The following is a 57671-nucleotide window of genomic DNA, read 5'->3' as shown; positions in this document are numbered from 1 at the left end:
GGTCACTGGTCGTACGCCTCCCACTCGGCCCAGATGTCCGCGATGGCGCGCAGCTGGACCGCCTCGACCATCCGCCCATTCAGCGTGCGGACGTTCCCAGCGAGCAGGGGCGCCATGTGCTTGTCGGCCGCGGAGCGGACGAGTTCGCGCATGGCCTTCTCGGCCTGCTCGACCCGCCCGGCGGCGGCGGCCTTGGCGAAGGCGTCGCGCGAGTCCAGCACGATCTGCTCATAGATGCACTGCGTCACGTAGGCCAGCATCATGTCGACGATGATGTCGTCGGTGATGTTGTTGGAGTCGAACTCCTCCATACCCTCAAGCGCCTCTGAGAGCGCCTCCAGCATCGCCACCCGGATGCGGTCCGCGTCACCGTTCGGCGGGAGCAGGGCGTCTACGAGAGCCTCAATGACGAGGTCGGTGTCGCGCCCGTTGAGAGTGGCGAGGTCGATGCCGGGGACGCCGGGATCCCGCCCGTCGCGTAGCGCGGCCATCGCGTCGAACAGGGCGCCGCCGGAGCGCGCCATGGCCCCGAAGCGCCGCGGGCCAACCGTCCGGCCGCCGGTGGCGGTCCGGGCGTAGCGGCCAAGGGCCGAGCGCAAGTCGTCGCGGTCGCCGTCGGACACGAACTGGCCCAGCTTCGTCCGGAAGCCCCGGAAGCGTTGCGGCTCGGGTTCCGGCAACGGCGCCTGGCTATCGCTGTCCGCCCAGGGCGGCACGAGTGGCGAGTTGGTTCCGGGGCCGCGGCTCGAGGTCGAGGTCCCCATCAGCGCGTCTCCCCGACCTTGAACCAGTCCTTGTCCTTGACCAGCGTGCCGAGCCAGGGCGGCAGCTTCTGCGGGTTGGCGCGGCGGATGAAGGCAGCCAAGTCGTTGGCTGCCTGGGCCGACCGCTCCGCCAGGATGAGCGCGCCGTGGAACCCGTCGGGTCGGGTGTTCCAATCGGCGTGGGGGCGGAAGGTCTCGAGCATCGCCTTCATGACGGCCACGCGCTCCGACTCCGGGATGGAGTCGGCCGCATTGTTCGCAGACCGCGAGGAGATCGAGGTGGCGCGGAGCAGCATGCGCAGTCCCTCTGCGGCCGGTTCCGACAGGCCGCCTCTGAGACTGCGCAGGGGCAATGTCTCACGACTCAGGTAGACGAGCGGTCGAAGATTGACGCCTGCCAGCTGCGGCTCGAGGGCGAGCCACTCGCGAATGAAGGCCGCCCGCGGCTTCCATTCCTTCGGGCAGGAATCCTCGAACACCTTGGCGTCCTCATTAAGCAGCTTCGACAGGTTCGCCAACACCTCGGGCTTGCCGTCGTCGGCGGCGTTGATCTCCCGGTACAGGTGGGCTGTGGCCATGGAGTCAGTGCAGCGCTCGAACAGGGCCAGCTTTGCGACGAGCGCTTCGTCCACCGGCATCTCGCGGCGTTTGGCGACCTGCGAGCGCATCCGCACGACGTTCAGCATGCGCTTGACGATGCGGGGGTTGCCCTGAACCTGCTCTTGGCTCACCAGCATCGGCGCCATGCGCTCGGCGATGCCGAAGCCGAGCGCGACGTCGGACGGCGGATTTGGTCCGAGCACGGCGAGCGCGTCCTCCGCGCTGATCGGCTCCTCCTTCCATGCCTTGCGGAGGTTGTCCTCCAACTTGGCGCGCAGGGACTCGACCTTGTCGGCGGGCACGTTCCGCGCGGCCGAGGCGAACAGGAGGAACAGGTAGGCGCGGACCTCCTGGACGCCGAGCGACGGAACGCGCACCGGCACCTGGATCAGCTTGTCCAGGTAGTCGGTGACGTGGCGGTCGCCGGGGTCGTTGAAGTGCTTGGAAACCGAGTGCCGGACCATGTCCTCGTCGGCCGCGACAACGAAGGCGGTGTGGTCCATGAACAGGAACAGACGCAGCGCCTCCAGCGTGTGGATGGTCTGCGGCGGCAGGCAGCGGTCCAGGTTGTCGACGAAGACCACCAGGGTCTTCCCAAGGCCGCGGAGCACCTCCTCGAACTCGTTGCGGAAGGCGGCGATCTCCTTGGGTGGTGTTCTCTGCTTCTCGGGATCCAGCAGCCCCTTGCCGCGCTCCTTGGCCGTCTTTCCGGCCTCCCGCACCGCATCGAGGTCCTCCGCATCGCCGTCACCGGAGATGAAGTCGCCGACTGCCCCGAATGCCTGGTTCAGCCAGCCCATCGTCGGGACGCCCATGGCGATGGCGCCGACCTCGGCGGCCAGACCAAGGGCTCGCATCTTGTTCACGCGGCCGAGCAGGCTCTTGGCCTTCTTGAGGAGGCCCTCATTGTCCTTGGCTGCCTCAAGGAGCGTCGTTGCGATGACCTCCATCAATGCCGCGCGGGAGTCGTCGAACCCTTGGTAGAGCCAGGCGTCGAAGCGGACGACGATGAACTTGCCCTTCCTCTCCTCGGTGGACAGGCCGCCCTCGATCAGGTTCAGCAGCGTGGACTTGCCAGTGCCCCAGGTGCCGAACACGCCAACCGACACCGGCCGCATGGCCGGGGAGCCGACCACGTCCACCACCAGGTCTGCGACCTCGGAGAAGTTCAGGAAGTCCTGCTTCGTATCGACGTCAGCCCACATCCTTGCCTCACTCGCACATCCGTTCAGGCTAATTCCAACGCATATTCGTTGCAAAGCAAAGCTGAAATTTCACTCTTAGAGGATTACTGACCTCGCTTGCGTCGCGTTAGGCGATTCTGACAATCGGCAGGCGCTGCCTCCGCGATACCGCGCCGGAGACATAGATCCCCTATGGCGGACTTTGACTTTAGGGCCGGTGTGAGCAGCGCCCCGCGATCTGTACGTCACGAGACACACGCGAAACCACCAGCGGAATAACCCTAAATGATTGCGCAATCGGAGACGGCTCAGGTAAGGGTGGAGCCGCGCACACCATCCAAGTGAGTTCGCCACCTTGCCGAAGATTCGCGACGCTGCATCAGCCCAGGCTGTCCTGAACTACTGGATGGATGTCGAGGCGCTCACGCCGTCCGTGCTCGAGAAGGACGACGGCCAGGATCGAAGCGTCCGGACCCATCTGGTAACCGCCCGGTCGAATGCCATCGACTGGACCATGGGCAAGCAGGAGCGACGCGAACTCGAGCGCGTCATCAACGTGGTCCGGGTCGGCCTGTTTAAGACAGGTGAGGCAGCCGCGGCGATCGCATCGGCCTTAGGCGTTTCCCCAGATGAGGTCTTCGACGGCAAGGGCGACGGTCGCGACGGCTTCCTGGCCGCCTTCGCCGTCGGTGCTGACGGCAGGCCGGTTCGCGGCAGCCTGAAGGTCACCTTGTTCGCCATGCGGTTCGAGGCGCTAGGCAGGGGTACGTTGCCGAGGACCCATTACGACCGGCGGCAGAACGAGATTGGGGAGGCGTTCGACACCGCATGGGCAGCTGAATCCGCTCCGCCGCTTGACGTGGGTTCGCTGCGCTCGGTCTCTGAGTGGGTCGCTGGGGAGTTGGGGCGGACGCCTCCCCTGTCCCTGGCCAAATCGTCCGCAGCCTTCGCGTCGGTGACGCAGCGCCTCCGGTACGGCGAGGACGACGACCCTGTCGGCATCGTCGACAGTTTCTTGTACGCGGACCTCAATCGGGTCGTGGATGCCGTCCGCGGGGGCCGCTGGGGGGCCGCGCTCGCCGAATACCTGGAGCCGCACGATCTCGACGAGTCCATGAAGCGGGATGCCGACCGCCTGGACACCGTGGCGGCCACCCTTGCCATCGACGAGGTCCCCGTCGGCAAATGGCCATCGCGCGGCCGGGGTGGACACCCGCTGGTGCTCCGCCAGCAGATGGCTGTCAACGCGGCCCTGGCGATGAGGGATGGCGGCCTATTCAGCGTGAACGGCCCGCCGGGGACCGGTAAGAGCACCCTGCTGCGCGACGTCATCGCCGCCGTGTTCGTGAACCGGGCGGTCGCCATGTGCGGTTTTCGCAAGCCCGCAGACGCCTTCAAGAAGATGGATCCCGTCGTCGTCGGACGCCGGGCGCCGCCGGTCTGGGAACTGGACCCGCGTCTGTCCGACCACGGCATCCTGGTCTGCTCGAGCAACAACACGGCGGTCGAGAACATCACAAAGGAACTGCCGGATCTGAAGTCCATCGCCGACTCCTACCGGGCCGCCCCGGCGGCCCTCGACCGCATCGCGTTCTTCCAGGACGTCGCCCGGGCCATCGCGCCCAAGGGACAGGAGGTCTGGGGTCTCGCCTCGGCGGCGCTGGGGAACGGGGCGAACCGCTCGTTCTTCGTGAACCGCTACTGGCCCACGGACGACACGTCGCGCAACGAGATCCTGAAAGACGCCCGGATCACCTGGATGGCCGATCCGAAGCCAGCGAAGGGTGGGCGGTACGTGTTCGCCTACGTCATGGCCGAGGGCACGAAGCATTCGATCAAGGCCTTCGGCCAGCCCGCGGAAGCCCTTGCCGCCCTGCTGCCTGACGTCAAGGGGCGCCGTGGCGTCACCGTGACGCTGGTCGGAACGCGCGAGGAGGACGAGTTCGTCCGCAAGGGCAAGGACGGTGTGGAGCAGGTCGAGACGGAGAGCTACCTGCGGGTGAGCAAGGTCAACCCGCCCGCGGAGGCAGCCACCGGTGTGCGCGACGTTATCCTGGGGCCGTGCGCGAGAATGGACTGGGAGCGCACCGTCGCCGCCTTCAGGAAGGCCGAGGAGCGGGTAGCGCTCTTGGTGAAGGCGACCCGCGTCATCGCCGAGGCGCCCGCCGAGATCGAGCGGACCCGGCGGGCGAGCGAGGCGGCCGAAGCCGACCTGCGCCGCGCAGAGGAGACGTTCGTAACGGCCATGGGAGCCTTGGGCGACGTCGCATTTGAACGGGAGCAGGCAGAAAAGGAGCGCCACTCGGCCTTCCAGCGGTCCTCGCTGGCCCTGGCGGACAGGCCCGGCTTCTTCGCACGGCTGTTCCGGACGGCCTCGGCGAAGGAATGGCAGGCGCGGATCGCTGCTCTCCGCATCGAGGTCGAGGCGGCCGAGCAGGCCTACCGGGAGGGCGAGGCCGATTACCAACGGTTCGCCGCCGCAGGAAAGGCAGCCGAGGATGCGCGCGCCCGGGCGGAGAGGGCATTGGACGAGGCGGCCGCCGCGGTAGAGGCCGCGCGCGAGCGGCTGCGTAAGGCCCGGTCGAACTTCGTGCAGGAGCCACTGTCCCTGGCCGCTGTGTTCGGCATGGAGCGCGAGGAGCGCGAGCAGGCGGCCGTGTGGGTGAGCGAGGAGCTCGACCTTGCCCGCGAGGAGCTCTTCGCCGCGGCGGTCCAGGTCCACTTGGCGTTCCTCGGAGGAGCCAGCGGCCGGGTGGTGGACAACCTGAGGCTCTTCGTCGATGCGCTGCGGGGCGACAGGGATGTGGCGGAAGCGCGCCCGCGGGTCGGCCGCCATCTCTGGAACACCTTCTTCATGACGGTCCCGGTTATCTCCAGCACCTTCGCCTCGGTCGGCCGCATGTTCAGCGACGACTTCGGTCCCGGCGAGCTCGGCTGGCTGCTGATCGATGAGGCGGGCCAAGCTCCGCCCCAGGCCGCCGTCGGCGCGATCTGGCGCGCAAGACGGGCCGTCGTCGTGGGCGACCCCAAGCAGGTAGAGCCGGTCGTCACGATCCCGGGCAAGGTATCGGCCCTGCTGTACCGCCAGCACAAGGTTCCCAACATCGGTTTCGACGTGCGCGTCGGGTCCGTGCAGACGGTCTCGGATCGCCGAAACTCGCTTGGAGCCTACATCGGCGGCCCGGACGGCACCTGGGTCGGCTGCCCGCTGCGGGTCCATCGGCGCTGCCACGACCCGATGTTCTCGATCAGCAACGCGATCTCGTACGCGGGCAGCATGGTCCTCGGCAAGCCGCCCCTGGACACCGACGCCTGGCGCGGCGACATCCCGGACTTCGGCCCCGGCGGCCACCCGAGCGCCTGGTTCGACCTCCGGGTACCCAGCGAGCCGGAGGGCAACTGGGTGCCCGGCCAGGGAGCGTACGCGATGCGCCTGCTGGAGCGCATGGTCGAGCAGCGTGAGGCTGCCGGGCGTCTTGTCGACGGCAAAGGCAAGAGCCTGCGCGGGCGGTACCTGCGAGACGACGGCATGCCTGAGGCATTCGTCATCACGCCTTTCCGCACGGTCGCGCAGTCCATGCGCAGGCTTCTGATCTCACGGGCCGACGTGTTCAGGAGGCTGGATCCCGCCATCGACAAGGCGACGGTGGAGGCGTGGGCGAAGACTCACATTGGCACCGTGCACACCTTCCAGGGCAAGGAGGCTGAGACGGTCCTGCTGGTTCTCGGCGGAAGCGCCGCGCGCCCAGGCGCGGTGGCGTGGGCGGGCAAGACCCCGAACATCCTGAACGTCGCGGCCACGCGAGCGAAGTCGTCCTTCTACGTCGTCGGCGACCTTAGCCTCTGGTCCGGGACCGCCGTGTTCCGAGAGGCGGCATCGCGATTGGAGACCGTCACGGTGCCGGATTTCGTGGCTCTGGCGCCGGATCCCAATCGCGTCGAGCGCATCGACACCTTGGACGGCCACCTGCGCGTACTGGCCGATGCGTTCGGCCGGGCGCAGCGCCGGGTGGCGATCTCGTCGCCGTACCTGACGGACCGAGCCATCCAGGACGACCGGTGCGACGTGCTGGCCATGGCCCGGCAAGCGACCGCCCGCGGCGTCCAGGTCACGGTCTACGTGGACCCCGCGCTGAACGGCGGAGACACGCCGAAGTCCGGTTTCCTGCGCGCCGTCGACCTGCTCGGCGCAGCCGGGGCCGAGGTGGCCTTCGTGAACCGGGTGCACGCAAAAACGCTGTGCGTGGACGACGCGGAGATCGCCGAGGGGTCCTTCAACTGGCTGAGCGCCGTCCGCGACGAGGACAGCGCCTACCAGCGTCTCGAGGCATCGTTCCGCTATACAGGACGCGATGCTGCCCGCTTTGTAACGAAGGCGCTGTCGCGCCTGGACGGTGCGCGGATGGCCAAGCAACAAGTGTTGGCCGAGGCGTAGCGGGGACGGCGAACGGGAAGAAGCTGATCATGGGCGGGCACGCGATAACGGGTGTCCTGGGCAGACCCATGCCCAGATGCCGCTCCAGTGCCGTTTGATCCATCTCACCGTGCAAGGCCTCGACCACCCGGTCCGCTTCCTGGTGACCACAGTGCAGAAGAGTGACGCCCCGTAGGCCGATGGCCTGACCCAAGATCTGCCCGCCGACGTTGCCATGGCCGACGCCGCCTACGACAGCGACCGCCCTCTGTCCTTGTGCCATGCATCCACGGGCGGCACTTCAGAACAGGCACACGGGCACCGGGGAGGCGACAACTATGCCGCGTCAGATCACCATGACCACCGCTGTCGCTCGCGACTGGGCGCGGGTGGACCGCGTTGCAGCCGAGCGCACCCGCAGAACCGTCGAGAAGATCGAGACGCTTGAAGTCGGTGTCGTAGTCGCCGGGATGGCCACCGCGGTTGTCGGCATGGCTCTGTTTCCGGCCTCCATCATCCCGGCCGTCATCGGCGTCGCCGCGGCCGCAGGAGGTATCACTGGCGGCATCTTGCCGGGCCTCGCGGAGCCGCTGGCGCTGCGACGCCACCGCCCCCAGGTCGCCAAGGAACTCGGCCTTCAGTACGCGGCGGCGCCGCGCTTCGGCGCGGCTGCGCGGCTGCTCGACAAGCGCTTTCCGTCGGCGCCTCGGCCGTCGTTGAGCAAGAGCCTGATCACCTCCCTTAGGATGCTGAAGGAGTTCGCGGCGAGAACAGCCAAGTCCGTCACCGCCCTCCCCCTCCTATTCCAGGGCCAGGGTCCGAAGGGTGCAGACCATGCCGCCCGCGTAACGGTCCCAGCCGTCGGCAAGCCCCCAGCTCTGCCAGCCCAAGCGATCAAGGAGGATCTGAGCGCGTCGGGCAAACTCTTCGCGTGCCGTCCACGTCCAGCGGCGGGTGTCGGGGCGGCTCCGGAGGGCGCGGCTGAGCGGGCGGGGCAAGCCATAGCAGCTCGTCCGCATCAGGAAGCCGAGCGCATGCTGACTATCGTCGACGTGGCCATGCTCCTCCAGCGGATCGCCAAGCGCCGGGCTGATGGCTTGCTGATCCCTGACTCGATGCTCGGGCGTCTGGACCGGCATTCCAATGGGAGCCTGAGCGAGTACCTGCTCGCGCTCAACACGCGGGAGGCCGACGACCTGGCTCGCGCAAAGATCGAGCAGATCTCTCGGCTCGTGACCCACGACGACCCGATCGAAGGCGTGCCGACCCGCTGGGCCGTGTCACAGGCGGCCAAGGGCCTCCCCACCGCCGCCCGCTCCGTTGCGCCCAACGTCGAGGGCCCCGCCAACGCAGATTTTTCGGACCGGGTCCGGGGTAAGCTCGCGGAGCGGACGCACCGCCGGGGCCAAGCTATGGATCTCGGCGTGAACCACCAGGACAAGACCGGGACGGCGCTGCATCCTTCGTGATCTCTACCGCGCACCGTGGCGGCCGGTACGCTGGGGCGGACACTGCCTCCTGCACCGATTCCGGCGCTTCGGCTGATCTTCTTGCCGTCGCCTGTGGAGACGACGACATGGTGAGCTCACCATGTCGTCGGCCCAGCGCTCGGTGATGTCGGCGACCGGTGAGGTGACGACCTCACCATGTCGTCGCGACGGCGCACCAGCTGATGGTGATGTTGTCGGATACCGACAACCCGCTGTTTTCTCTGGATTAAGGTGGTGCCAACTGCGGCATCCGACGACATGGTGACCTCACCATGCCGTCGCAACGGCGCCTGGGAATGCGATGATGTCGGCGACCAGGGAGGCGCCGACATCATCATGTGGTCGGGTTGGCAGCCGGTGGCTCGCGATACCTGACCGACGTAGCCCAGTCCGTCCCGACGGTCAGCAGCGGATTCACCGCCTAGAACAGGTTACCGAAGGAGCGCGTGCGCTCACCATCCTCGTTCGGCCGCCCCGCTCAATCATTCCGGCGCTCGGCCGAGTTCGGAGTCCAGGGCACCGGAAACAGCCGTCAACGCATCCATGTGCCTCTCGGATCCGACCTCGGCGGCAAGGACCATCGAGCGCAGGGGATCGAGCTCCGGATCCTCCGGGGCGACCTCCAGCAGCGCCCGCAGGCGCATCATCTCCTGCCGGTACGCCTGGTCACTCGGACGCGGCCAAGCATGGTCCGGCAGGCTGTCCGTCCAGATCATCGTCCTCAGAATTTCTTTGATCTCGCTCACCGCCGCCTCCTTCAGACCGACCTGGACGTCCTGACCGCATTATCGTCGCTTCGCGAGGTGCGGACCGTCAACGATCGGGGATGGCAAGGTCGTTGTGGTTGTGCCGCGGTGAGGGCGACGCTCAAGGTGTGCTGCGAGATGCAGACGGCGCCGAAGGTGACACCGCGGTCCAGGCGGCGTGCCCGCGCGACCGACGCCGACACGTTCCCTGGCCAGCGCGATCACTTGGCTGCTCCGCCCTGGACTTATGGATTGGACAAGCGCTCCAGACGGTGCTTCCGAGGTCCGTCATCCGGACCGCGTTCGTAGGCGTCCACGAAGATCAGCTTCCTGAGCGAGCGGCCAGGGCCATGCGGCTGCATCTTGAAGTGCCCGGCTACAGACGATCGCCAGCCGAGCTGCCATCCGCCTTCTCCAAGGGAATGGCGACGGCCGAAGCGATCCGGGGGCGGCGCCAGGGTCTCAACCGTGAAAAGACTGACCTTCTTATGGTGCTGGCGGGCCTTGCGGGACGTCGCCATCTCCCGGGTCATGCGGGGGAGCTGCCCATGTTGTGCAGTGTCGGCATGCTGCCGGTACAGCGCCAGCAGGCTCAGGAAGTCCTCGACCTGCTCCGCCAACAGCCTTCTGTCGACATCGGCCGCGGCGATGCCCATGGCCTCTCCATCTCCGGCAACCCACATCAAACGTCCGGAAACTCGGTTTGACCCAGGGACACACAACACCGCCGACACTGCCACCCCACCATGCCGCAGGGATGGCTGGGTGAAGACCGCACGCACCCCCAAGTCACCGACCAGCAACGAACCATGAGGCAGGTCGACGTACCAAGATGCAACCATCAGATCGCTATTAGCCAAGGCGCCATGATCAGCCGGAGCCTTTGCGTGCGACAACAGCGCGACGAGTTCGCGGCTGGGCTGAACGGCAACAGTATTGAACCTAGGTTCCGTCCCCATGCTCTGTTGCTGGTCGCTCAGGGACGAAGCGAACGGCCACAAAAACCGCGAAAAGCAGCTTGAATTACCAACAGTGTCATTAGGATCGAAAGTGATCGACCGAGCGTCCAAAACGCTGAGGCTCGCCTGGAGCGGCACGATCAACTGGAAAGCCTCAATGTCGCTCAGCTTATCCACCCGGACACCATAAAGTTCGCGCAACGTCGCAACGAACTGACCGTTGGCATCCGCTTTGGCTGCCGCACGAGTCCTTTCAGCATATCCAGAGATATACCAGTCAAGCCAAGTCTTTGACATGTCCTACCTCCTGCGCAAGGGCGCAGCTATCCCTTGATAGAGGAGCCCGACAAAATCGCATTGCCGGGGTCGCACTATCAAAAGCTGTTATGGATTAACTTGATCGGCCGTCCGCCGGTGCCGTCTTGACGGCGCAGATGTGGAGCTTAGAGAAGTGAGCGCCAGTCTTCTTCATCGCCCACATCGAAAGCATACAGGCGCACTGTGTCGCCGATAATTTCCACATCGTCGCAGCAGTAGGGGTGGGACATGCAGGCAAAATGAGCAATCAGATCCTGCTCGATCTCGTCATCACTTAGTCCAAAACCCTTCCGAGCCGACTTGATGTACTCAAGAACCTTGTCATCCAGTTCATTGGTAACGTCCACCTCGGCGCCACCCGGACTGACCTCGATTACCCGCGTCACCCTCACAATCGTTTCGCTCATTCGAGTTACCTCCATTGAGTGGGCTACCTCAATAGGGGTAGATCTCACCCAACCAAATGTCAATAAAATTCTGCGTCATCCATAATAATACACCACCTACGTCGGCTTATTGAACGCTAATACTGTTGACAAGGATTTATCTTTACCACTTTACCTGAGAATTCCTTGCGCAATGATTTCTAGCTCGCCAGATCCATTACTTCGTTACGAGAGCGAATGGACTTGAGCATCGCCATAAATACGCATTCGGCTATCCGAGAATTGGGAATCCTGGTTTCCGAGCTGCTCGTTGCCCGCTGATAGGCTCGCTTGGCTACATGACGCGAGAGGCTGTCTGCCGACAGGAGGCGGTCAGCTTGGCGGCGTGACCATCACGGCCGCCACAGGAAGTACGGGCGTATCCCGCCCCCTCGGAGAAGACCTGCCTGCGGAGGGGGACGACGCCATTTCCTAATGCGGGATTTGCCGCGCGACCATTGCCGCTATCCAATGCCGCAGAGTTCCGGGCGGCCCGGACCGATGACTGATTTCACCCAGCCACCCGCGCAAGGATCGCTTCGCAATCTGCCAAATGCTTCCGGAACACCGCGTTCCGCAAGCTGGGATCGGCATCATGGGAATCACGGGCGAACCGGCACGCCCATTCCAGGCAGCGCGCCATCTCCGCCAGATCCTTGACCGGGATGTCCGCGGTCTCGGTCCGCGCAACCGGAGGTCGGACGGGCGGTTCCACGATGAAACCGTCATCGTCCTCGTGGTCCGCGGCGTAGCGCGTCCCACCCGCCTCGGCAAGTCGCAGAAGCAGGCGCAGGAAGTCGGGTTCGTCGAGCACCCAGGCCGGGATGTCGCCGGGGCTCGTCCCGTCCGTGCGCCGAACCTCCAGTCGCCCGAACGCTATGTTCGCTCTGATCCTCATCATCACTGCCCCCGTTCCCTCTGCGTGATCTTGCCGGAACCGGCCGCATGAGCGCCTCAGGTGAAGGGGCGGCGGAAGCCGCCCCGGCCGCCCCAGCAGGCTGTCAAGCGTCCTCGACCTCGTCGCCGAACAGTCCGGTCAGCGCCCCGTGACGCCCGCAAAACTCCAACCACGCCATGGCCTGGGATCTGTCGAGCGCCTTTCCGGAGCGCGTAGCCACACGCTCGATCAACCCATCAAAGAAGCCATCAATCAACATACAACTTCCTATCGAAGCGTTGCCATGCTCGGACTCGGTCATCATTCACAATAATGAATCGCTTTTTTGAAAATTCAACCAAAATCAATTGGCATCTCCCACCTCGAAAGCCACCGGTTTTTCCTTCATCAGAAGGAATTGTGACTCACTTTTCCTTGATTTCACCACCCGCATAAAGGAAATCACCATCGACCAATCACGTTTTCTTCGAACTTTCATCGCTGCCATGCAGCGATGCCTTCAGGTTCTGGCCAGCCGGAGCCACGCCGCACAACCACTCAAAGCCGCAGGTGACCAAGACCGAGCAGGGGACACTCGATGCTGAGCGACCGCGGGCTCACGTTGCCCGCCGATCAGGCGGACGTGATTTCCGCACCCTGCCCCACCCGATGTGATGCCCGAGTGTCGCTCGGCCGTGGACGGCGTCCCGTCCGGATGGCGGGAAACCGGCGGAGGAGTTCGAGGCACCGCTCAACTTCAAGGGCCGCCGCATCCCTCTCGGCGCGACCACCGTCTCTCAGGGCCGTCTCCAGCGCTTCGGTGGCAGCCGCCAGCTGTCGCAGAGCCCCGTGCCGGATCGCGCTGCGCCACGCCACCGCAGCTGCGCGGCTGGGAGCAGCCTCTGGCAACAACGCCCCACAAACAAAGGCGTCGTAAACATTTTTGTAATGCCGCTCCGTTCGGTGATGAAGTGGAACAGGAGTGAAAATGTTTACATGAGCACGCGCTTCACCGAGCAGAGTAAACATATTTGTCATAACGCCACCTTTTCACCAAGATGCTTGCAGAATGTTTATGGACGATCATAGCATTGATTTATGAGGCCATTCCATACGCGAAGAGATCTCCATGGACATCAGATCTTTGCCATTCACTCGGCAGTGCGCGAGCGGGATCGTGGCGACGTCCACGATCGCTTGCATGCTGTGGCTCACCGCCGGGATGGTGATGGCCGATCATCCGCAGATCATCCCGCACATGCTGATGAACTCCTGGCTGGTCGATGCTGCCCCGCCCATTGTCCAGGCAGCCCTCAGCGTCGAGCTGAGCATCGGGCTGGCGTTGGTGCTGGCATCCGGCTTCTTGCCGATCCTCGTGGTGCACCAAGCCGCGCACCTGATGGTGAAAGTCATCCGGCGTGAGCCTCTTTCCATCGGGGGCATCGTCACCGTTACCCTTGCGGCTGCCGGGTTGCTGGCCTTCCTGTTGGCGGCCTACGGCTTCGAGGCGCCTCTGCTGGTAGCCGCGGATGCAGTCCTCACGCTCGGTGTGCTCGCGGGCATCAGCCGCTTCGCTGTCCGCTCGATCGAGGATCTCCGTCGCCCCCGTGACTTCGGCTTCTTTGCGGTTCGTCCAAACCACAAGGGCAAGGATGCTTCCGATGAGTAAGCTCCGCTCCCTCCTTGAACGCAGCCAGCGGCGGCTCCAGGCATTCCTTGATCGTGGTCGGAGGGAAGCGCGCGCCTTTGTCCGTGACGATGTCCTGGGTATCGACGAGTGGCGGTCGAACTGGTTCGGCGCGCTGCGAGGCAAGGGGCGGGTTCTGGGCACGGGGTGGCGCAGCGTCAACGGGCTGTTCGCCGGGGCTGTCTCCGACATCGGGGCGCTGGCCCGTGGAGCGTTCGGCCGCCACATCGTCCCGCCGCTGCCGTCGCAGGCAACGGACCCAGCCGAGCGCTTCCAGGTCGCCCAGTGGTTCTACGACCGTTCCGACGACTTCCTGACCACCGCCCAGGCGGGCACGCACCGGTATTTCCTGCTTTATCTCGCCGCTCTCATCGCTCTGCTCGCCATCGCGGTCGGGTCAGTGGGCGGAGGCCATGTCACCGGCTTGTTGGAATGGATCAGCTTCCTTGGTTGCTTTGCCGCTGTCCCGGCTTTCGGTGCCCTGGCGATCAGAGCCGCGTTCTACAATTTTCAACTGCGCAAGCGTCGGCTCGACAGTTTTGCGTCCTGGCTGCGGCAGCCTGGTGAATGGTGGACCGAGGCCCCGGAGGGTGCGTCCCCGCTGTCCGGCGCTGGACCAGCCACACTGGTGCTGCTCATCAGCGGCGCCACAGCCGCCATGATGCTGGGCAACCCCACTGCCGCCGTGGCCGCTGCTACGAACGCCGAACCGGTGGTCAGCGGGAACATCATCATGGCGCTGTTCCGCGCGCTCAACACCAACGACCTCTGGTACCAGCTCCTCACGTTCGTGTTCCCGGGTGTTGGTCCGGTCGGCGGCACAGTCACGCCGCTGGCAAACGGAATCGCCAGTGGTTTCTCGGTGTTCATCGCCGTGTTGATGGCGCTCTCTGCGGCGATGATGAGCTACCACACCATCATTGGGATCGTGGCCACCGCGCACGAAGGAAAGGTCCTTGGGCAGCGATGGCACCAGGTATGGGCGCCGATGCGCGTTGCGTATGGTACGGCGGCGCTCGCCCCCGTCGCCAAGGGATACTGCCTCCTTCAAGTTCTCGTTGTTTGGACCGCGCTGATCGGTGGCCAATTCGGCAACTTGGTATGGTCCGGGTTTCTCGATGGGTTGTCCGGCGCCAAGATCAGCAATCCGGCCTTGCATGAGACCATCCCGCTGGTCCGTGACGCCATGTTCCTCGAAGTCTGCTTCGAGGCTGTCCGGCGCGAATCCGCTAACGTCAGTTCAGGCGTTCCCGCGTCAGAATGGCCGCGGGAGCCCACACCAGGGCCAATGACACTGACGAACAACGGCATCTACCGCGGCGCCAGCCAGCTCTGGCACGACGCCGTAAGCCTCTGGGATTCAACGATCACGGCCGGGACGCAGCAGCCCGTGGCGGTCCAGGATCTGGTCTGGGACTACGGGGTCTGCGGATCGATCCGGGTTGGCTCGAGCAAGGAGTCTCCAGCGGCCGACCGGAACGTGCTGAACCTGGACGAGGCGCGGAACGCCGCCCTCGATTCTCTGCGCGCCGAGTTGCGGACCATCGCACAACGGATGATGACCTCGGCCGGACCCGTTGCAGTCAACCTTTCCAATGAGGAACGGGCAAACGAGATCTTCCAGCAGGTTCTGCTGACAAAGGCGCACTACGACAGTGCACTGACGACCGCCGTCCAAACCTATGTGGACAGTGTCAACAAGATCAGCATGACCGAGTTCAAAGCCACCGCTGGAACGGCAGGCTGGGCGTCGGTTGGCTCGTATTACATGACCCTGAGCCGGATCTCTGCACAGGTGATGTCGCTGGTCGGCGTGGTGCCGGAGGTGACTTTTGGGAGCACCGGCTCACAGTACAAAGACGGGGTTGGGACCGACCGTCTGCTTGGCCACGAGCTCACCGGCGTGCTTCCGAATCTGCGCAGTTGGTGGGACAAGCAGCTGCTGACAACAACGTCGCTGTCGACCTCAGCCGCGCGCGCCGGTCAGTTCGACAACAGCGGCAGCGTTGCCGGTATCATGCAGTGGTTGGGCAGTTCCGACAGCGCGCTTCAGAAATGGATGATCGGCTTAGCGGTCCTGAAGCCGGGCACCGGCCAGGCGCTTCAGCACATGGTCGACTTCGGCCATCTCATCCTCAACGCCGCCTTCATGATCCTCGCCGCCCTCGGTATCGGCGGAGCACTGGTCTCGAAGCTGCCCATCGCCGGTGCGGCCGCCGAGGCGGCATCCAACTTCGTCGGCAAGCTAATGCCGAGCGGAGCGGGAAAGTTGACGGGGTTTGCCGCGACCTTCTTCGGTCTGATTGCCGTCGGCCTTCTGCTCGCGGCGGTGTTCCACGCCTTCGTGCTGCCGATGATGCCCTTCATCCACTTCCTGTATGCCGTGATGGGCATGTTGATCCTGGTGATCGAGGGAGTGATCGCGGCACCTCTCTGGGCCTTCATGCACATCCGGATGGACGGCGCGGAGTTCCTGGACGGTCCCCAGAAGGCGGGCTACGGCATTGTCTTCAACCTGCTCTTCCGAATCCCGCTGACCCTGTTTGGACTGTTCTTCTCCATCCTCGTCTTCGAAGCGATGGTCTGGTTCTTGTCCAAAACCGTGTACGCGGCGATGGCGTCGGCGACTACAGGGAACACGGTCGGGCTTATTGGCGTGATCACCTACGTGATCCTTATCTCGGTGCTGAACTATCAGTTGGCCATCCGCAGCTTCAACTTGATCTCCCAGGTACCCGATCGCGTCGCACGCTGGTTCGGAGCGCAGCCGGACGGGGACGGTGAACATCACCAAGCCGCCAGCGCGGTGGGCTTTGTCGGGACCCACACGGAAAACACCATGAAGATGGGCGTCGACGCTGGCAAAGCCGCATTCTTCGCCACGCCGAGCGACATGAACCGGCTGGTGAGCGCGCTTGAGAAGGCCAACGGCGACGGGAGTTTGGCTTCCGCTGCTGGAGAGGCATCTGGCGCGAGCAAGATCACCGGCACGGCGGCCGGACGCGCAGCCGACACTCCACACGCGGGCGACACGGCAAGGGGCGGGGCTGGTGACGGCCGTCAAACCGGCCACGGTAGCTCGGCTACGAAAGCACCGAAACCGGAAGGAAACGGTCAGCTGAAAGGGGGCGGATAACCCGAGCGGCACCTTTCTGGTGCCGCTTCAACTTTGGGCCGACTACAGGCTCTTACCCCACCCGGTAGACTTCGGGGTTCGTCACGTTCCGCTTCCTGGCGGCCTCGTCAAAGGCATTGACCCAGATACGGGTCGACGCCCTCAGCGGCGAACCGCTCTTCATGGTACCGACCTGCACCAGAAGAGGACTGTCGTGATGTTGTGCCTTGAAGGCATCGACGACCGCTTGGGAAGCAACGGCGGTGGCTTCTTCCAACGCCAGCTTGAGCTCGAGGTCGGCGACCCGGGCGCGCAGGGCCTCGTTCTCCTCCTCAAGGGCGGCGATGGCCTGCGCATCGGCCTGACGCTGCTGGTTGGCCTGCCCGAGGCGCTCCGCGAGCGCAACGCCGACGGCCTCGACCGCGTCGGCGCGACGCTTCTGTCCGACCAGAATTCCAAAGCTCACATTATCCATGGCCCGGACCCCCAGCAAGTGATCACATCGGCGTCGAAAACGGCATCAACCATTGATCGCGGAGAATTCTTTGTCAACACATATTACGCGCGACAGTGGTGCTATTCAAAAAAGCGATCTATAATGTTGCATCAACCTCTCAGGCCACCATGAGGGTGATCTATGAACGACAGGCGTTCTATTCAACGGCTGTGGACTCCATGGGCGCATCGTTGCCCGCTATTGCTCCATCGCGCCCGGTGTGCCCATGGTGCCGAACGCCGCGCCCTGCTGCGCGCGTGGCGGCACAGCCGTCGCGATGACGACCCCATCATGGCGCGGGTCTCGGCACCCTGATCCCGAAGTCTCCGCGGTCGATCATCGCCAGGATAGCCCGGAAAGCCTCGCGGCGGCGCGGGCGCCGCGCCGTGAGCACGAGCTGCGGGTGGCGACCGCGGGCGGTTTCGGCGTGCCACTTACCGCCGTTGCGGCAGAGGACAATCCGCCAGCCGCGGTGTTGGTACGTCCGTTGCGCCGTCGACTGCCTGGCGACCTTTGGCGACTGAGACAGCAAAGGCGCCGTGTCTCCGCGTTCGAGGCGGCGAACCTCAAGGCGCCGCGCCGCCCGCCAAGCCCGGCGCCGGAATTCCGGATCTGAGACGTCCGGCCTCGGTTCTCCGCGGGACAAGTGCCGGAGAATGTACCGAAGCAGGATGATCTTGCCCCGCTCGGTCACATCGTGCGCGTTGGCAGTCACCATCCCGGAACTTCGTTGGCTGCTGTCGGGAAATCATGATGGCATTGACGCAGGCCGTGAGCAATCGCACGCCCCTATGACGATCGGATCGCATCACGATCCGATCGTCATGGTTGTGCCGCTGGGGAGCCGACGATAGGTTTTCCACCGCACTCTGGAGCCGCCCCCCATGCTCGGCTCCCTCCACTCGGGGCAGAATCAATGACGCGGAACGACCTTCACATACGGCGGTGCTGACGGCCTGCTGGCCAGCAGCCAGCGCACTGTTCTCCCGCGTAGACGAGGGTTCTCCGGATGTCAGCCCACAAAGTGGTGGCGCAATCAGCCGAGGATTGCGACGAGTTCCCCTTCACCCGCGCCCCTCAAGCCGAGGAGGCTCGCGACCCCGCCGAGGTGGCCGCGCTCGTCCTGGTCAGGCACGTGCTGGATTCCTCGCCGGTCCTGAAGAACGCCAAAACCGCCCATGCTATCGCTGCTGTCGTGCAGGTCCCGAGCGCGGGCTGGCTCGACGCGATCGCAGATGCCTGCGGATGTCTCCTCGGCGGCGCCGATGCCGCACCGGAAGATGCCGATACGATCACGCGCCCGCATCTGCCTCAGCCTCATCTTGCAGGGCCGTGGTTCGAGTGCCGCCGTGACGGTTCCAAGAAGGAGCACCGGCCGGACGTCGGAAACGAGGGTGTATCGGCCGCCCTCAGCGCCGGGCGCTCCATTTTCGGCTTCAGCCCCACGCCGGAGCGGCATCTGCCGCGCGACCTGCTTCGTGTCGCGGACGTTCGGGCCGTCATCCCGCCTTTGGGTGCGCAGTCGCTCACGGAGGTGGTCACGTCCCTCGTCGGCACTCCGCCGTCCCTGCCGATTCCTGACGAGTTGTGCCGGTTCATCGTAGTCGAAGATCTGCGCCTTGCCCGCCGCCCGGGGCAGGACGCCAACGACTACATCGCCCGTCTGCGGGGGCTGCTGGAATCCAAGACGAAGCAGCCCACCACGACGCTCGCACAGATGCGGGGAATGGATGAGGCCGTGGACTGGGGGCTCGCGCTCGCGCGCGACCTCGCCGAATACCGGCAGGGGAAGTTGCCGTGGTCAGCGGTCGACCGCGGGGCCTTGCTAGCCGGACTGTCCGGCACCGGGAAAACAACCTTCGCTCGCGCGCTGGCCGGGTCCTGCGGCGTGCCGCTCGTGACCGGTTCCCTGAGCCGGTGGCAGGCGGCGGGGCATCTCGGCAACTTGCTGCGGGCCATGGCGGCGACCTTCGAGGAGGCCCGCGCAGCCGCCCCTTGCATCCTGTTCCTGGACGAGATCGACAGCATCGGCAACCGCGCCAAATTCACCGACAACGAGGACTACAACATTCAGGTGGTCAACGCGCTACTCGAGGAGCTCGACGGCATCGGCGGCCGTGAAGGTGTCGTCGTGATCGGCACGTGCAACCACCCGGATCGCCTCGACCCCGCGCTCACGCGATCCGGCCGCCTCGACCGCACCATCCGTCTCCAGCTGCCGGATCGGAACGCCATCGCGGCCATTCTGCGGGACCATCTCGGCGCGGATCTGGACGGCGTCGACCTGGCCATGGCCGCCCTACTCGCACTGGACAGCACCGGCGCCGACTGCGAGCGCTGGGTTCGCGGCGCCCGGCGCCGAGCTCGGCATGCCAACCGTGGCATCGCAATCGACGACCTCACCGCCGAAATCCGCGGGTGCCACCGTCCGCGCACACCGGAACTGAATCGGCGGTGTGCGGTCCATGAGGCAGGCCATGCTTTGGCCATTGCGCTCGAGCGGCCGGGTGCGCTGCTTTGCGCGTCCATCCGTGGAACGGCCACGACGGGAGGAAGGGTGAGCGCCAACCTGGAAAACGCCGGGCCGATGACGCGCGCCGAAGTCGCTTTGGCCCTTCGGCACCTCCTCGCCGGGCGGGCCGCCGAGGAGGTGCTGGTCGGCGACGTGTCGGCCGGGGCGGGTGGCGATCACACCAGCGACCTGGCCAGGGCGACGGCATTGGCCGTGTCGGCATTCTGCTCCTTCGGGTTGGACGAAGAGGAACATGGCCTGCTCTGGCTGGGGCTGCCGACGCCCGACACGGTCGGCTCCATGCTGGCGTTCAGGCCGGAGTTGGCCGACCGGGTATCCAAGATGCTGACCGACGCCTACACCGAGGCGAAGACGCTGGTGGGACGGCACCAGCATGTGGTCGAGCGGATCGCCGACGCGCTCATCGGCCGGGAGACGATCAGCGGCGACGAGATCGAGGCCATGTTGCGGAAAGCGATGGCAGCCTGCCCGGTGGTCAGCGCCACCGCCGAGGATGAACACCCGACAACACCAAGCTCCGCAGCCTGGACGTCCACAACGCACGCAGGACGCTGACCATGAGCATCATCTTCTACGGCGATCCTCATGGCGAGTGGCGACCGCTCCTCGATGCCTGCGCCCGGTACCGGCCTCAGGCTGTCGTCATCGTCGGCGACTGCGAGCTTGAGGATCCTCTGCGTCGGGTTCTGGCGCCCCTGTTCGACGCCGGTGTGGAGGTATTTTACATCCCAGGCAACCACGACACTGATCACCCAGAGCGGTTCCCGCTGTTGTTCGACGACCATCCCGAAGGGAACCTACACGGCCGCGCCATCGAGCTGGACCGCGTGCGCATCGCCGGTCTGGGCGGCGTCTTCCGCGGAAAGGTGTGGCACCCGCGTCTTGGTGACGAAGCCCCCGTCTGGAGGACCCGAGCCGACCTGCTGGAGCACACGCCGAAGCAGGCCCGGTGGCGTGCCGGACTGCCGTTACGCCACCGGTCGACGATCTTCCCTGAGGACCTGGAGGCACTGCGGGGCGTCGGGCCGGTCGACGTGCTGGTGACCCATGAGGCGCCGACCACTCACCGATCCGGCTTTGCCGGAATCGATCAGGCTGCCGCGGCGTGCGGCGCGCGCCTCGTCGTCCATGGGCACCATCACTACGCCTACGAAGCGGAACTGTCGGGCGGTTGCCGGGTGCGCGGCTTGGCCATGGCCGAGCCTTGGGTTCTGGAGCTTTGACCCGCTGAGCTCCCGGACTGGTCGTGCGAGCCCCTTCGCTTTCCGCTCACGGCCGCCGATGCTACGGTCGTTCCGTGCGCCACCGACGGGCGCAGGTCGGCACGCGGAAGGCATCGCTGAAATCCTGTTGCCGGTGCCTGCCAGCAGCGCCGAGATGGCGGCCGAGGAGCGTCAGGAACGACAGGTGGGACGGCATGGCTGGCGGCCAGAAGTGGGCGTTCAAGACGAAGCTCCGAGCACGCGCTTTCGGATGGCGTGGGTCGCAGGCCGCCATCGCGCGGCTGAAGGAGGCCGTGTCCGAAATCCGGACCGTCAGCAAGATCGATCCGTTGACGGCCGGGGAAGGCGCTCTCGCGCTCATGGAACGGCTCTGGCCCGCTTTCGAACAGATCGACACCTCGTCGGGCGCGCTGGGCAGCGCCGTCCACCAGGCACTCGACGAGGTGATCCCGATCCTGATTGCCGCACCGGCCGATCCGAAAACGCGCACCAAATGGCTGGAGCGCCTGTACCAAGCCGTGCTCGACGACGGTGTCCAATACCTGTTTCCCGTGGAGGAGCGCTGGGGAGAGATCGCCGTCTATCCGGAACTCATGAACGAGTACGCCGACCTTCTGCTACCGTCCCTGCGGCGGGTCTGGTCCAGCAGCACGCCCGGCGGCTACGTCGTCGGCGGAACCATCGGCTTGTCCTGTCTGCTCGAGGTCGGCCGATACGATGACCTCATGGATCTGCTCGGCGCTTCCCGCCGCCGCTTCTGGTCGGACCACCGGTTCGGCGCCGAGGCTCTGGCACGCCAGGGGTTACTCGACGCGGCCATCGCCTACGCTGAAGGCTGCCGGGACCCGAAGCTCCGCAGCTACGACGAGCGGGGCATCGATCGGTTTTGCGAATCGCTCCTGCTTCGGTCGGGGCAGGTCGATGAAGCCTACCGGCGCTATGGACTGCGCACTGGGGCCGGGACAACCTATCTCGCGATCTTCCGGGACACCGCGCGACGCTATCCCGACCGCGATAAGCGCCAGATCCTCCTCGACCTCATTCAGAGCCGGGGCGATGCAGGAAAGTGGTTCGCTGCTGCCAAGGATGCTGGTTTCCTCGACATCGCGCTGGAGTGTGCGGCCGCTCCAAGTGCCGAACCGGGGACCTTGATCCGCGCCGCCCGGGACAACGCGGAACGGAAACCGGATTTTGCCGTCCAGGTCGCGCTGAGCGCTTTGCGCAGCCTTCTCGCCGGTGGCGGGTACGATCCCAGCGTCACCGACCTGCACGCGGCGGTCGGCCACCTGATGACCGCGGCGGCACGGATCGGCCGTGAGGACTGGGCTCGAGAACAGATACGAGCCCTTATGACCGGACCATGTTCGCCAGGGCGCGAGCACATGCGCGCAGCGTTGGATGCTGTTCTGGAACGCGGCACGCTGACGCGGTTGGCCGGGTGCTGAGCCGCGGGCAGCAGGAGGTGATGGGATGGCCGACAACGAGGAGATCGAGATCACTGTAGAGGCCGCCGAGGGTCTCGGTGCTCGGCGGCTGGCGGAGATCCTCGTCGAGCATGCCTACCAAGACCCGGGCCTGCATCAGGCTCTCCGTCTTGCCCTGGCGTCACGGGGCAGCGGCGACCGACTGGCACAGGCCTTGTCCGAGGAAATCCAGAGGATCAAATCTGATCGCCGGTTCTACGGCTACCGCGAGAGCTCATCGCTGGCTGCCGACCTTGATCGGATCCGCGAAGCCATTGTCCGGGACCTCCTCCCGGAACGTCCCTCGGCGGCTGCCGAGCTGCTCGGTCGCTTCATCCGGCTCGACGCCGCGGTGTTCGACCGCTCCGACGATTCCGACGGCCTGATCGGCGACGTGCTCAAGCAAGCCGTCGACGACCTCGGTGCAGCATGGGCAGCGGTGCCCGACCGCGACCGGGTGCAGTTGGCCCACGAGGTCTTCGCCATCTTCATCAAGGACAACTACGGCGTTCACGGTGGTGTCGTCACCGCCTTCAAGGAAGCGTTGGGGTCAGGGGGATTGGACGAACTGGAGCGCCTGATCCGCGATGACTTGGAGCGTTGCCGGACCCAGGACGAGGAGACTCGGACGTGGCCTTTGACCCGAGGGCTTCAGCAGATCGCCGACGCCCGCGGCGATGTCGACGGCTTCATCGCCGCACACCGCCTCGCCGGGACCGAGAGCCTCGCCCTCAAGGACATCTGCGAACGCCTCATCGAAGCGGGGCGTGCGGCCGAAGCCTTGGCACGAGTCGAGCAGGCGGATGTCCCGGCGCACCGGCAATGGGAGATCGATGATCTTCGTGTTCGTCTCCTGGACCTGCTGGGCCGTCACGAGGACGCCCAGGCGGTGCGCTGGAGGATGTTCACCGGCAGCCTGTCCGAGCACATCCTCCGCGCATACCTCGCTCATCTGCCGGAGGGCGAACACGACGGGGTGCGGTCGGCGGCCGTGACGCTGGCCCGTCAGCACCGCGAACCGCATGCCGCGCTCAACCTGCTGATCGGCCTGGACCTGGATGCAGCGTCGGACCTGGTGCTGACCCGCATCGGCGAGCTGAACGGCGACCTGTACAGCGGACTGCGCAGCGCCGCCCAGGCGCTAGGGACCGCCCATCCCCTCGCCGCCGTCCTGCTCTACCGCAGCATGGCCGACGCCGTCCTGGCACGGGCGCAGTCCACGCAATACGAGCATGCTGTCCGCGACCTGGCCGCGGGGGAACGGTTGGTCCCCGGCGTCGACGACTGGCTCGGACACCCGCCCCAGGATGCCTACCGCGAGCAGGTGGTGGCGAGCCACCGGCAGAAACGGGCGTTCTGGGACAGGATGAAGACCGCGGGACTAAACTGGAAGGGTCGCTGAGAGGACGTCCCCCGCACCTGCCAGCGATCGAATCGGTGCCGTCGAGCTGCTCGGCTGAGACCCTCCAGCGGTTGCCCAGAGGGCGTCTGACTGCCGTACCGTATCGTACCGGTAAAATACCGTACGATACCGGCATCTTAACGCCCTGCCAGGGGGTTATCCGCCACTCGATGCAGGCTTCGAAGAGGTGATACACCGGCCGCAGAAGCTGTTACATGGCTCTGGAAAAGTGTTACACGACACCACGATCCGTGTTGCACCGCTTTGTTAGGTCATTGCCTTGACAGCAAAATTGGCAGCTCGATCTCCAACAGCTTTGGAGGCAGCTGATGAGAGGGTGCTTTGTAGAACTCCGGCGATAGAGCCGTTTCAGCCAACTGCATAGAGCACGATCCCGTCAACAGATCTGTCCACCTTTTGCACCGAAATCCGTTGACGCCGATGCCAGTATGGCTGCGGATCGGTGCTCATGAAGCTGCCCTCCCCTCCCCGCCGAGCAGGGAGTTGAGCCGCCCGCAGCAGGCGTCAGCTTCTGACGCGGTGGCGCGCCTTTCCGCCTCGTAAAAGTGGTGGCCGGACATCACTTTCCCCGGGCGAATTCAACCATTTGCGGAGTGCCGAAGCGGGCACGAGAAACTCTGAAAAAGTGTTACACGACCCCGGATAATGTGATTCTGATTTCGGGAGTAACGGGGGGACGACCATGGCACCGCCCGTCAGCCAGGATCGGGTACTGGCTGCCCGTCCCCGATCGCGCCACCGGGAGAGCCCGATGTGGTTTCAAGCCTACTCGCGTCGCGTTCCTCGACGGCTACGTCGATTGTGGACCTGACACGCACGGCGTGCTGGACATCCTGACCGGCAACGAGATGGCTGACCTGGATGCCATCCTCTGCGAAGGCAACCACGGCAGCGCCATGCGGGATGTGAGCGAGATCGCCTTGGCGGTGAGATGCCTTGGTAGATGATGAGCGCTGACCGCGCTGTCCCGTTTACAAGAAGATCCCAAGGTCGTCTCACAGCGGTCACCGGCGGCCCTTTCGGAAGCCGGACCGAGGGCGCTTCCGAGTCGCGTGCCGCCTACAGCCGTGACGAGATGACCTTATCGGCTCCCTCAACCTCGCCCAGCAGCCTGGATGCGGTGCGGAGTGTTCGCGACACCCCGCCACTTCCGGTTCCGGCGGCCGCACCGCTGCCGCTTCCTTGGAATTCGGCCACCTTCCCGTCCACGAAGGATCAGACGCTCCACGCCCTCTATCGGCAAAAGCTCAGGCAAAGCTGCCCCAGCCTTGACAACTGTCCTGCTTCAGGCGAACAAAAAGGGAACATAATCCTGCCTTGCCTGTATGAAGGGACATGTCTCCTCAACCGCCGCCCGCTCTTCAGGACCTGCGAAGCCGCATCCGCCAGATTGAAACGGGCGGGAAGACGGCCGGGCGCGTCCTGCCTTTCGGGCTCCCGGAGATCGACGGCGGCCTGCCCGGTGGCGGGCTGGCGCTGGGCACCGTGCATGAGGTGGTCGAGGGCGGCGATCTGGGGGTGCTTCACGCCGCCGCGGCAACGCTGTTCGTGGCGGGCGTCCTGGCTCGGATGGCCGGACCGGTGCTCTGGTGCCTGCGGGCCCCCGACCTGTTCGCCCCGGCGCTGTCCCAGGTCGGCTTGAATGCGAACCGGGTCGTCTACGCGGAATCTCCCGATGAGAAGACGGTGCCGCTGCTGGTCGAGGAAGGCCTGCGGCACCGCGGGCTCGCCGCCGTGGTTGGCGAGCTGGCCAAGCTGTCCATGGTGGCGTCCAGGCGCATGCAGATCGCGGCCGAACACTCCGGGGTGACAGCCATCATCCTGCGCCGGTGGCGCAGCCCGGCCGTTGCGGCCGCCGAGTTCGGCCAGCCTACGGCCGCCGTCACGCGATGGCGGATCTCGGCCCTTCCGTCCGCTCCATTGCCAGCGCCGGGGATCGGCCGAATGCGATGGCGGGTGGAGTTGGTGCGCTGCCGTGGTGGCAGGACGGGTGTCTGGGAGATGGAGGGCTGCGATGAGGAGGGTCGTCTCGGTCTACCTGCCCACCTGGCCGACGGATCGGATTCGCGCCAGGGCTCGGTCTCCCAGGAACCGGCACGGGAAGCCAGGGCCAAGCTCGGCGCCTGACGCCGACGAGACAGCCGACGAGACGACCGACAAGCCCTACGTCGTCGCCTCCACCGGCGCCCAGCGCGTCATCACGGCGGTGGATATGGCAGCCCACCAGCTCGGCCTGCGTCGGGGTATTCCACTCGCGCACGCTCGGGCGATGGTGCCGGACCTCGTGATTGCTGACGCTGATCCCGATGCTGATGCGGAGGCCTTGCACCGGCTGGCGGTGTGGGCGCTCCGCTACAGCCCGATGGCGGCGGTGGACCCGCCGGACGGTCTGTGGATCGACATCACCGGCGCCAGCCATCTGCTGGGCGGCGAGCGTCAGGTGCTCGATGACTTGGTCGGGCGGCTCGCGGAGATGGGAGTCACGGCCCGCGCCGCCGTCGCCGGTACACCGGGGGCGGCAAACGCTATCGCGCGCTTCGGCCACCGGTCCATCGCCGTCGTAGATGACGCGATGGAGCTCGTGTCCACCCTGCCGGTCGCCGCGTTGCGGCTGCCATTGGAGATGACGGCCGAACTGCGGCGCCTGGGCTTCGAGACCATCGGCGACCTGGAGGCGACACCACGAGCGCCGCTGGCGCATCGATTCGGCACGATCCCCGGCAGACGGCTGGACCAAATCTTCGGCCGCGTCTCCGAGCCGATGGTGCCCGTCGTTCCAGCCTCGGCCATCCAGGTCCGCCGCGGCTTGGCTGAACCCATCAGCACGGCCGAGGCGCTGCAAGCCATCATCAAGGTGCTGGTGAAGGACCTCTGCGGGCAACTGGAGCAACGGGGGCTTGGCGCCCGGACGCTGGACCTGCTGTTCCAGCGCGTGGACGGAACGGCGCAAGCCATCCGCGTGGGCACCGCCAAGCCAGCCCGCGCCGAGGCGCACCTCGCCCGTCTGCTGGTCGAGCGCATCGACACCGTCGCCCCCGGCTTCGGGATTGAGGCGGCCGTCCTGACGGCGGTGCTCACCGAATCTCTGAAGGCCGAGGAGGTCGGGCGCTTGGACGGTGCCGGAACCGCCCCCGCGGCCACCGCCGACACGGCGGCCATCGCCAAGCTCATTGACGTCCTGGGCAACCGGATCGGCCACGATCGCCTCTACCGGTGCGCTCCGGTGGAAAGCGAGGTGCCCGAGCGCTCCGTGACCCGCATCCCCGCCCTGGCGCCGCCAGTGCCGATCGGTTGGCCAACCCAATGGCCCCGGCCGGGGCGGCTGTTGACCCCACCGGAGTCCATCGAGACTATGGCCCTGATGCCGGATCACCCGCCCATGGCCTTCACCTGGCGCGGCGTGCGGCGGCTCATCAAGCGAGCGGACGGTCCGGAGCGCATCCATGGAGAATGGTGGCGCCGGGACCGCGAGGTGGCGGCCGCCCGGGACTACTACGCCGTCGAGGACCATGCCGGGGAGCGCTTCTGGCTGTTCCGGTCCTGGGAGGGCAGCCCCGACACCGGGCCGATGCGCTGGTACATTCACGGGCTCTTCGGATGACGGCGAAGGACACGAGGGCCAGCGCCGCGGGCGCATTCTACGCCGAACTCCAGGTGACCACCCACTTCAGCTTCCTGCGCGGCGCATCGTCCGCGGAGGAGCTGTTCGCGCGGGCGGCGGTGCTGGGGATTCCGGCCCTCGGGATTGCCGACCGGCACTCGCTGGCGGGCATCGTGCGGGCTTACGAGGCGGCACGGCAGACCGGTGTGCGCTTGGTCGTCGGCTGCCGTGTGGACCTGACGGACGGGACCGCTCTGCTCTTGTATCCCATGGACCGCGTAGGCTACGGGCGGCTCTGCCGGTTGCTGACGCTGGGCAAGGGCCGCGCGGGCAAGGGGGCCTGCGATCTTGGCTGGGAGGACTTGGCCGACTGGGCCGAAGGCCTGCTCGCAATCCTGGTCGCCGATGAGGCTGACGAGCGCTGCGCTCAGCAGTTGGAGCGCTTGCGCCGGATCTATCCGGACCGCTGCTACATGGCGCTGATGCTCCGGCGGCGGCCGGGAGACGCCCTGCGCCTGCACCGCCTGTCGGAAATGGCGGCGGCGCAGCGCGTGCCGATGGTGGTGACCAACGACGTCCTCTACCACGTGCCGGAGCGTCGGATCATGCAGGACGTCGTCACCTGCATCCGCGAAGGGTGCACCATCGACGACGCGGGGTTCCGGAAGGAGCGCTTCGCCGACCGGTTCCTCAAGGCCCCGGCCGAGATGGCCCGCCTCTTCGCGCGCCATCCGGACGCCTTGGCCCGCACGCTGGAGATCGTGGAGAGATGCCGGTTCGGGCTGGAGGAACTGCGGTACCAGTACCCCGAGGAGGTCTGCACGCCCGGCCTGACGCCGCAGCAGTCGTTGGAGCAGCTGACCTGGGCAGCCGTCGCCCGGCGCTACCCCGGCGGCGCACCGGAGAAGGTGCTGGCCACGCTGCGACACGAACTGCGGCTGATCGACCAACTGGGCTATGCGCCGTACTTCCTGACCGTCAACAGCATCGTCCGGTTTGCCCGCCCCCGCGGCATCCTGTGTCAGGGCCGGGGCTCGGCGGCCAACTCGGCCGTCTGTTACGTTCTCGGCATCACCTCCATCGACCCCGAGCGCCACAACCTGCTGTTCGAGCGCTTTGTCTCGGCCGAGCGCCGGGAGCCGCCGGACATCGACGTCGATTTCGAGCATGATCGCCGCGAGATCGTGATTCAGTGGATCTACGAGACCTACGGGCGGCACCGGGCCGCCCTGACGGCGGTGGTCAGCCGGTACCGGGCGCGCGGCGCCATCCGCGACGTCGGCAAGGTGCTGGGGCTGACGGAGGACGTCACGGCCGCGTTGGCGGGGCAGATCTGGGCTTGGTCCGACGAGGGCTTGGAGGAGCAGCACGCCACGGCGTTGAACCTGAACCTGGAGGACCGGCGCCTGCGCCTGACGCTGGAACTCGCCCAGCAGCTTATGGGCACGCCCAGGCACCTGTCCCAGCATCCCGGCGGCTTCGTGTTGACCCAGGACAGGCTCGACGAACTCGTGCCCATCGAGCCTGCCGCCATGGAGGACCGGCAGGTCATCGAATGGGACAAGGACGACATCGACGTCCTCAAGATGATGAAGGTCGACGTCCTCGGCCTCGGCATGCTGGGCTGCATGCGCCGGGCCTTCGAGCTGCTGGAGGAGCACAAGGGCATCCGCATGGGCTTGGCGGGCATCCCGGCCGAGGACCCGGCGACCTACGCGATGATCCGGCGGGCGGACACCCTCGGCGTCTTCCAGATCGAGAGCCGGGCCCAGATGGCCATGCTGCCGCGGATCAAGCCGCGGACCTTCTATGACCTCGTCATCCAGGTCGCCATCGTCCGCCCCGGCCCGATCCAGGGCGACATGGTGCATCCCTACCTCAGGCGCCGGGAGGGGCTGGAGCCAGTGGAGTACCCGAAGCCCGAACTCGAGGCTGTGCTCGGGCCGACCCTGGGCGTCCCGCTGTTCCAGGAGCAGGCGATGCGGGTCGCCATCGAGTGCGCGGGCTTCACGCCCGGCGAGGCCGACCAGCTGCGCAAGTCGATGGCCACCTTCAAGGTCACCGGCGGCGTCTCGGCCTTCCGCGACAAGCTGGTCAACGGGATGGTGGCGCGGGGCTACACGCAGGAATTCGCGGAGCAGACCTTCAAGCAGCTGGAGGGCTTCGGCAGCTACGGCTTCCCGGAAAGCCACGCCGCCAGCTTCGCCCTGATCGCGTACGCGAGCAGCTGGATGAAGTGCCACCACCCGGAGGTCTTCGCCTGCGCTCTGCTGAACGCCCAGCCCATGGGCTTCTACGCCCCCGCCCAGATCGTCCGGGACGCGCGCGAGCACGGCGTCGAGGTCCGGCCGGTCGACGTGAACCGGTCGCGGTGGGACTGCACCCTGGAGCGGACCGCGAACAACACGCTCGCCGTCAGGCTCGGCTTACGGATGGTCAAGGGGTTGGCCAACGCGGCCGGGGCCCGACTCGTCGGCGCCCGCGAGGACCGGCCCTACGCCAGTGTCGAGGACCTGTGGCGGCGCGCGGGCGTGCCGGTGGCGGCGCTGCGCACGCTGGCCACCGCCGATGCCTTCGGTGGCCTGGGGCTCCAGCGCCGGGAAGCGGCATGGGCCATCCGGGCGCTGCGCGACGAGGCCCTGCCGCTGTTCGCGGCCGCCGGTGCCGAGCGGGAAGCCGAGGAGCCGGAGGTCATCCTGCGGCCCATGAGCGCCGGTGGTGAGGTCGTCGAGGACTACACAACGGTCAGCCTGAGTCTTCGGCGCCACCCGGTCGCGTTCCTGAGGCAGGATCTGGGCCGTTTGGGCTTCATCCCTTGCGCCGAGCTTGCTCGAATCCGGGATGGCCGCAAGGTGGCGGTGTCGGGGCTCGTGCTCGTTCGGCAGCGGCCGGGCAGCGCCAACGGCGTCCTGTTCGTGACCCTCGAGGACGAGAGCGGGATCGCCAACGTCATTATTTGGAAGCAGGTCTTCGAGCGCTTCCGCCGCACCGTGCTGGGCACCGCGATGCTGGGCGTTCGCGGCCGGGTGCAGGTCGAGGGCGAGGTCATCCACGTGATCGCTGAAGAGCTGATCGACCACGGTGACCTGCTTCGGTCAGTGGGCGCGCGCAGCGAAGCGGTCCCGGCACCTTCAGGGCGGCGCAATGACGCCAGAGTGGATGGCGAGTTGGCTTCCGGTACCCGAACGGTACCGAAAGCGAAAGAAATGTACGACCCCGACCTGCGGCCCGGGTCCGGTATCAGGCCGCAGACGAGGGACTTCCGGTAGGGGCCTTCGCGGACTCGCCCTATGGGGCATTCGCGCTTGTGGACCGAGCCAGACGGATCGTTTCGTTCTACAAAGGAAATGATCGGTCTGGCTCGGTCCATTAGAAGCGCGATGTCCAAGGATAGCCAAGCGTTGCATCATTAGTTATGTAACTAAATATGCAGTTACTGACTGCAAACGACTGCCTTGCCGCACGATGCTCGCTTTGTGCACACTATGTTGACAGCGCTCATACTCAAAGGTACCGTTTTTGACGGAAATGGTGTGGCAGCGAGGCTCTCATGCGCAGAGTTACAGCCGAACAAGCTGCCGGTGAATTCGCCGGATCAATGATCTGGCTTCTCTTTGTGCTCACCCTTACAGTGACTCTGATCGGGACGGTGTGGGATGCTCGATACATGATCCTCTCAACACCGGTTGTGACTGCAACGCTTAGTTTGGTGGCGCTCCGATTTATTTCTCATTGGAAGTGGCCCTTCTACCCACTCTTAACCATCACGATGTATTCTGTTTATATTTGGGCTGTAATTTGGTACGACATGTTTATTATTGGAAATGATGCTTCACGCCGCACCCTCACAAAATACCTCCCATTCGATCCAGTCCGCGTCGATCTCCTTGAGCATGACAAAAATGCGATGGCAATCTTCTCGCTTATTTCTGAACTCACCGTGAGATTTATTATTTTTGTCGGTGCATGGTCGGCGCCGACGGTGCTCGTGCTCATCGCGATAATGCTAATGAGGCGGCGGGCAGCACGTCGCAAAGTTGATATATAACGAACAGATTTTTCTAATCACCCTAAGGCTCAGTACCAAACACCAGCGAGCAATCACCCATTCTGTGTCGGCGATATATCGCGCAGTAGAGTCCAATAATGAGGAGAAGGTTATGGCCAGAAAGAAGCCTGTTGGAAGTTTCACATGAACCGCATTACGTTGATCTTAGCATGTGGGGCGTTTGCCACCCTTGTGGTAGGAACATCACATGCAGAAGACTTTTCTCTGAGCAACCCTCACCGCTTTGAGACAGAAAATGTAAATGGAAAATGCGGAGCAGCCTTTGTCTCCGTTTCCGGCTTCAAAATGTCTCCCGGCGCCCTTCTCAACTTCCCAAACAAGGGCGACGTAACAGTTTCTTTCTTCGGGCCAAACGGGCGAAAGTCAGTGGGCGCCGATAGCTTAGGCCTTCTTCGGGACGGACATAAGCTCAAATGCATAAGCTCAGGAGGAAATAATTATTTTGTAATATGGAGCGCATGCATTGGCTCCGCCTGCAAACCAGAGGAGCAATACGCCATCATTGATACTGCAACCCTGGATGTTGTGGCGCCGGTCATCACTGACCAGCGCAGCAGAAGCTGGACGGAACGAGACGTCTGTGACTTTGCATGCGCCTCTCGTATTCTGGGCAAGTTTGACCTGAATTGACGAGCCGACGCCGAAACTGAAACGCCTATGCTACCTGCTGCTGCGCCTCGCCTGCTATGGCGATTTCCATGACCTAGTGGTACGCACCAGACAGACCGTTACGTATGTAGCTTGGAGCAACCCGCAAGTCGCCCCGGATCTGCCGACGGACAAACGAAATAATCCGTCTGGTTCAATACACTAGTGGCCCGCGCCGAACGGGTAGTTACGTTCTACAAAGGATGCTGACAGGCTGCGGGGCATGGATGTCTCGCAGTGGGCCATTGACCTGAAGCTGGCTCCGGCCGACCAGGATCGGTTGGAGGGCCTTGTCTGCCACGGCAACACGCCGCAAAAGCTGGTGCCGCGTGCCCGCATCGCACTGCTGAGCGACGGCACGCGCCTGAACGGCGCCATCGCGCGGGAGGTCGGCGTGTCGTTGCCGACCGTGCACCGCTGGCAGCGCCGCGTTCAGGAGCAGGGCGTGGACGGGTTGCTGCGCGACAAGACGCGCCCGTCGCGCATCCCACCCTTGGCGCCGGAGGTGGTCGAGCGCGTGGTGGAGATGACGCTCCAGGAGCCGCCCGGCGAAGCCACGCACTGGAGCAGCCGCACCATGGCGGCGGCCAGCGGGATCAGCGTCGGCAGCGTACAACGCATCTGGCGTGCCCACGGCCTCAAGCCGCATCGGGTGCGCACCTTCAAGCTCTCCCGCGATCCGCAGTTCGCCGAGCGGGTCCAGGATGTCGTTGGGCTGTACATGGACCCGCCCCAGCATGCCCTGGTGCTAGCTTCAGCGGCATCGTGGACCTGAAGGCCGCCATTCACCGCTTCATCAAGGAGCACATCAAAACGGCCAAGCGCTTTGTCTGGACCGCCGATCCCGACCGCATCATCGAGAACGTCAACAAACCGAAACGGGCGTTAGATTTGATCCATTAGGGGATAACGCGGAAACGTAGCGTATGAAACGGTCCTAAACCAGCCCAAGCGAACCTATTTTCTTCCATAATACACCGGCGGGCAAATGGCCGCAGGTAGAAGGCATTGCGGCTTAACCAAATACATGCAACAGTTGACGCTCATGGCTTCGCACTCATTTGCTGAGCGAACAGAAAAGGTATTTGGGATGCCAATGCGCACAGATGCTGATTATGTGGAATTCCTCCGTGATTTGAATTCTGTCACCCCGCGACAATTTGAAGAATTTGTTGCAGAATGGGTGCGCCAACTTGGGCGTGGGACCATTTATCAAACAGGCGGTCCGCGTCAAGATTTATTCAATGCTGACATAATTTCCGAAGAGCCTAATGACGTCTATATCATACAGGCAAAATTTGTTAGGTCGGTCAGTCAAAATTTCGCCGAATTCATTGCCAAAAACCTGGCGGAGGCCGAGGTTTACTACGCAGCAAAATTTCCCGGAAAGAACATAAAGAAGGTCGTTGCTGTATCGTTTCCACAATCCCCTGATGTCGTAAACATTCTCACTTCCGCTGGTGTGGAGATATGGGAGCCGGATACCTACTTGGCAGGAAGCCGACCGACCCCTTCAGCAGTTAAACCTCCTCGTACTTGTAGGGACGTGCTCAAAGACATGATTGCCACTCCTGCGGGGCGCGGACGCAATGCTCTCATTTATCAAGATTTGGCCATTGAGCTATTTTCATGTGTGTTTGGGCAATCAATAGAGTTGATAGACAGGGAAGTTTCTGACGATGAAGGTCGAAATAGGCGCGATGCCATTTTTGAGAACCTCTCTCCGTCCGGTCCGTGGTCGGTGATACGGCAACTCTACAATGCGCCATACATTATTCTTGATGCAAAAAATCATGCTGGAGAACTTGGTAAGAAGCCGATCCTCGACATATCCCATTACCTGAAAACGTATGGATGCGGCTGCTTTGGGGTGCTTATATGCAGAAAGGGTGCTTCCCGCAGCGCTTGGCACGCGGCTAAAGAACACTGGATTGGCGCGAGGAAAATGATTATCACACTTAATCATGATGATCTTGATAGGGCCATTGGCCTTAGAGAGGCAGGGCTGGATCCAATCATAACTATTCAGGCTAAGTTGCGCGAGTTTAGGATTGCAATGTAATTTACCTATGAATTTGGTATGCTTAGGAGGTGCTGTGTGAAATAAGTTTTTACCTGACATCACCTAACAAGGTGGAGAGTTAACCCCGCATCAAGGGGTTGCAACAAGTGACCAAAACCTGACGGACCGTGTGGTTCTACATACGTTTCGGTCCGTCTGGTACGGTGCACTAGGAATCGTCCGACAGCCTAGATCAGCCTTGGGTTGAGCTGGGCGAACCCCTCCTGCGTGCGGTACGGGTAGTAGGGATAGGCAGGCATCACGTCGCTCGCCGCATCAAGGCGCGCGATCTGCTCGGGCTCGAGAGCCCAGCCGACCGCCCCCAGGTTATCGCGCAGCTGAGCCTCATTGCGGGCACCGATGATCACCGAGGACACGGTCGGCCGCGTGAGCAACCAGGCGATCGCCACCTGAGGCACACTGCGCCCGGTCTCGGCCGCCACGACGTCCAGCGCGTCGACGATCCGGAAGAGGCGCTCCTCATCGACGGGCGGCCCCCATTGCGCGGTGTCGTGAAGGCGGCTGCCCTGGGGAAGCGGCTGGCCGCGGCGGATCTTGCCCGTCAGCCGTCCCCAGCCAAGCGGGCTCCAGACGAGCGCGCCGACCTTCTGGTCAAGGCCGAGCGGCATCAACTCCCACTCGTAGTCGCGCCCGGTCAGCGAGTAGTAGACCTGGTGCGCGACATGGCGCGGCCAGCCATGGCGGTCGGCGACGGCGAGCGCCTTCATCAGCTGCCACCCCGCGAAGTTCGAGGCGCCGACATGGCGGACCTTCCCGGCGCGGACCAGCGTGTCCAGCGTGTGCAGCACCTCCTCCACCGGCGTGAAGGCGTCGAAGGCGTGCAGTTGGAGCAGGTCGATGCAGTCCGTACCAAGCCGCCGGAGTGCCGCCTCCACGGCGCCGATCAGCCGGTGTCGGGAGACGCCCGCGTCATTCGGGCCATCGCCCATCGGCAGGCCGGTCTTAGTCGAGATCAGGACCCGGTCGCGCCGTTCGCGGATGGCGGCGCCGAGCACTTCTTCTGAGGCGCCATCCGAGTAGACGTCGGCGGTGTCGAAGAGCGTGACACCCGCGTCGAGGCAAATGTCGATCAGCCGCCGAGCATCGTCGACGTCGCTGTTGCCCCATGCGGAGAACAGCGGTCCCTTGCCGCCGAAGGTCCCGGTTCCGAAGCTGAGGGCGGGCACCTTGAGGCCCGAGGCGCCGAGTGTACGATATTCCATGTCCACGTCTCCCATTCTCAAGCGATTGCCGGTTGTCTTTCGGCATTACCGAGCCGCAGGCTCCAGAGCGCGACGGCCAGCCCCATGGCCGTGACGGAGGCCGCCACCAGGGGCAGCACGGCCAAGCCGGGGCCGTGCTCGATCGTCACTCCGCCAAGCCACGCGCCAAGCGCGTTGCCGAGGTTGAAGGCGGCGATGTTCAGGCTCAAGGCGAGCGTCTGGCCGTCCGGCCCGGCCTCCTGAAGGACACGCAGCTGGAGTGGCGCCACGGTGGCGAAGGCGGCCGCGCCAAGCAGGCCGATCGCGAGCACGGCGCCCGGCTTCGTCCCAATCGCAGGCACCAGCAGGACCAGCACCAGGATCAGCACGGCCAACGTGCCGATAAGGGCGCGCCGGAGATTGCGGTCGGCCAGCCGCCCGCCGAGCAGGTTGCCGACGGAGAGCCCGGCGCCGAAGACCAGCAGGATCGGGGACACGGCGCTCTCCGAGAAGCCGGTGAGCCGCGTCAGCAGCGGCTGGACGTAGGTGAAGATTGTGAAGAGACCGGCGAAGCCCAGTACGGTCATGGCCAGCCCGAGCAGCACCTGCGGCCTGCTGAGCACGGCAAGCTCGGTACGCAGCGGTGCCGGTTGCTGCCCTTGCCCAACGCCCGCGGGCACGAACAGCGCAAGCACCGCGAAGGCCACCATGCCGATCCCGGCGACCGCCCAGAAGGCCGCGCGCCAGCCGAGGAGCAGGCCGATCCAGGCACCGAACGGCACGCCCAGCAGCGTGGCGATGGTGAGCCCGGTGAACATCGTCGCGATAGCCGACGCCCGCTTCTCCTCCGCGACCAAGCCCGTGGCGACGACGGAGCCAACACCGAAGAAGGTGCCGTGCGCCAGCGAGGTGAGGACTCGAGCCGCCATCAACAGGTCGTAGGTCGGCGCCAGCGCGCAGGCGGCGTTGCCCAGGGTGAAGATCGCCATCAGTCCGAGAAGCACCGCCTTCCGTGGCATGCGGCGCGTGGCGAGGGTCAGCACCGGTGCGCCGACGAAGACGCCGAGCGCATAGCCTGAGATCAGCAGCCCTGTCGCAGCAACCGAGACCTGCATGGTGTCGGCGACCTGGAGCAGCAGGCCCATGATGATGAATTCGGTGGTGCCGATGCCGAAGGCACCGGCGGACAGCGCGAGAACAGGAACGGGCATCGAGCGCCTCCAGTTGGTCCGCAGGCGATATAGCCGATGGGTCGCATGTGAATTAGAGTGCTGCGGTTCTCAGCTTCTGTGACCTGAGGTCAACAATATGACGCGCTTGGAGGTGAACCGGGCGGCCGAGATGGAGGTCTTCGCGCGGGTCGTCGATCTCGGTGGCTTCACGGCGGCGGCTCGTGCCCGCGGCCTCACGCCGTCGGGTGTGAGCAAGCTCATCACCCGGTTGGAGGCGCGGCTCGGCACACGGCTGATACACCGGTCTACGCGCCGCCTCAGCCTGACGCCGGAGGGCCAGGCGTTTTACGCCCGCGCGGTACGTATCCTGGGCGAGATGGAGGAGGCCGAGCGGGAGGCGTCGGCCGGGGCGGCACCGCGAGGGCACCTGCGCGTCAACAGCAACGTCCCGTTCGGCATGCGGTACCTGATGCCGATCGTGCCAGAGTTCCTGGCCGCCCACCCCGGCGTCACCATCGACGTGGTGCTCTCGGACACCGTCATCGACCTGATGGAGGAGCGGGCCGACGTGGCGATCCGGGTCGGCCCATTGCGAGACTCCAGCCTGATGCTCCGCAAGCTGGGCAGCAGCCGCATGGTCGTGGTCGCGTCGCCCGCCTACCTGAGGGGGCACGGGATGCCCACGCACCCCAGCGAACTCGTCCACCATCAAGGGATCGGCTGGACCTTTCCACGGATCATCGGCGGCTGGCCTTTTCAGCTCGAGGACGGGGTCGAGCACCATGTGGCGCCGGTTGTTGCTCGCGCCAGCGATGGGGACGTGGCGCGACTGCTCGCGTTGGGCGGCGTGGGAATGGCGCGGCTGGCGCGATTCCACGTTGGCTCCGACATCGCCGCCGGAGCACTCGTGCCGGTGCTTGAGGAATTGAATCCCGGCGACTGCGAGGACATCCACGCCGTCTATCTCGGCGGCGCCAGCCCGCTGCCCGCTCGCGTCCGTGCGTTCGTGGACTTCCTGGCAAGCCGGTGCCGCATTTCTGACCATGTCCCCGTGCTACCCGACGGGGAGTGCTGACCTGAACGGTTCGCAGCCAGATCGGCGCCACCCCGGCGACGCCGAGGTCGTACCAGGCAATCAGCAACTGCCACTCGGCCCTATACGGCACCATCGTTCCATCATGCAGCTTCTACATCTGCACAACGTGGATTGGAGTGCATTCCCGCATGAAGGTGAGCAGGGCCAGTTCGATAACCGGACACCATAAATGCTATATGCTGCGCGCTTTCTCTCGCCTATTTTGGAGCGTTTTCAGCATCCATCACAACCTGACGCTTCGATGGCCTATTCCACGCTTCCACGGCAGAAACTCCTCGCGGCCGCTGCGTTGGGTGCGTCTCTCGTTAACGCCACTCCGGCTTTCGCCGGGCTGGTCGAGGCGAAGGAAGCACACGAGCGCGGCGACTTCACCACAGCCGCTCAGGAGCTCCTGCCCTTTGCCACCGCTGGCGACCCGGCTGCTCAAACGCACCTCGGCTCCCTCTACCTTTCAGGTCGAGGCGTGCAACGGGATCTGGAGCAGGCGCGAGCCTGGATGGAGAAGGCTGCCCGACAGGGCAATGTCGGCGCGAAGCTCGGCCTTGGGATCCTGCTCTCACGCCACCCCAACCAGGACACCGATCAGAGCGATGCCCGGCGATGGCTGAAGGCTGCGGGTGACGACGGTGTCGTCGAAGCGCAGTACCAGGTTGCCCTACTGCTCGACGCTGGAATCGGCGGTCCACCGGATCCCGCTACGGCCGCTGAGTGGCTGCGTCTGGCGGCCAGTGCAAAGCACATGGACGCCACGACCCTGCTGGCCATGCTGCACCTGGAGGGGCGAGGCGTACCCGAGGATCCCGAACAAGCGTCCCGCCTTATCGAGACCGCCGCCTCGGCCGGAGATGAGCGCGCCATTCAACTGCGCCATCTGCGCGAGACACTGTCCGCTGGGAAGCAGCCGGTGCCCCCTTCCGCATGGACCGGTTGGGACAGGTGGAGGCGAGCCGGAGAGATCGACCTCGAGTACAAGACCGACAAGGTCATGGCGGTAAAGTCGCCCAAAGCAAACCTGAGGACCGAACCCGCGCCGAAGGCTCAGGTGATCGCGCAGATGGAACAGGCTCGGCCAGTCTATGTCCTGGCGCGCCAGGGCGAGTGGTCGATGGTTGCCTCCCCGGACGCGGTGATTGGGTGGATGAATCAGTCCACCCTAGCCGCCCCTGCGCCAGGGAGCGGCCAGCAGCCCGCAACGGCAGGCGTGCGATCTGCCGGTAGCCAGCAACTCGAACTTTTCGGCGTCTCCCTTACGACAGCTGATCGGCCGACCATGCAACGGGCTCTTTCGGCGCTTGGCGCGCGAGATATCGGCAACGGCAGCAATCAATGGCCTGGGCGCTACAACATGCAGGGCTTGGCGAACTATCGGACTTGGTTCGACCTGTACGACGGAAAAGCTCTGCTCGACGGGGCGATCAACCTTGAGGTCGGATACGCTAAAGGAGCCCGGTTCGCGGTCGCCCGGTACATCTTCAGCAACTTCGATGTCCTCAACGGTCAGCGTCTCATTGAGATGCTGAAGCAGAAGTACGGCCCGAGTTCCGTTCGTCGCTCAGGCTTCGACGAGGAACACGTCTGGCGGCGCAGTGATGTCGTCATTCGAGCAGGCAGCAAGCACATGACCGGTCCATTCCTGGTTTATGAGGTTCCCGAGGCCTTCCGTCAGTTGGAGCAGGAGATCGAAGACGCCCGTCAGAACGCTGTCCGCCGCAAGGCTGCCCAGCAGTCCGACCGCTTCTGAGGAGGGAACCATGGAACGTCATCGTCCGCTTGTCCTCGCTTTCCTGATGCTGCCTGGGCTGGTGACGTCAGCAGAGGCCGTCGCGGCGCCGCGCGACCTGAACGATCTGAGCAACATCATCGTCGAGGAAGCGTACCGCAGCCCGCCACCAAACCCGCCACCCGTTGCGGCCGCCCCGCCACCCGCACAAAGCCCTGTCGCCGTCCAGCGCAGTGCGCCGCCCCCGGCGAGCAGCGGCTCCGCTGCCTTCTGGATCTGGGGCTTCATTGCCCTCGTGGCCTTCTTGCTCTGGCGCAAGTTCGGCACCGGAAATGCCAGGACCGCCCGCGGGGCCGCGGCCGACCGCTCAAGGCCGAACTGGGGCGAGCGCTCGAGCGCAGCCACACCGAGGCTCTCAACCGAGGACGCAGAAGCTGCACGCAGGGAGAGCGGGCATCAGGCTGAACTTGAGGTCGACGAGGTCCTCAGGGGGCTTGGCATCCCTGTTCTACACGAGATCTACGTGCCCCATCGCGGCCACCACACCGAGGTCGATCACCTCGCTCTGGTGGGCAGCCATATTTGGGTCATCGAGACAAAGGGCTGGGCCGGAGACGTCTATGGCCAAGCCGCCGACACCGAGTGGCGACAGGTGAAGCGTCACGACACCAAGACTCTGAGCAATCCTTTGCGTCAAAACGAACACCACCTGGGTGTCCTTCGCGGCACATACGGTAACGCTTCGTTCCGGTCAGTCGTCGTTTTCACTCGCGCCCGTTTTCCGGCTGGGAAGCCCGAAGGGGTCTTTACCCTTGACGAAATCCCTGGCTTGACCGCGCGGGATCGGAATTCCACTCCAGACGAGGAAACCAAACAGGCCTGGGGGGATCTGTCTTCGCAATCCGGCCGTCAATCCAAGCAGGCCCTCCGCGCACAGCACAGCCAGCGGCTCGAAGGGAAAAGAACAAAGTCAGCCCAAAACGACGAACCGGACGAGGATTCAGTAACTCTGGTACCCTTGCGGGCGATCCGGCCTGGTGGCACCACGTCGATGTTCAGTGACATGAACGATCCAATGAATCCGACGGGGTTCATGAACCCTGCCAGCCCAAACTACGTTGGAAGAGATATGTTCGGCAAAGGCATACTCGATTCCTAATATGATTATAGTGATTATCCAAAAATAAGTGACAGTATCAAAAAAACCACCATCAGAAAATCTCAGGCGCTGACTGAAATACTTACTCGGGCTTGATCAGTATGCTGCAAACATTAGACTTGGCAGCTCCCACCATTTGTTGTTACGATCGCGAGCCGATACTGATATTCACACGCAGTATGCGGATTTCTCGGTGGAACACTGTCCGCTTGGTGCTGGGCGCTCCCCGACATAGCGACCGTGTTGTGATCAGGAGCGACCAGCAGTGCCCGGTTCGACAAGGTTTCATCGCTCAACGCCCTACCGACAGAACCATGAGGTTCCTGCGTTCGTAGTAACTCTTCTTCATTGGAGGTTGACGGGCAATCGCGCGAGGGTGGTATCCTGTGGGCGCAGCATAACCGTCACCAGCAAATGCGGCACAACCCGGAGAACGTGATGGCCTACGGCGCAGACATCAGCCGAGCAAACCCGACCTGCTTCTTGTTCATCATTGATCAGTCCGGTTCCATGGATGAGCGGATGGAGACAGGGCGCTCAAAAGCGGAATTCGTGGCCGACGTGCTGAACAAAACGCTGGTCCAGGTCATCACCCGTTGCACGCGCTCTGAGGGCGTACGCAACTACTTTGACATGGGTGTCATTGCCTATGGCGGAAGTGGCGTGGTGCCCGGATTCAAAGGGCCGCTGTCGTCCGGCTTTCTCCATCCTCTCTCAGCCATTGAAGCAGCTCCTCTCAGGGTGGAGGAACGACGCAAAAAGGTCGATGACGGGGCCGGTGGGCTAGTTGAGCAAAGCGTGAAGTTCCCGGTGTGGTTCGAGCCGGTGAATTCCGGTGGCACGCCGATGTGCGATGCGTTGCGTAAGGCAGCCGAGGTTCTTGTGGGGTGGTGCGACTCCCATCCAGACTCCTATCCGCCAACGGTCATCCATGTCACCGATGGACAGTCCACGGACGGCGACCCATCCCAGATCGCAGAAGCCCTCAAGCAGATCTCGACCAATGACGGCGCCTGCCTCCTCTTCAATTTGCACATCGACACGGCAGAAGGCGGGGCAATCATTTTCCCGTCCTCGGAGACGGCTCTTCCCGACGCGCACTCCCGGATGCTTTTCCGCATGTCCAGCAACTTCCCGCCCCATTTGATCGATGCCGCGCGGAGCAAAGGCTACGATGTGAATTCGGAGTCTCGCTTCTTCGGCTATAAAGCGGGAATCGAGGGGATCGCTGACTTCTTCAACATCGGCACTCAAGCTAGCAACCTGCGCTAGATGCCATTATGAACGAGGAACCGCCTATGTTCTTGCGGTTCGCTGACTCGGTGCCGAAGCGCCGCGGCCCGGAGCGCAACGAGGACGCCGCGGGGGGGCATCCCTACCGCGGCATCTATGCGATGAGCGATGGCGCCTCGGAGTCCTACGCACCAGCACTGTGGGCACGCCTCGTGACCAAGCGGTTCCTGACGAACCAACGTGTTGACGCGGCTTGGCTGCGGGCCGCCTGCGGTCTGTTTGCCTCACACTTCGACCGCGAGTCGATGTCATGGAGCGCACAGGCCGCCTATGATCGGGGCAGCTTCGCCACATTGCTCGGTCTCCGGTTCTCAGGTGCGGGCAGGCGAGCCGAGGTGCTGGCCATCGGAGACAGCCTCGCCGTTCTGGCGGACGGCGAGGCTGTCATCGACTCCTTCCCTTATGCGGAGGCGGACGAATTCAGGCAGAACCCGCTTCTGATCTCGACGCTGATGGAGCGGAATGCTGACGTCCAAAACCGGTTGTTGAGCGGATCTGGCCACCGGTGTTGGGACCTGTCGAGCTTTCCAAATCCGCGTATCCTCTGCATGACGGACGCACTCGGAGCGTGGCTCCTGGACAACAGGGAAGAGCGCCTGCCAGTCCTGCTTTCGTTGCGCACGAAACTCCAATTCCGCTCGCTTGTCGATGCCGAGCGCGCAGCTGGGCGCCTGCGGCGCGACGACACCACCCTGCTCGTGTTTCAGTGAACCGCCGCCATGAGCGCCTACCCCACCATCGACCAGTTCAACGAGGCGGTACAGAACCCCTCGACGGCCTTCACCGATACCATCCTCAGATCGGGCAAAGTCCGGACCAACGGCTTCGGCTACCCAATCGCCCTCGGGGGCGGCTTTGCACTGACCTACACCGTCGAGGCAGGCGGTCATCGCTACGCAGTCCGCTGCTTTCACAAGTCCACCAACGGCCTTGAGGGACGGTACGCCCGCATCAGCCAATCACTGGGGTCTATTGGGAAGCCCTACTTCGTTGGCTTCGAGTACCAGCCTGAAGGAGTCCGTGTTAACGGTCGCGGCCTCCCGATCGTCAAGATGGATTGGGCCAGCGGCGAGACCCTGGGAGCCTTCATTGAAGCCCGTTACCGGGATGCGGCGGCGATCGGGAAGCTGATCACCGCGTTCCGCGATCTCGAGGCCTTCCTTCGGTCTAAGGGGGTGGCGCATGGCGACCTTCAGAACGGCAACGTGCTGGTCAACGGGTCCCTGAAGCTCATCGACTACGACGGCATGTACGTCCCAGGCCTGCCCGTCGGACAAGGAACGGAAATCGGGCAAAAGCACTTTCAGCACCCCAGGCGCTCAGCGGCCGATTTCGGGCCGACGATGGATCGCTTCTCTTTCATCGCCATCGATCTCAGTCTCAGGGCGTTGAAGGAACGGCCGGACCTGTTCCAGAGATTCTCTAACGGCGAGAACATCATCCTGACGGCGTCGGACTACGCTGACCCGGCGGCATCGGAAGCGTTCGCACAACTGAGAGGGATTTCGACGCTCGCCCGCGATACGGACAACCTCGCGCAGATCTGCGCAGCGGTCCCTTCCGCTGTCCCGACGCTTGAAGACTTCCTTGCTGGGCGGAGCATACCAGCGAAGATCATCTCGCTGACGCGCCCCGCAGGCGTCGCAGCCCCCGTAGCGGCGGTCTACATTGGCGCATACCCGGTCGTGGACGCCACCGACTTCGGTGGGGTGCTTCGGGCTGTTGGTGATCGAGTCGAGATGATCGGCCGCATCGTGGAAGTGAAGGTGGACCGTACGAAGTACGGCCGCCCGTACGTGTTCCTGAACTTCGGCCATTGGAAGGGCCGCGTTGCGAAAGTGAACATCTGGTCCGATGGCCTAAAGAAGCTGGCGCAGGCGCCAGACGCCTCATGGGTTGGGAAATGGATCAGCGTCACGGGCTTGGTGGACCCGCCCTTCGAGAACAAAAAGCACGGTTACACGCATCTCAGCATCACGCTGACCGAGGCCAACCAGTTGCGCGTCATCGACGAGGGTGAGGCCAAGCGCCGCCTTGCAAGCCGAGGCAAAGCAGTCAACCCAGGCGTCGGCACAGGATCGGCAAACCAGGATGTCCTATCCAGACTTGGTGTCCAGCCGACCGGAGCCCCCAGGCCTTCCAGCACAAAGCCGACCCCCGCGGGCAGCCCTGTAGCCGTCGCTTCGGCTCAGCAGAAGCTGTCAAGCGGGCGCGGAACCCCGCAGATGACGCCGAACGAGGCTATTCTCGCAAGCCTCTCCGGAAGTGCCAGGAAAACCGCCAGCGGTCCAGGTACCGGCCCGCGTTCCTCTAGTCCCAGGGTGACGTTGCCTCCGCCCACGTACCAGCCCCCGCCGCCTAAGGGTTCTGGTATCCCAAGCTGGATTTGGTGGATCGGAATTGGGATCCTCATCCTGTTGATGGGCGCAAGGTGATCTTCCTGGACCGGTCGGCTGAAGGATGCATTCCCCGTAGCCATCTACGCCATGATAGAGCAATATTGAAGGCCCACACAATGCAAGACAACTCCGAAACATTGCAAGACCTCATCTTAAACGCAAAAATTCTCCCTCCTCGTCCCCCTCAAGCAGCATCTGAGATATCTCGAATTCAGAGACTCAATATTAAAAAATGGAAAGAGGCTGACGTGAGAGCAGAGATCATTGATCCGCTCGTTCGGCTTCTTGGCTACGACAAAGAAAGCTATTTTTCACTTGAACGCGAAAAATCTGTGGAGGTATTAGGCAATCACAAGGCACTTGACTACAACTTCACCCTCTGGTCGGAAAATTTCTGGCTGATCGAAGCAAAACGACCAAACTCAGGTGACTTCAAATCAGATGCCCTCTTCCAGGCACTGCGGTACGCTGCACACCCCGATATCAACGCAGCCTTAATAGTGCTTTGTGATGGTGACAAAATTGAGGTTTATGATCGCGAGGTAAGCCTGACGACTTCAGTGCTTCGCATTGACCGCCCCAACCTAGATCAAGATTTTGACAAATTGCGTGCAATTCTATCTCCGTGGCAGGTATTCTTCTTTGAGAAGCGCCGTGTTTTGAGATTGATAGACAAGGTATTTGATAAGGAAATGCACCTCGGACGCATCAAGGAGTTCCGCGACGCAATCGACCGCCGACTTGCCGAGAAGCGCTCCATTATCCTTACCAACTTCCAAGACCTAGTAGATATAGAAAAAGATTTTCTGACATATGCAGACCGCATTAGCAACTCAAGCGTGGAAGATATTGCAGATGTACTGTACTTCCTAAGCCAGACCGAATCAGCAATCCGCGCGATGACAGATCGCCTTATTGAGCACTGCTCACGTAATGCATTTCAGACAATATACCGCATTTTTCCCGACAAAGCACGGGATGCAAACCACAATTACTGGGGCCACGCACTCGACTTACTTATGTCATTAGCGCAAACAGACATTCATGCTAACTGGCTGCCTGGATACCTTTGCCAAAGCGGCAGGCAAAACTTCTCAGCTGCCACTGAAATCCTGATTTCTTTTTGCCTGAGCGGGTTTCGCAATGACGAAATTCGCAAAATAGTTCTATTGTATTCCGCGGCCGCGCGGCGTATCGCCAAACTGCACATGGTACTGAAACAAGACATACGGGGAGCGGGAGATATATTCCACGTTATCCAACGTTTTGCGGGCGATGAGCTATCTTTTGCACAAGCGGTCTCTACGCCAAAACGGCACCTCCTGCTGCTCCTTGACAACATAGAGGTTATGGCAACCGCCAAATTTGTACGGACACACACCAACGATCAAAGCAAGTTCCTTCATGCCTCTGCACACCACGATTTAGAAGAGATGTGGCGGACCGAAATCAACCTGCTTTCTAAAGTTTCCAATTATAGGCAGCTACTAGCCGACCATGATTTCGGTGAAACTTTCTGCACTGAAGGAAACGCCGTGGTATATGACCAGCTCGGCCACCTTTCCCTTTGTATCATTGAGAAATATCCTACTTGGAAGTCATGGGCAATTGAACACAAGAGAGATGATATTGAGCAACTTGCTGCTTACGGTTCGTGGCAGGCGCGTAAATGGCTTGGGCTTGATATTAATGCTGACATCTCTCGCCCCACCGACCGTGAAATTGCGGATAGATTTTTCTTCGGCGATGTGAACACAAGCAACACGCTACGGTCTTATTACGGATGGCGCTGATATGCGGGTAACATCACTCGTGGCACACACTAAGCGAGCTTCACATATACAGCTTCGACCAAGAGCAGCACGGCTCAATGCATTGTCGATCATACAAACAAGATGATCCAGCTTATCTGGATAGAGCTCTCTTCTGACCGGATGGAACGCAGATGAGCAATCAAACTGCCACATCTCCGAAGCCGAAGCGGATGACGAAAAGCCAGCGTGCAGGGCACCAGGCAAGCAAAACATTTGCTGAACGGCAGACAACTCTTGTGCAGCCTGCACCGGCAGTCATGCTGCCCCCTCTGGAGCCGTTCACCCTGGGCGGGACCGGAGCAGGATTCACGTTCTCCGACTTTGCAGCTTGGGCTCTTTCCGACCTACGGGACAACGTCGCAAGGGGACTCCTTGCCGAGTACCTCGTCGCACGGGCTCTTGGAATAACCCCGCCGCCAAGACGGGCGTGGGATGAAGCAGACTTGTGGCTCGACTCGACCCCGATCCATGTCAAGGCGTCCGCATACATCCAGTCCTGGGGGCAGGAGAGCCCATCTCGAATCAGCTTCAGCAATCTCCGCCCGCAACGCCCCAAGATCCTGGAATCGCTCTACGTCCTGTGCGTCAACACGTGCCGGTCTCATGATGCGTTCCGCCCATGTGATTTGGACTCTTGGGTTTTCTATCCGATCACCGGGATGCGGATTGCCGAGATTGGGTGCTCGGCGCTGTCGCTTCCGCGTGTCGAGCAGGAGGCCACGCCCGTCGGCTTCACTGGGCTGCATGGCGCCGTGCGCGGCCTGCTGGCCAACGTACAGCCCTCGTCAGACGCCTCTGCGTGACTGCGATCCTACTCCTTACCAGAACGCACCTGTTGCCGACGCTGGCCCCGGGTCCATTTTGCTGAGCAATCAGCAGTTCATTGGGGCGTTCCATGGCTCGGCGGCGGACCGTCCGACGCGATGAGGCGGCCGAGGTCATTCAGGAGGCCCGGCGCATTCTGAAGGACCAAGACGCGGCGGCGCTCGCCGACGGCGCGACACTTGGCGCCCTCGAGGGGGCTGCGTCGGATGATTTCGATGAGACGTTCGCTGCGGAGAGGGTTGCCGCCTTGCTTGCCGCCGATGCTTGGCGGACTCTCAAGAACCGCTTGGCACAGCGCCGCTCCCAGGAACGTGCCGTCGAGGACGGGACCGCGCCGGTTCATGTTCGGCTGCCACCCGACATCGTGCAGGCCCTGTCCGGGATCGCTCCGTCCCCTGTGGAGGCCATCCGCCAGCTGCTGGTAGGCGCCGCCGCCGCGGCGCCGGAGCCGGGCTCGGAGGAGTTCTGTCGCAGCCGCCTCTGCATGCCGGAGGTGCCGTTGGCGGATCCCGGGCGCTGGGAGTGCAGGACCTGCGGTTTGGTCGGCCGGACGGACTGGCCGTTCAACAGGCACATGATGCTGCTGTTGGCGGCGTCCGCCGATCGCACAGGGTCGCTGCGCGACGCCGCAGCCGACATCTACGAGCGGTTCCCCGGGGGCTTGCGGTTCACCGCAGCAGCCTGGGCCGCCGACCAGAGCGACCTGCCGCGCCGCGAGCGGCGCCAAGCCAAAGCCGAGCGGTCGGCAACGCTGAGCCGCCTTGCCGACCATGGCCTGCTGGAGGAGGCGCCCGGTCCCCGTGGAGGCGCGGGCTACCGCACGCTCGAGGAACCGCCGGAGTGGCTGGCCGACCTGCTGGTCGAGCGGCGCGCTGAGCGCGAAGCCGAGGAGACCGCGCGGCAAGCCCGCGCCGAGGCCATCCAGCGGGCCGTCGCAGAGGGACTCAGCTACATCACGGAAGCTGGAACCGCTGTCTGCATCGAGCAGTCTGAATACGGTCTGGAACTCGTCTTCCCGGCGGCGCCCGCGGTCGAAATCCGGGAGGCCATGAAACTCGATGGCGACTGCCGCTGGGACCCCGACCGGCGGCGCTGGCTCCGCATGCGGCCGGTCGCATCCGTCGAGTCGTGGTTGGCCAAGGCGATCGAAGCCGGTGCGACTGTGTTGCCGCGCCAGCCCTGAGACAACGCCGACCATGCAGGACAACAACCACCGCCCGCGCGGCGCTGTCCGCACTGGTGCCTTTCGGTCTTACTCCCACACCTGCGGCACGCCATAGCGCTCGCCCAAGCCGCGGCGGTGGAGCTCCGCGCAGATGTCGAAAATCATCTCAAACGGCGGGTTGCCGTCGGCGGGTTTGCCGAGGGCGTAGACGGCGTCCTGGGTGCGGGCCAGCATCTGGTCCAGGTCGAGGGTCTGAACGCCGGATGTCCGCCGCAGCTTCCCCGTCTCTGAGTTCTCGCCGTACAGGAGCAACAGGTACCGATCCTCAACGAGGTCGCGCAGTACGACAGCCCACCAGCCGTCGAGCGTCGCCACCACCGCCGCATCAGCATCGATCAAGCCATCGACGACCGCAAGCTCCTCGGCGGTCGCCAGACCGACCTCGAGCTCGTCACGGCGACGTCGGATAATGTCGCTGAGCGACGAGGGGATCTGTTGCCGCAGGTCGTCCGTCATGTCGGCACCCTTGCTTGCCCGATTTCCATCCCAAACAGCCACGGTCACCGTTCGTCCAGCGATACCTTGTGGTCCTTCGCCGACATCAACGCCGACCTCAGCAGCTGCCCGCCGGGACCATCCCTGCCAAATCGTCGTGGCGCAGGTCCCTGCCCTTGGAAGGCCCCCCGCGCCTCACGAGTTCGGCGGCGGCGCCAACGCAGACCTCAGCGATCTCCGCCCTCGCCTCCTCCTCATCGGCCGGGTAGGTGCGCTTCTCCGGCGCCGTCACCATGGCCCACTCCGCGTCGCCGACCATGCGCATCCAGGTACCGCGCCCGTCCACGCCGGAACGGAATTCAGCGGCCGCCGCCACGGCATCGTCTTCCGAGGTCAACAGCATCGTCCATCGCCAGCCGGACACCCCATGCCGAGTGATGGACAAACGGATGCTGAGGTGTTGGTTTCCCTCGGTGCTCACTGGACTCTCCTGGCCTGCGCGGACCGGAAAGTCAGTGATCAGACGTTAACAACCCCCCTATCGGCCCGTACCACGCCATTGTCGGCAACGACCTTCTGGCCCAGGTGAACGGCGACACTGCTTCCACTGCCCGGCCTGTCACGCCGAAAGCAAAGGCTGTCGTCAGCGCTGGAAGGCACAGGCGCCCCCTCGGATTTCGGCAAGGGCGCGGTGTGCTTCAACATGGAGCGGGGCGCGACGGCTGAGGGAATCAACGAGGCGGTCCGACGGCTTGCCTGTCTGTGAGCGGGACAGTCTTCTTCCCCGCACCGCTCGCCGAACATCAACCTGGCCAGCCATGGGCTGCATGGCTGGCCGTCCTGCCCGCATCAGGCCGCCTTCTTGCGACCGAGGCCGATCTGCTTGGCAAACTCGCTGCGTCGCGCGGCATAGCTCGGAGCCACCATGGGGTACTCGGCGGGAAGCCCCCACTTGGCCCGGTACTCCTCGGGCGACATCCCGTAGGTGGTCCGAAGGTAGCGCTTCAGCATCTTCAGCTTCTTGCCGTCTTCCAAGCAGACGATGTAGTCCGGCGTGACCGACCTGCGGATCGAAACCGCAGGCTCCTGCTTCTGCTTCTGCTCAACGGGAGCCGTCGGCTGCCCGAGCTGAGAGAGAGTCGAATGAACAACACGGATCATCTCCGGAAGTTCGTTCGGCTGGACACGGTTCGCGCTCACGTACGCAGCAACGATCGCCGCGGTCATCGAGGTAACGTCAGCAGCTTGGTCAGGAAGGTTGATCTTCGAATCCATAACAGGCCTCTCTTTCATGCCTCACGTTTGCGATGAGATCTACGGCTCGCAAAGCACCACAACGGCCAATGCCACTAGCTCGCGAGCACCATCTAATCTCTATTCTGATTCATGATCGGATTCAGGCGCAAGGGGATCTTGCCAAAAAATCGCGCCCACCCAATCAGAGCCTCCAACTGAAGGATCAGGTCAGCGCGACTGAAGGAAGTTGTTGTTATGATCACCACCAGCGCATGAGCAGACGATGATTAGCCAACTTCCACTTCGGGGATCAGATGACCAAGGCCGAGCTGCTCGGCAAGAGCTTCGACGATCGTCCGCAAACGGTCACCGACCGCGTAGACCAAGCTCTCGCGATCGTCGCGGCAGCTGCTGGCCCGCCTCGCTTCAGCGAACGTCACAACAGCCTGTTCGAACGCCGCGCGCTCCGCTCTTTCCGGACAGCGCAGGCCATCCGGGATTCTCTCCGCGCGGCCCAGGATACAGATGCGCAGCTTGGCACGGATTTCGTCGCCCTCCCCCAACTCCTTGGCCAGTGCGGGCAGATAGAGCTTGGTCAAGGCATTCAGTGGCCCGCTATACGATTCCCTGGCAGGCAGCAAGGCCAACGCCCGCTCCAGCTGCCCCAGCGTACCGCTGGCGACCGGCACGACGGGCGGCCTCATCTTTGGGGACTCGGCTGCTGTCGGCGCCGCGTCAGGCTGCGGGGCAACCAAAGCCGGAACGGTGGTCATGGGGACAGCCACCCCGGCACTGAAGCCCCTGAACGGCCTGGTAACGACCGCATGCGGCCGGAACGGTTCCATTGCGGCCGGAACCGGCACCAAGACAATGTCCACATCAGGCTCAGTGTCCTGCGCGGGGACCAACACCTCAGTCCCTTTCTCCCGTTCCAGCAGACCCGCCCGGAGCATAGCTCGCGTCTGCGTCTCTTCGACCACGGCGTCTTGAGCGATGCGCAGCGCCTCTGCAAGCAGGCGCGCAACGCGACGCTGCGCTTCTTCCAAGTCGTCGCCATCCCCTTCACAGGCCATCGCCTCCAATGCCCCTTGCCAGAGAGCACTGTTAACACCGGCGTGCGGGTGTTCACGGGTTAGAACCACCCAGGCAAGACCTTCGTGCGGCAGACCATCCCTCTGGAGAGCTTCCTTCATCAACACCCGCGGAGCATCAGCGAGATCGCGGGCGTAGGCCATGGCGACACGGCCCAGGGCCCCCTCGGCGTCGCTGGTGGATTCACTGATCAGCTCCGCCAGCGCGCGCCGGATGTCCTGGGCGTCGACGCGGGGGAACGAGCGGATGACCTGCTCGGTCACAAGGTCGGCATCGGCGACCGTGGTCGGAGCGACCACCGCAACCAAGGCGCCGGTGCTGACGGGAAGCGGAGGAAGGTCGACGGGAACCGGCTGGCCGACATGCCACAATTCAGCTTCGGCTGCCTTCATGGCCCTGATCTCGAACGGCCTCTGGAAGTCCTCGCGTGCAGTCCGGTCCAACTCCGCCTCGTGCTGCATCCACATGGGTTCGGTCATCACGCGGCCGTCGTCAGTCCAAACGTGAATCTTGGCACTGCCATAGCCCTTACGAAACAGCCAGCGGCGCACGCGAGCGGCCTTGGCCACGTCCACCTCAGTTGCGCTCAGCAGCCACGCTTGGCCGCCGACTGCGAGGCGAGCCAAGGCGTCCACGAAGGCTGAGAATGCGTGCCGGATGCCACCGGAGAGGTCCGCATGCATAGCCAGCGGGGGCTTTACCCCCCGATCAAGGGCGTGCACGTAGACCAGCCACTGGCCGATGAGCTGTTCCCCCGTGGTAGCAGCACCCACAGCGGACAGGTAGTAGACGGCGCGGTGAACCCAGAGTCCCGGCAAGACCATCCGCTGCCCCTGCACCGGGCCGTCGAACACCCTCAGGACGCGGAGTGCAGCCCTGCTGGCGTACGGGGCTGAGTAGCTGGTGAGGGGGTTGAAACCATCGGCGATCAGCTTTGCCACCGGCTGCTTTGCTGGTTCGGCCGCCACGGTCAGCACACCGTCATGATCGACGGCGACACGGCGATCGGCACGAACCCTGGGGTGTGCCCACAGCAATGCTTCGGCGACCTCGGAGTCGACGTCAGCCGCAGGCGGCAAGCCGAGGAGGCTGCGCAGACGCTCGCGTGTCCATGAACGCAAGGCGTTGTCGTCGCGCCGGACGGCTACGCCCTCGAGCGCGATGAACAGGCGGAACGCCGCAGCTGACGGCGCCTCTCGGACGACGTCGACCGGCAGCCGGATGTAAACGCCCTGGTTCCGCCAAGCATGAAGGGCGCAGTCGACACGGATGATCCCATCGGAGATCTCGTAGACGAACGCCGCGCCTTTCGGCAGACGCTTGCGGCTGTCCGTCCATTGAGCAGAGGACAGGCCACCCGCACGGAGCAAGGCAGCCTCAGCGGACTTCTTGGTGATCCCCGCTGACCGCGCCAGAGCCGACAGACGGATTGTCGTGCGCCCGGCTGACCAGTAGGCCGCCAAGGTCACGTAGACCGCCCAGGCTTCGAGGTCCATGCTTGGCCGAGCAAGGGAGGTCTCCACGTCGAGGGCGGCAACGACACCAAGTCCCTTCTCCCAATCCTCGGCTCGCCCTCGCGCGGTCGCGACGACACCCTTGTGGTCCGTGTTCGGCCGGGGATGAGTGATGTTGCGTGTACGTGCCATGGGGCCGGTCTCAGGATGGACATATATCACTGTTCGGCATGCTGCCGCCGATCGCAAGGACCGCGTGATCGCCCCCCCCTACCCCCCGCAGCCTCCGGGTTGGCATGTTGGCAGCCCCCAGCCCCGGACATTCGCCGAGGCAGACCGCAATGCAGGATTTCTTCGTCTGAAAATGTGCAATTTCAGTCACTTATACGAAATTCAAGCCCCAGACTAAAAGAGAATTTGGTCGGCAGGGCCTGCCTCCGGCGCGAACCGTCCGTGGGTAGGTCAAGCTGATCCCCAGCTCGACCTACCCCGGCACCAGACCACTGGTCAAAACACTCCGGCAGTGACGCCGCACCTGAGAAGGCTGTCCGGGCCCGCGCTTGGCCGGGTCGCCACACCAGGCGAGCTCCATCCGCAGGCGTTTGGCAATGACACACTCGGCGGGGGCTGGCGCGGCCCAAATGGGGCCTGCCAGTCCGAGGGACATACAGGACGCCTTAGCAGGGTACCTAATTCTCTTTTTATTCTGGGGCTAGACCGGCGCATAAACCGTTGTTTTACAAAGATAGCCTACGGAAATTCGTTGCTGACGCCACCAGCGGCGGTTCCTCTCACCAGAGAGTGCCGCGCGTCGCCCAACGACCGGCTGGAACGGAGTCCGAGACGCGCTCCCCGTGCCCCTGCGGCTGTCGGCAGTCCCTCAGAGTTCGACTGAACCTGTCCGATCTGCCTCCATGCACCCCAGGCTAACGGCACCCTCACAATCGGTTTCTAGTTCTCTTTAATTCTGGCCCTAATTCTGCGCACAAGGCCATGAAATATAAGGAAACATCATACGAAAAATGCCCACGGGCTCCAGCGCCATTCCTGGAGCATGGTGCACGCCGCTGTCCGGCGGCAACCCGACACAGGCGCACGTTGCCGGTCAACTGTCTTCTCCCCGATGAGACCCCCTAGCCACGGTGTCGGCCGAGCAGCTTCCGCATGGCCGCGACGTCACCGCGCCCCGGCTACCCCCGTGCGCTGAACAACCACGAGCACACTACACCGGCCGGGTTCGGCAGCCGAAGGTGCCGCCACTCTTCGACTGCGATCTCCACACCGTCACTCTGATCGCCAGGATTGTGGCCCATCAACAATTTTCCATGGCACAGAGAACCGAACCGGGGCACGATGATAGAGGCACCGGCGTCCGGTGTCTTGCATTTCAGGGAGCGGCGATGGGAGAGGTGATCCAGCTCGCAAGCAGGCGCAGGCAGAAGGCACCGACGGCGCCGTCGAGGTCAGCGGCACCACTCGCCGCTGATCTGCTGGGGCGCTTGGCCAATGGCGAACTCCGCTGCGTCGGAGTGCGTGCGCTTCCGGGCAAAGGGCACAAGGTCGATCTGGACCTGTGGAACGGGGTACACCTGACCTTCACCTCCGAAGCAGTCAAGCTGCCGCCGGAGCGGATCGAGCAGGCCCTGCGCGCCACAGCGGCTCAGCTGCGTCAGCAGGCTGCTGAGGGCGGCATCTTCAATGAGGGGCCGTTCCGCGGTCGGTGGCTCGACGCGGCCCACGGCCTGACGGCATCCATGCAGCTGTCGAACGGCACGGCGGCGTGCGCGAACGCGGTGGAGGACGCGGCCGAGGCCTTGCTCGCCTTCCAGGCGGCGATGAAGCTGTGGGCAGCCGCTTGGGACACCGCTGAGGGCCGTCAGCGTGTTGGCTGGTAGTTCCCGGGCATCGTAGCCAGAGCAATCGCTCGCAGGCCCTGCGTGGGTCGAGTCCGAAGGTCCTGGACAAGCGTGTCACCGCCCAGGTCCCGTTTCTCCACGCCGCCAGCGCTGGTACCCTTACGAGCAGAACGCCCCTACCCAACCCCGAACATGCCGCTGCTGTATTACTGGCGTGGCTGCTGCTGGCGGGGAACGAGGCCGCGGTCGCGGCCTTGATACGGGACGAGGAGCCCGGCTTGGCGGAAGAGCGACGCCGGTACCTGATGACGGAGGCGATCCGGCGCGACCGGTAGCATGTTGAAGCCCTTCGCAACCTGTACGACGGCCGCTGCCAGATCTGCGAATGGGCGCCCCGAGCCCGCTACGGCGCCGACGTCTGCGAAGGGCATCATGTCCGGTGGCTGAGCCGCGGCGGCCAGGACGACCTCTGGAACATGGTCCTGGTCTGCCCGAACCACCACCGGGTGCTGCACCGTGTCGACGCCCCCTTCGACTTTGCGGCTGGCGGCTTCCGGGTGGGGCAAGCCATCGAACTGTTGGCGCTCGCCCGTCACGACATCGCCGCTTAACAATCTCGCTCGACCGGGGCACGCGGCGCTTCCGGCGCCACACCGATCAGCCAGCACTGCGCCCGAGAACACCAGGCATTCGCCAGAGCGACGCCATTCGCAAGCCGGGGGAGCGGCGGCACACATCAGGAGCGCGGCTGGGGAAGCTGCGACTCGATTCACCTTGCTGTTTCCCAACCTCCCCAGTACAGTCAAGTTCGTCTGGGAAAAGGACGAAAGCCGGATCTCCGCCGCGGCGGAACAAGGGCCCAAAAGTCGGATCCCCAAGCACTCCGTGAGAGGAGATTGGGATTTGGGCACATCGGCACCGACTGATTTTCATGCATCGTAGCTGACCGGCGGCTGTGCTTCTGCGCAGCCCAGGGCCGTGTCCTCATGTCTTCTCATTTGCTCGGATGGCCTACGGCCACGCCGACGGAGAACTGCGTCCCGTTCACCCGCGACCGGCGCTGCCGGTCCTGATTCCCAGGGGGAATAGTCATGTCCAACGTCACCGTCATCGGCGCCCAGTGGGGCGATGAGGGCAAGGGAAAGATCGTCGACTGGCTGTCCAGCCGCGCCGACGTCGTGGTGCGCTTCCAGGGCGGCCACAACGCCGGGCACACGCTGGTCGTGGACGGCGAGGTCTACAAGCTGAGCCTGCTGCCCTCCGGCGTCATCCGCCCGGGCAAGCTCGGCGTCATCGGCAACGGCGTCGTGGTCGACCCGTGGGCGCTGCTCAAGGAGATCGACGCCATCGCCCAGCGCGGCGTCGCCATCGGCCCGGACAACCTGCTGCTCGCCGACAACGCGGCGCTGATCCTGCCGGTGCACAGCGCGGTGGACCTGGCGCGCGAGACCGCCCGGGGTGCGTCCAAGATCGGCACCACCGGCCGCGGCATCGGCCCAGCCTACGAGGACAAGGTGGCCCGGCGGGCCATCCGGGTCTGCGACCTAGCCGACGAGGCGCTGCTGGCGGAGAAGGTCGAGCAGCTGCTCGTCCATCACAACGCGCTGCTGCGCGGCTACGGCGCCGAGGAGATCTTCGCCGCCGACCTGCTGGAGCAGCTAAAGGAGGTCGCCCCGCGCATCCTGCCCTACGCCCAGCCGGTCTGGGAGCGTCTCGACCAGGCGCGCCGGGCGGGCAGCCGCATCCTGTTCGAGGGCGCGCAGGGCGCCATGCTCGACGTCGACCACGGCACCTACCCCTACGTGACCTCGTCCAACACGGTGGCCGCCCAGGCCGCCGCGGGCTCGGGTGTGGGGCCCAAGCAGATCGGCTTCGTGCTCGGCATCGCCAAGGCCTACACGACGCGCGTCGGCTCCGGGCCGTTCCCGACTGAGCAGGCCAACGCGATCGGCGAGCTCATCGGCCAGCGCGGCCGGGAGTTCGGCACCGTGACCGGGCGCAAGCGGCGGTGCGGCTGGTTCGATGCAGTCATGGTGCGCCAGGCCATCAAGACCGGGGGCATCGACGGCATCGCGCTCACCAAGCTCGACGTCCTGGACGAGCTGACGGAGGTCAAGATCTGCACGGGCTACCGGTACCGGGGCGAGACCCTGACCCGCTTCCCGTCCGGTCAAGCCGCTCAGGCCGAGGTGGAGGCCATCTACGAGACGTTCCCGGGGTGGCAGAGCAGCACCTGTGGGGCGCGCAGCTGGGCGCAGCTCCCGGCCGCCGCGGTCAAGTATGCCCGCCGCCTGGAGGAGCTGATCGAAGCCCCGATCACGCTGCTGTCCACCAGCCCGGAGCGTGAGGACACCATCCTGATGCGCGATCCGTTCGCGGGGTGACGGGCAGTTGCACGCACCGGGCCAATTCAGCCTGACCCGGTGCGTGCCGCAGCGCTGAGTATTCGACGCTCGACGTCACGTGAGTCTGAGCTGAGAACACCGCGGAATGTAGCTGACGCCAGAGGCGGCGTGATCAGCTTTCCCCCTCCGCGGGGCGTCCGCGGCTTCGGCGGTCCTCGACAAGTACCTCGAGCATCCTGACGGCGGGCCGCAGGTCATCGACCTCCAGCGCCTCGGCCGCCGCGGTCAACCGCGCCATCAGCGCCTGCCGCTCAACCGAGGCTTCGGCCTGCTCCGAGAGCAGCAAACTGTCGGTGGTTGCGCCAAGCACCAAGGCGATCTTCACCAGGGTTCCGAGATCGGGTTCATGCCGATCCTGGATATAATGACCGTACCGCCGCTCGGCCAGCCCGGCTCGCCGGGCCACCTCGGTGTCCGTCAGTCCCAAGGCTTGCGCCCGCTCGCGCAGTCGTTTTCCGAGCCCTTCCATACGTTCGGTGTGCCCGCGACACCATGCCCAGGTCTACGTAGAGTTCCTACTTTCAACCCCAGGAAAGCTGGGGTATACCTTCTGCGTGCAACCGCGGGCATCGGCGCTCCGGTGACATGCTTCCTCCACCCGCAAGCAGCAGAAGCAGGGGCCTGTATGATCACGACGATCACTGGAACGATTGCGGCCCTCGGCCCGTCAAAAAGCACCAAAGATGGCACGGTTTACGACTACATTCGGATCGCCAAAACCAACGGCGAAGACGAATTACTGAAATCCGTCAGCACTCATTCTGTTGTAAATTCTTACATTCGGCTGGGGCTGTCCGGAACATTCTTTTTGCGGAACAACGGAGTGCATCTACTCCTTGCCGCCGAAGTGGACGGCCGATTTGCCAGCGACTATGAGGAGTTCCACACCGAATACCGTGCAGCGAAAATCGTCGTGAAAGGGGTGTTCTTGGCTGCCCCGATTCTGATTGCCATCGGGGCACTGCTCGGCAAAGGTGAGGGCGGTGGCGTGGCCCTGATGGGCGTTCTTCTCCTAATTCCTTCATGGATCCTGGGGTTCGTTCGCGCCCTCCCCAACATGCTCCAGAGCCGGGTACCTACCTTGCAAGAACTGGAAGCCGCACGAGCGGCTGCCAAGACCGCGCTGCCTGACAAGACCGCGCTGCCCGCCCCCATGCCCGCTTGAACTTGGTCAACTCCACCGGACGCGAC

The 57671-nt window shown here is 64.1% G+C and carries 47 protein-coding genes (1 of these 47 only partly in view); 30 read left to right on the top strand and 17 right to left on the bottom strand.

The window, feature by feature from the left end:
- The 3 genes in view from qatC to ACRWK7_RS23565 are tightly spaced (each overlapping or abutting the next) and all read right to left on the bottom strand, a layout consistent with a single transcriptional unit that may run on beyond the window.
- On the bottom strand, positions 1-6 hold the start of the coding sequence (gene qatC, locus ACRWK7_RS23575; RefSeq protein ID WP_431858759.1) for a Qat anti-phage system QueC-like protein QatC. The gene continues 1308 nt to the left of window position 1, outside the view; 6 of the gene's 1314 nt are visible here — the first part of the coding sequence; its start codon is at positions 4-6; its stop codon lies beyond the left edge, outside the window.
- Positions 3-764: a hypothetical protein gene (locus ACRWK7_RS23570; protein WP_431858758.1), complete on the bottom strand. Its 762-nt coding sequence runs from the start codon at positions 762-764 to the stop codon at positions 3-5. Before ACRWK7_RS23570 ends, qatC begins: the two co-directional genes overlap by 4 nt.
- Positions 764-2569 carry a KAP family P-loop NTPase fold protein gene (locus tag ACRWK7_RS23565; RefSeq protein WP_431858757.1) on the bottom strand — a complete coding sequence of 602 codons (1806 nt, stop codon included), beginning with the start codon at positions 2567-2569 and terminating at the stop codon, positions 764-766. Before ACRWK7_RS23565 ends, ACRWK7_RS23570 begins: the two co-directional genes overlap by 1 nt.
- Positions 2570-2903: 334 nt before the next feature.
- Here ACRWK7_RS23565 and ACRWK7_RS23560 point away from each other — a divergent pair, with 334 nt between their 5' ends.
- The gene (locus tag ACRWK7_RS23560) at positions 2904-6983 is read left to right on the top strand and encodes an AAA domain-containing protein (protein ID WP_431858756.1); all 4080 of its coding nucleotides are present in this window, start codon (positions 2904-2906) and stop codon (positions 6981-6983) included.
- 317 nt (positions 6984-7300) lie between these two features.
- Positions 7301-8431 (top strand): hypothetical protein, encoded by a 1131-nt coding sequence (locus ACRWK7_RS23555; protein WP_431858755.1) that lies wholly within the window; start codon positions 7301-7303, stop codon positions 8429-8431.
- Positions 8432-8934: 503 nt separating this feature from the next.
- On the opposite strand, the gene ACRWK7_RS23550 is transcribed toward ACRWK7_RS23555, so the two are convergent.
- The 6 genes from ACRWK7_RS23550 to ACRWK7_RS23525 all read right to left on the bottom strand — a co-directional run bounded on the left by ACRWK7_RS23550 (position 8935) and on the right by ACRWK7_RS23525 (position 12285).
- Positions 8935-9198 (bottom strand): hypothetical protein, encoded by a 264-nt coding sequence (locus tag ACRWK7_RS23550; protein ID WP_431858754.1) that lies wholly within the window; start codon positions 9196-9198, stop codon positions 8935-8937.
- Between the two features lie 245 nt (positions 9199-9443).
- Positions 9444-10454 carry a hypothetical protein gene (locus ACRWK7_RS23545; protein WP_431858753.1) on the bottom strand — a complete coding sequence of 337 codons (1011 nt, stop codon included), beginning with the start codon at positions 10452-10454 and terminating at the stop codon, positions 9444-9446.
- A gap of 146 nt (positions 10455-10600) precedes the next feature.
- Positions 10601-10882, bottom strand: coding sequence for a hypothetical protein (locus tag ACRWK7_RS23540; RefSeq protein WP_431858752.1), 282 nt, complete (start codon positions 10880-10882; stop codon positions 10601-10603).
- A 529-nt stretch (positions 10883-11411) separates the two neighbouring features.
- Positions 11412-11801, bottom strand: coding sequence for a hypothetical protein (locus tag ACRWK7_RS23535; protein ID WP_431858751.1), 390 nt, complete (start codon positions 11799-11801; stop codon positions 11412-11414).
- Between the two features lie 100 nt (positions 11802-11901).
- Positions 11902-12057: a hypothetical protein gene (locus ACRWK7_RS23530; RefSeq protein WP_431858750.1), complete on the bottom strand. Its 156-nt coding sequence runs from the start codon at positions 12055-12057 to the stop codon at positions 11902-11904.
- An 84-nt stretch (positions 12058-12141) separates the two neighbouring features.
- The gene (locus tag ACRWK7_RS23525) at positions 12142-12285 is read right to left on the bottom strand and encodes a hypothetical protein (protein ID WP_431858749.1); all 144 of its coding nucleotides are present in this window, start codon (positions 12283-12285) and stop codon (positions 12142-12144) included.
- A gap of 693 nt (positions 12286-12978) precedes the next feature.
- Between ACRWK7_RS23525 and ACRWK7_RS23520 the strand changes: the two genes are divergently transcribed.
- Positions 12979-13446, top strand: a complete 468-nt coding sequence (locus ACRWK7_RS23520; RefSeq protein ID WP_431858748.1) for a hypothetical protein — start codon at positions 12979-12981, stop codon at positions 13444-13446.
- Complete coding sequence (locus ACRWK7_RS23515) at positions 13439-16600, top strand: DotA/TraY family protein (protein ID WP_431858747.1); 3162 nt, start codon at positions 13439-13441, stop codon at positions 16598-16600. Before ACRWK7_RS23520 ends, ACRWK7_RS23515 begins: the two co-directional genes overlap by 8 nt.
- Before the next feature lie 52 nt (positions 16601-16652).
- Here ACRWK7_RS23515 and ACRWK7_RS23510 read toward each other — a convergent pair whose 3' ends face one another.
- Positions 16653-17054 carry a hypothetical protein gene (locus ACRWK7_RS23510; protein WP_431858746.1) on the bottom strand — a complete coding sequence of 134 codons (402 nt, stop codon included), beginning with the start codon at positions 17052-17054 and terminating at the stop codon, positions 16653-16655.
- 1030 nt (positions 17055-18084) lie between these two features.
- Here ACRWK7_RS23510 and ACRWK7_RS23505 point away from each other — a divergent pair.
- The 13 genes from ACRWK7_RS23505 to ACRWK7_RS23445 all read left to right on the top strand — a co-directional run bounded on the left by ACRWK7_RS23505 (position 18085) and on the right by ACRWK7_RS23445 (position 34097).
- Positions 18085-20163, top strand: coding sequence for an AAA family ATPase (locus ACRWK7_RS23505; protein WP_431858745.1), 2079 nt, complete (start codon positions 18085-18087; stop codon positions 20161-20163).
- 2 nt (positions 20164-20165) lie between these two features.
- The gene (locus ACRWK7_RS23500; RefSeq protein ID WP_431858744.1) at positions 20166-20831 is read left to right on the top strand and encodes a metallophosphoesterase family protein; all 666 of its coding nucleotides are present in this window, start codon (positions 20166-20168) and stop codon (positions 20829-20831) included.
- 194 nt (positions 20832-21025) lie between these two features.
- Entirely contained in the window at positions 21026-22276 is a 1251-nt protein-coding gene (locus tag ACRWK7_RS23495; RefSeq protein ID WP_431858743.1) for a hypothetical protein, read from the top strand.
- A gap of 25 nt (positions 22277-22301) precedes the next feature.
- Positions 22302-23696 carry a DUF6880 family protein gene (locus ACRWK7_RS23490; protein ID WP_431858742.1) on the top strand — a complete coding sequence of 465 codons (1395 nt, stop codon included), beginning with the start codon at positions 22302-22304 and terminating at the stop codon, positions 23694-23696.
- An 842-nt stretch (positions 23697-24538) separates the two neighbouring features.
- On the top strand, positions 24539-24664 hold the full coding sequence (locus ACRWK7_RS23485) for a hypothetical protein (protein WP_431858741.1): 126 nt from the start codon (positions 24539-24541) through the stop codon (positions 24662-24664).
- A 388-nt stretch (positions 24665-25052) separates the two neighbouring features.
- Positions 25053-25844: an ImuA family protein gene (locus ACRWK7_RS23480; RefSeq protein ID WP_431858740.1), complete on the top strand. Its 792-nt coding sequence runs from the start codon at positions 25053-25055 to the stop codon at positions 25842-25844.
- On the top strand, positions 25732-27318 hold the full coding sequence (locus ACRWK7_RS23475; protein WP_431858739.1) for a Y-family DNA polymerase: 1587 nt from the start codon (positions 25732-25734) through the stop codon (positions 27316-27318). Before ACRWK7_RS23480 ends, ACRWK7_RS23475 begins: the two co-directional genes overlap by 113 nt.
- Positions 27315-30587, top strand: coding sequence for an error-prone DNA polymerase (locus ACRWK7_RS23470; RefSeq protein ID WP_431858738.1), 3273 nt, complete (start codon positions 27315-27317; stop codon positions 30585-30587). The genes ACRWK7_RS23475 and ACRWK7_RS23470 overlap by 4 nt, the downstream gene beginning before the upstream one ends.
- A 281-nt stretch (positions 30588-30868) precedes the next feature.
- Positions 30869-31366 carry a hypothetical protein gene (locus ACRWK7_RS23465; protein WP_431858737.1) on the top strand — a complete coding sequence of 166 codons (498 nt, stop codon included), beginning with the start codon at positions 30869-30871 and terminating at the stop codon, positions 31364-31366.
- Positions 31367-31510: 144 nt separating this feature from the next.
- Positions 31511-32017 (top strand): hypothetical protein, encoded by a 507-nt coding sequence (locus ACRWK7_RS23460; RefSeq protein WP_431858736.1) that lies wholly within the window; start codon positions 31511-31513, stop codon positions 32015-32017.
- Between the two features lie 241 nt (positions 32018-32258).
- Complete coding sequence (locus ACRWK7_RS23455; protein WP_431858735.1) at positions 32259-32810, top strand: IS630 family transposase; 552 nt, start codon at positions 32259-32261, stop codon at positions 32808-32810.
- On the top strand, positions 32801-32938 hold the full coding sequence (locus tag ACRWK7_RS23450) for a hypothetical protein (RefSeq protein WP_431858734.1): 138 nt from the start codon (positions 32801-32803) through the stop codon (positions 32936-32938). The genes ACRWK7_RS23455 and ACRWK7_RS23450 overlap by 10 nt, the downstream gene beginning before the upstream one ends.
- 124 nt (positions 32939-33062) lie before the next feature.
- Complete coding sequence (locus ACRWK7_RS23445; protein WP_431858733.1) at positions 33063-34097, top strand: hypothetical protein; 1035 nt, start codon at positions 33063-33065, stop codon at positions 34095-34097.
- A 188-nt stretch (positions 34098-34285) separates the two neighbouring features.
- Here ACRWK7_RS23445 and ACRWK7_RS23440 read toward each other — a convergent pair whose 3' ends face one another.
- Both ACRWK7_RS23440 and ACRWK7_RS23435 read right to left on the bottom strand, forming a co-directional pair.
- Positions 34286-35320, bottom strand: a complete 1035-nt coding sequence (locus ACRWK7_RS23440) for an aldo/keto reductase (protein WP_431858732.1) — start codon at positions 35318-35320, stop codon at positions 34286-34288.
- Between the two features lie 17 nt (positions 35321-35337).
- The gene (locus ACRWK7_RS23435) at positions 35338-36510 is read right to left on the bottom strand and encodes an MFS transporter (protein WP_431858731.1); all 1173 of its coding nucleotides are present in this window, start codon (positions 36508-36510) and stop codon (positions 35338-35340) included.
- A 97-nt stretch (positions 36511-36607) separates the two neighbouring features.
- On the opposite strand from ACRWK7_RS23435, the gene ACRWK7_RS23430 reads away from it, so the two are divergent.
- The 9 genes from ACRWK7_RS23430 to ACRWK7_RS23390 all read left to right on the top strand — a co-directional run bounded on the left by ACRWK7_RS23430 (position 36608) and on the right by ACRWK7_RS23390 (position 47960).
- Positions 36608-37546 carry a LysR family transcriptional regulator gene (locus tag ACRWK7_RS23430; protein ID WP_431858730.1) on the top strand — a complete coding sequence of 313 codons (939 nt, stop codon included), beginning with the start codon at positions 36608-36610 and terminating at the stop codon, positions 37544-37546.
- A gap of 262 nt (positions 37547-37808) precedes the next feature.
- Complete coding sequence (locus ACRWK7_RS23425; protein ID WP_431858729.1) at positions 37809-39308, top strand: SH3 domain-containing protein; 1500 nt, start codon at positions 37809-37811, stop codon at positions 39306-39308.
- Between the two features lie 10 nt (positions 39309-39318).
- On the top strand, positions 39319-40446 hold the full coding sequence (locus tag ACRWK7_RS23420) for a nuclease-related domain-containing protein (protein ID WP_431858728.1): 1128 nt from the start codon (positions 39319-39321) through the stop codon (positions 40444-40446).
- A gap of 438 nt (positions 40447-40884) precedes the next feature.
- Entirely contained in the window at positions 40885-41718 is an 834-nt protein-coding gene (locus ACRWK7_RS23415) for a vWA domain-containing protein (protein ID WP_431858727.1), read from the top strand.
- 26 nt (positions 41719-41744) lie between these two features.
- Positions 41745-42449 (top strand): hypothetical protein, encoded by a 705-nt coding sequence (locus ACRWK7_RS23410; protein ID WP_431858726.1) that lies wholly within the window; start codon positions 41745-41747, stop codon positions 42447-42449.
- Positions 42450-42458: 9 nt separating this feature from the next.
- Positions 42459-44174, top strand: a complete 1716-nt coding sequence (locus ACRWK7_RS23405) for a hypothetical protein (RefSeq protein WP_431858725.1) — start codon at positions 42459-42461, stop codon at positions 44172-44174.
- A gap of 80 nt (positions 44175-44254) precedes the next feature.
- Positions 44255-45931 (top strand): hypothetical protein, encoded by a 1677-nt coding sequence (locus ACRWK7_RS23400; RefSeq protein ID WP_431858724.1) that lies wholly within the window; start codon positions 44255-44257, stop codon positions 45929-45931.
- Between the two features lie 152 nt (positions 45932-46083).
- Positions 46084-46755 carry a hypothetical protein gene (locus tag ACRWK7_RS23395; protein ID WP_431858723.1) on the top strand — a complete coding sequence of 224 codons (672 nt, stop codon included), beginning with the start codon at positions 46084-46086 and terminating at the stop codon, positions 46753-46755.
- Between the two features lie 92 nt (positions 46756-46847).
- Entirely contained in the window at positions 46848-47960 is a 1113-nt protein-coding gene (locus ACRWK7_RS23390) for a hypothetical protein (RefSeq protein ID WP_431858722.1), read from the top strand.
- Between the two features lie 69 nt (positions 47961-48029).
- Here ACRWK7_RS23390 and ACRWK7_RS23385 read toward each other — a convergent pair whose 3' ends face one another.
- The 4 genes from ACRWK7_RS23385 to ACRWK7_RS23370 form a co-directional block, all read right to left on the bottom strand.
- Positions 48030-48458 (bottom strand): hypothetical protein, encoded by a 429-nt coding sequence (locus tag ACRWK7_RS23385; protein WP_431858721.1) that lies wholly within the window; start codon positions 48456-48458, stop codon positions 48030-48032.
- A 97-nt stretch (positions 48459-48555) separates the two neighbouring features.
- Positions 48556-48918, bottom strand: a complete 363-nt coding sequence (locus tag ACRWK7_RS23380; protein WP_431858720.1) for a hypothetical protein — start codon at positions 48916-48918, stop codon at positions 48556-48558.
- 368 nt (positions 48919-49286) lie between these two features.
- Positions 49287-49712, bottom strand: a complete 426-nt coding sequence (locus ACRWK7_RS23375) for a MucR family transcriptional regulator (RefSeq protein WP_431858719.1) — start codon at positions 49710-49712, stop codon at positions 49287-49289.
- A 248-nt stretch (positions 49713-49960) separates the two neighbouring features.
- On the bottom strand, positions 49961-52411 hold the full coding sequence (locus tag ACRWK7_RS23370) for a hypothetical protein (protein ID WP_431858717.1): 2451 nt from the start codon (positions 52409-52411) through the stop codon (positions 49961-49963).
- Positions 52412-53619: 1208 nt separating this feature from the next.
- Between ACRWK7_RS23370 and ACRWK7_RS23365 the strand changes: the two genes are divergently transcribed.
- The 3 genes from ACRWK7_RS23365 to ACRWK7_RS23355 all read left to right on the top strand — a co-directional run bounded on the left by ACRWK7_RS23365 (position 53620) and on the right by ACRWK7_RS23355 (position 56459).
- Complete coding sequence (locus ACRWK7_RS23365; protein WP_431858716.1) at positions 53620-54114, top strand: hypothetical protein; 495 nt, start codon at positions 53620-53622, stop codon at positions 54112-54114.
- A 317-nt stretch (positions 54115-54431) separates the two neighbouring features.
- Entirely contained in the window at positions 54432-54686 is a 255-nt protein-coding gene (locus tag ACRWK7_RS23360; protein WP_431858772.1) for an HNH endonuclease, read from the top strand.
- 480 nt (positions 54687-55166) lie between these two features.
- Entirely contained in the window at positions 55167-56459 is a 1293-nt protein-coding gene (locus tag ACRWK7_RS23355) for an adenylosuccinate synthase (protein ID WP_431858715.1), read from the top strand.
- 133 nt (positions 56460-56592) lie between these two features.
- Here the strand turns inward: ACRWK7_RS23355 and ACRWK7_RS23350 are convergent, their stop codons facing one another.
- A complete protein-coding gene (locus ACRWK7_RS23350) occupies positions 56593-56949 on the bottom strand; it encodes a helix-turn-helix domain-containing protein (RefSeq protein WP_431858714.1) in 357 nt (118 codons plus the stop codon).
- Positions 56950-57105: 156 nt separating this feature from the next.
- On the opposite strand from ACRWK7_RS23350, the gene ACRWK7_RS23345 reads away from it, so the two are divergent.
- The gene (locus tag ACRWK7_RS23345) at positions 57106-57645 is read left to right on the top strand and encodes a hypothetical protein (protein ID WP_431858713.1); all 540 of its coding nucleotides are present in this window, start codon (positions 57106-57108) and stop codon (positions 57643-57645) included.
- Positions 57646-57671: the final 26 nt, after the last annotated feature.

The sequence above is a fragment of the Azospirillum sp. genome (assembly GCF_050789165.1).
Note: the sequence above shows the minus strand (reverse complement) of the source record. Positions and strands in the feature narration are given on the sequence as shown.

Coding starts and splice junctions, on each gene's coding strand:
- ACRWK7_RS23570 (WP_431858758.1), bottom strand. CDS start 764: ATGGGGACCTCGACCTCGAGCCGCGGCCCCGGAACCAACTCGCCACTC.
- ACRWK7_RS23565 (WP_431858757.1), bottom strand. CDS start 2,569: ATGTGGGCTGACGTCGATACGAAGCAGGACTTCCTGAACTTCTCCGAG.
- ACRWK7_RS23555 (WP_431858755.1), top strand. CDS start 7,301: ATGCCGCGTCAGATCACCATGACCACCGCTGTCGCTCGCGACTGGGCG.
- ACRWK7_RS23545 (WP_431858753.1), bottom strand. CDS start 10,454: ATGTCAAAGACTTGGCTTGACTGGTATATCTCTGGATATGCTGAAAGG.
- ACRWK7_RS23540 (WP_431858752.1), bottom strand. CDS start 10,882: ATGAGCGAAACGATTGTGAGGGTGACGCGGGTAATCGAGGTCAGTCCG.
- ACRWK7_RS23535 (WP_431858751.1), bottom strand. CDS start 11,801: ATGATGAGGATCAGAGCGAACATAGCGTTCGGGCGACTGGAGGTTCGG.
- ACRWK7_RS23530 (WP_431858750.1), bottom strand. CDS start 12,057: ATGTTGATTGATGGCTTCTTTGATGGGTTGATCGAGCGTGTGGCTACG.
- ACRWK7_RS23525 (WP_431858749.1), bottom strand. CDS start 12,285: ATGGCAGCGATGAAAGTTCGAAGAAAACGTGATTGGTCGATGGTGATT.
- ACRWK7_RS23520 (WP_431858748.1), top strand. CDS start 12,979: ATGCTGTGGCTCACCGCCGGGATGGTGATGGCCGATCATCCGCAGATC.
- ACRWK7_RS23515 (WP_431858747.1), top strand. CDS start 13,439: ATGAGTAAGCTCCGCTCCCTCCTTGAACGCAGCCAGCGGCGGCTCCAG.
- ACRWK7_RS23510 (WP_431858746.1), bottom strand. CDS start 17,054: ATGGATAATGTGAGCTTTGGAATTCTGGTCGGACAGAAGCGTCGCGCC.
- ACRWK7_RS23505 (WP_431858745.1), top strand. CDS start 18,085: ATGTCAGCCCACAAAGTGGTGGCGCAATCAGCCGAGGATTGCGACGAG.
- ACRWK7_RS23500 (WP_431858744.1), top strand. CDS start 20,166: ATGAGCATCATCTTCTACGGCGATCCTCATGGCGAGTGGCGACCGCTC.
- ACRWK7_RS23495 (WP_431858743.1), top strand. CDS start 21,026: ATGGCTGGCGGCCAGAAGTGGGCGTTCAAGACGAAGCTCCGAGCACGC.
- ACRWK7_RS23490 (WP_431858742.1), top strand. CDS start 22,302: ATGGCCGACAACGAGGAGATCGAGATCACTGTAGAGGCCGCCGAGGGT.
- ACRWK7_RS23480 (WP_431858740.1), top strand. CDS start 25,053: ATGTCTCCTCAACCGCCGCCCGCTCTTCAGGACCTGCGAAGCCGCATC.
- ACRWK7_RS23475 (WP_431858739.1), top strand. CDS start 25,732: ATGAGGAGGGTCGTCTCGGTCTACCTGCCCACCTGGCCGACGGATCGG.
- ACRWK7_RS23470 (WP_431858738.1), top strand. CDS start 27,315: ATGACGGCGAAGGACACGAGGGCCAGCGCCGCGGGCGCATTCTACGCC.
- ACRWK7_RS23465 (WP_431858737.1), top strand. CDS start 30,869: ATGCGCAGAGTTACAGCCGAACAAGCTGCCGGTGAATTCGCCGGATCA.
- ACRWK7_RS23460 (WP_431858736.1), top strand. CDS start 31,511: ATGAACCGCATTACGTTGATCTTAGCATGTGGGGCGTTTGCCACCCTT.
- ACRWK7_RS23455 (WP_431858735.1), top strand. CDS start 32,259: ATGGATGTCTCGCAGTGGGCCATTGACCTGAAGCTGGCTCCGGCCGAC.
- ACRWK7_RS23445 (WP_431858733.1), top strand. CDS start 33,063: ATGCAACAGTTGACGCTCATGGCTTCGCACTCATTTGCTGAGCGAACA.
- ACRWK7_RS23440 (WP_431858732.1), bottom strand. CDS start 35,320: ATGGAATATCGTACACTCGGCGCCTCGGGCCTCAAGGTGCCCGCCCTC.
- ACRWK7_RS23435 (WP_431858731.1), bottom strand. CDS start 36,510: ATGCCCGTTCCTGTTCTCGCGCTGTCCGCCGGTGCCTTCGGCATCGGC.
- ACRWK7_RS23430 (WP_431858730.1), top strand. CDS start 36,608: ATGACGCGCTTGGAGGTGAACCGGGCGGCCGAGATGGAGGTCTTCGCG.
- ACRWK7_RS23425 (WP_431858729.1), top strand. CDS start 37,809: ATGGCCTATTCCACGCTTCCACGGCAGAAACTCCTCGCGGCCGCTGCG.
- ACRWK7_RS23420 (WP_431858728.1), top strand. CDS start 39,319: ATGGAACGTCATCGTCCGCTTGTCCTCGCTTTCCTGATGCTGCCTGGG.
- ACRWK7_RS23415 (WP_431858727.1), top strand. CDS start 40,885: ATGGCCTACGGCGCAGACATCAGCCGAGCAAACCCGACCTGCTTCTTG.
- ACRWK7_RS23410 (WP_431858726.1), top strand. CDS start 41,745: ATGTTCTTGCGGTTCGCTGACTCGGTGCCGAAGCGCCGCGGCCCGGAG.
- ACRWK7_RS23405 (WP_431858725.1), top strand. CDS start 42,459: ATGAGCGCCTACCCCACCATCGACCAGTTCAACGAGGCGGTACAGAAC.
- ACRWK7_RS23400 (WP_431858724.1), top strand. CDS start 44,255: ATGCAAGACAACTCCGAAACATTGCAAGACCTCATCTTAAACGCAAAA.
- ACRWK7_RS23395 (WP_431858723.1), top strand. CDS start 46,084: ATGAGCAATCAAACTGCCACATCTCCGAAGCCGAAGCGGATGACGAAA.
- ACRWK7_RS23390 (WP_431858722.1), top strand. CDS start 46,848: ATGGCTCGGCGGCGGACCGTCCGACGCGATGAGGCGGCCGAGGTCATT.
- ACRWK7_RS23385 (WP_431858721.1), bottom strand. CDS start 48,458: ATGACGGACGACCTGCGGCAACAGATCCCCTCGTCGCTCAGCGACATT.
- ACRWK7_RS23375 (WP_431858719.1), bottom strand. CDS start 49,712: ATGGATTCGAAGATCAACCTTCCTGACCAAGCTGCTGACGTTACCTCG.
- ACRWK7_RS23370 (WP_431858717.1), bottom strand. CDS start 52,411: ATGGCACGTACACGCAACATCACTCATCCCCGGCCGAACACGGACCAC.
- ACRWK7_RS23365 (WP_431858716.1), top strand. CDS start 53,620: ATGGGAGAGGTGATCCAGCTCGCAAGCAGGCGCAGGCAGAAGGCACCG.
- ACRWK7_RS23355 (WP_431858715.1), top strand. CDS start 55,167: ATGTCCAACGTCACCGTCATCGGCGCCCAGTGGGGCGATGAGGGCAAG.
- ACRWK7_RS23350 (WP_431858714.1), bottom strand. CDS start 56,949: ATGGAAGGGCTCGGAAAACGACTGCGCGAGCGGGCGCAAGCCTTGGGA.
- ACRWK7_RS23345 (WP_431858713.1), top strand. CDS start 57,106: ATGATCACGACGATCACTGGAACGATTGCGGCCCTCGGCCCGTCAAAA.